Below are 56,236 nucleotides of genomic sequence, written 5' to 3'. Positions count from 1 at the left end.
CGTCCGCTCCTCGTTGCGCCCAGCCAGGACACCGCCAACCGTGGCGAAACCCTTTCATTCCGAGCCTCTCCGCATCTTGAGAGACTCGGCTGGCTTGGCCTGCTCGACGCGGAGACCGCGATCGCGTGTCAAGGGCGCTATTCGATATGGGGCAGCGCCACACTGCGGCGGGATTCATTTCACCAGGAAAGCGAGTCGGGCTGGCATATCGACCGGCGGCAGTTGGAGAGCCGCATGGCCAAGGCGCTCGATGCCGACGACGTCGCGCGGCACTCCGCCAAGGCCCGCCGGCTCTCGCAAACACCAGCCCACGTCGTTGTCGATCTAGCCGATGGCTCTTCGATCGAAGCGGCGTTTGTCATCGACTGCTCCGGCCGCGCCTCGGTCACGGCCGGCGGCGCAACACCGATGCGTCGTCTCGACAAGCTCGTGGCCTGCTACGCGATTTTCGAGCTCGAGCAAGATGTCGAAGCCATGCCGGCGACACTTGTCGAGGCGGTGGCGGCGGGATGGTGGTATATGTCGGTGATGCCGGGCAATCGCATCCTGCTCTGCTTCTTCACGGATTCGGACCTGCTTCCGGCGGGACTGCGCAACGACGCTATTCTCTGGGCCGATTTGGTTTCGCGCACCCACGCGATCTCTGCACGCGTAGCGAGCCTCGACATCGATCCGGCCGCGTGCCCGCGTTTGCAGTTTGCACCGGCGAGCACCACCACGACATCCAAGCTGATCGACCATCGCATCATCAGGGCCGGCGACGCCGCGAGCGCGCTCGATCCGCTGGGAGCGAACGGCCTTGCCACGGCACTGTGGAGCGGCGTTCAGGCTGCCGAGGCGGTCACTGGCGCCCTCGTGCGGGACGACACGGCATCCCGGCGCTACGAACGGCAGTTTCTGGAGGGGATCGCATCGCATCTGATCACGCAGAGAGCAATCTATGCATCAGAGCATCGCTTTCCCGGCGCGCCCTTCTGGCAACGGCGCAACGACGCTCCGCTTGAGAGCACCTCGTCTCCGGTCGAGACGTAACCCATCGTGAATGGGCAAACATCCGCATCGGCGGCAAATGCGAACGTCACGTCGAAAAAGAACCCCGGCGATCGATTGAGATTGCCGGGGGCGCACCTTCGTGAAAAGCCCGTCGGGTGCGGGGGAGTACCAACCAGGCCGGCAGAACCGTACAAGATCGCTGAAGCTCGCGCGACATGTGCCACACCTCAGGCTAGCTCTCAAAGAAGCCGGGATGCTTCTCCACGAAGGCATGCAGCTCGCGCGCGACGCGGTCGAGATGGCTGGCCATCTCGCCCCTGGCCCTTTCAGGATCGCGATCTGCAATCCCGCGGTAGATCGCCTCGTGCTCCAGGTAAGTGCCCTTGGGCCGGCCCGGCTCGGGCAGCAGCGTGCGGCGGACGCGTTCAAGATGAGTTCGGATCGGGTCAAGAACTTCGCCGACGCGCGCGAGGCCCAGGCCCTCGGTCATCTGGCGATGAAACCTGGTATCAAGCTCGTGGAATCCTTCGAGGTCTCCGCTCGCGATCGCCGCCTTTTGATAGGCGAGATTCTGGCCGAGCGCGCCGATCGCATCGTCCGACATGCTGGCCGCGCAGACGCCGACGATCTCGACCTCCAGCGCGCGGCGCATCAGCATCCACTGCCGGACGTCCTCCAGATGAATCCTGGCGACGTAGGAGCCGCGCTGCGGCTCGACCACAACGAGCCCTTCGAAGGCGAGCCTGTTGATCGCCGTCGTGATCGACAGCTTCGACACTTCAAAGCGCGCGCACCACTCGTTCTTGTCAATCGGCGTTTCGGGCGCGAGCGTGCCTGAGACGATGGCGCGCTTCAGCGCAAGATAGGCCAGATCGACTTTCGACCCGCCTGCGCTACGCCCGCGCGCTGGCCTCGCGCCGCCACTGAACCCGCCGACTGAATGCATGCTGTGTTCCCCCGGGCCGATCTACACATTTCGATGCCGCGACGCCAATCGCGCGGCCAAAAGGCTTGACGAGCCTCATCTGATATAACTAGCATATCAGTCAATGAATAGACGGTCACCTGCGGCTCGATGTCTTCAAGGACTGGCGGCACGCCGGGAGGAAAAGCCAATGGAGACACGCTTCGGCGCGCTCGGGACGGACGACGAGCGTGGTGCGCCGCGCTCGTCTCGCGTGGTCGAACTTGGCAGCCGTGCCGGCGTGCCGGGCAGACATGCCGTCCTCTGCGCGGAACGGGTCTCCAAATCCTTTGCCGGGGTGAATGCGCTCCACGACGTCGACTTCGACCTTCGCCACGGCGAAGTGCACGCGCTGATGGGCGAGAACGGTGCCGGCAAGAGCACCCTGATGAAGATCTTAGCCGGCGTGCATACGACCTACGACGGCACAATTCTGGTCGAGGGCCACGCGGCCTCCTTCGGCGGCGTGCGCGACGCTGAAGAGGCCGGCGTCGCCATCATCCACCAGGAGCTGAATCTCGTTCCCGAGCTGAGCGTCGCCGACAATATCTTCCTTGGCCGAGAGCCGCTGATCGGCGGCGTATTGATCGACCGGCGCCGGGTGGTGAGGGCCGCCGAGCGCCTGCTGGCCCGCCTCGGCGTAACCATCGCGCCTGACACCAGGATTGCCGGCCTGCGCGTTGGCGAGCAGCAGCTCGTCGAGATCGCCAAGGCGCTATCGCTCAATGCGCGCATCCTCATCATGGACGAGCCGACCTCGGCGCTATCGTCGTCGGAATGCGACACATTGTTCAAGATCGTGCGCCAACTCGCAAGCGAAGGCGTCGCGATCATCTACACGTCGCATCGCATCGAGGAGGTGATGGAGCTTGCCGACCGTGTCACCGTGCTGCGCGACGGCCGGCGCGTGGTGACGGCACGAATCGACGAACTCTCGCGAGCAGCCATCATCTCGGCGATGGTCGGCCGCGAGATGACCGCGAACGAGCGGGGCGCGACGGCGCAGGACGGCGCGGTCGTCCTCTCGGTGCAGGACCTGACGCTGGATACGCTCGGTCCGCACGGATGGCGGCGGACGCTGCACGGCGTGAGTTTCGAGCTCAAGCGCGGCGAGATTCTCGGTGTCGGCGGCCTGCTCGGGTCCGGCCGGACGGAGATCCTGGAGTCGATCTTCGGTGTGGCGCGTGGCTGGCGGACCGGCAGCATCGCGATCGACGGTGCTGCGGTCGACATCAACTCTCCCTCCGACGCCTACCGTCTCGGCGTCGCGCTCGTCAGCGAGGACCGCAAGGAGCGCGGCCTGCATCTGGCCGCCTCGATCTGCGACAATGTCGCGCTGCCCTCGATCGGCGCGCTCTCGCGATTTGGCCTGCGCGCGTTCGCGCGCGAGCGCGCACTCGCCGCCGACATGGTCAAGCGGCTCTCGGTTCGCTGCACCGGCATCGGCCAGGAGGCCGCCGCGCTGTCCGGCGGCAACCAGCAAAAGGTCGTGATCGGCAAATGGCTGGCGACCGAGCCGCGCATCCTGCTGCTCGACGAGCCAACCCGCGGCATCGACATCGGCGCCAAGCAGGAGATCTACCGGTTGATCTTCGATCTCGCCGCGCAGGGGCTCGGCATCGTCGTGGTCACCTCGGAAATGCCCGAACTGCTGCTGTTGTCCGACCGCATCCTCGTCATGTGCGAGGGACGGCAGACCGGCATCCTCGCACGCGAGAACGCGACACAGGAGACGGTGATGCGCCTTGCGGCGCCGGGAATGGCGAATTGGTCGCAGGAAGCCGCATCATGAAAGCCCTGTTCCGCCTGCTCTCCCGCACCAAGCTCTATTGGGGACTGCTGCTGATCTGCCTGATCGGCGCTGTTATCTCGCCGCAGACGTCATCCGGCCACAACATCTTCCTGTCCTACGGCAACCTGACCGACGTGCTGCGCCAGGTGTCGATCACCGGACTGGTCGCGACCGGAATGACCATGGTCATCCTGCTCGGCGGCATCGACCTGTCGGTCGGCTCGGTGATGGGATTCTCGACGGTGATCTGCGCGATGCTGTTGACCAAGCCCGGCTGGACCGCGGCGTCCGTCATCGGCGTGCCGGCGGCGATCCTCGTCGGCGGCGCCACCGTGGCGCTGGCTGCACGCTTCGTGTTCGCCGGCCTCGCGCGTGGCCGCGATGTCAGTGCCGGACGACGACGCGAGATCTCGCTGACGCGCTGGCAGAGCACGGGCATACCGGGATTGCTCGGGCTCGTCGCCGCCATCGCAATCGGGTGGTGGACGATGAGCCAGGTGCCGGCAAAATTCGGCGTGCTCGGTGCCCTGGTGATCGCGCCCTGCCTCGCGATGGTGCTTGGCGGCATCAACGGGCTCCTGATCGTTGCCGGCCGGCTGCAGCCCTTCATCGCGACGCTCGCGATGATGGTCAGCGCACTCGGCATCTCGCGATTGACGGCCGGGTCCGACAATGCCGTGGTACCGGTCTACACCGGCACCAATGCGACCGAGGCCTTTGAGCTGCTGCGTTCGATGCTGTGGGGCGTGTTGCCAGTCCCGAGCGTCTTCTTCCTCGCGGCGATCGGTCTGTTCGGCGCGATCCTGCGCTTCACTACCTTCGGGCGCTACGCTTACGCGATCGGCGGCAATATCGAGGCTGCAAAGCTCTCCGGCATCAAGGTCGCGCAGGTGCAACTCACGGCCTACCTGTTGTCGGGCCTTCTCGCGGGGATCGCCGGCGTGCTGTTCGTCGCGCAGTACCGCCAGGGCAAGCCCGACGCAGGCACCGGCCTCGAGCTCGACGCGATCGCCGCCGTTGTGATCGGCGGCACCAGCCTGATGGGCGGCCGCGGCGGCCTCGCCGGCACGTTCGTCGGCGTCCTGATCTTCGGCCTGCTCTCCGACATCCTTCAGCTTCAGAACATCGACTCCAATGTCCAGCTCGTGATGAAGGGGTTGATCATCGTCTGCACCGTGCTGGTGCAGGAACAGAATCTCGGCCAGCTCGTCGCGCGATGGCGGTTCCGCCGATCGGGCGAAGCACAGGCCGATCCGAGAACGGCCGAACCCCATCGGCCGCCAAGTGCCGCAAAGGCCCAACTCGCAAGGGAGGATCTCGATGAAGCGTCGTGAATTCTTGAAATTGTCGACCACCGCGGCGGGTGCCGCAATGACCATCTATCTGCCGGTCGGTTGGACGCCTGCAAGGGCCGCCGGCAAGTCGAAAGTCGGTTTCAGCCAGTGCACCACGCTGGAGCCGTGGCGCGTGCAATTCAACAAGGACATCCAGGCCGAGGCGAAGAACCATCCGGATATCGACCTCATCATTACGGACGGCCAGGACAAGACCGAGAAGCAAGTCGCCGATTGCGACAATTTGATCGTACAGCAGGTCAACGTGCTCCTGATCTCGCCCAAGGAATCGGCCGGCCTGACCGGCGTGGTCGAAAAGGGGATCGACGCCAAGATTCCCGTCATCGTGCTCGACCGCAACGTCGACACCAAGCGCATCACCCAGTTCATCGGTGGCGACAACGTCGCTATCGGCAAGGCGGCCGGCGAGCACGCGGTGAAGCTGCTCGGCGGTCCGGGCAAGGCGGCCGGCAACGTCGTCGAAATCTGGGGCGGCATGGGCACCCAACCCGCGCACGATCGGCACGACGGCTTCCATGCCTTCACCGACAAGGAGAAAGGCATCAAGTACCTGCTCAACAACCAGTCGGGCGACTGGAAGCAGGACAAGGCCTACGACATCATGACAACGGCGCTTCGCAACAACGAGAAGATCGACATGGTCTATGGCCATAACGATCCGATGGCCTACGGCGCGTATCTCGCCGCCAAGGACGCCGGCCGCGACAAGGACATCAAGTTCATCATTGGCATCGACGGATTGCCGGACGAAGGCGTCACCTGGGTCTCCAAGGGCCAGCTCACCGCGACATTCCTCTACGCAACGCCCGGCGCAGAAGGATTGAGGCAGGCGGCAAAGCTGCTCAAGGGCGAGAAGCTCGAGCCGGTCATCACCTTGCCGACGATGCTGATCACCAAGGAGAACGCGTCGGAGATCCTGAAGAAGAATGGATAGCTCTGATCTGGCTATACCGAAATAGCGGCCGCGAGAGCCAGGTGCGACAAATCTCGCACCGGGCTCTCCATTCGCGGCGCGGCTGTTGATCGCGCCAGATCGACATCCGGCGGAATCGGCAACTTTCTTTGAGGTTTGAAATGAGCGCTGCCATCTTCGCCAGGCAGGATGGTGTCTGGCTGAATGAACCGGAACGGTGGACCGCGCTGGGCGACACCCTCGAGATCGTCACCGACAAGGCCACCGATTTCTGGCGCAAGACTCACTATGGGTTCTGCCGCGACAGCGGCCATTTTCTGGGTTTTCGGACGGCGCAGGCGTTTACTGCCGAGCTGCGCGTCCAGTGCGATTTTCAGGCCCTGTACGATCAAGCCGGCATCATGGTGCGCGTCGATCCGGAGCACTGGGTCAAAGCCGGAATTGAGTTCTCCGACGGGCGCGCCATGCTTTCGAGCGTATTGACCAACGGGCAATCGGATTGGGCAACTGCCCCGTATGAGCACGATGCCGGCGATTTTTGGATGCGCGTCACCGTCGCCGACGGCGTTCTTCGATTGCAGGCGTCGGCTGATGGCAAAGTCTGGCCACTCGTCCGATTGGCTCCTTTCACCATTGCGCAATCCTACTGGGTCGGACCTATGGCTTGCACACCCGAACGAGGGGGATTGCCGGTCACGTTCACGAGATTTTCCCTGAAACCGCCGCTCGGCAAGGATCTGCACGATCTCAGCTAGAGCGGATGCAGCACAAGGCTCGGGAACTGGCGCAAGCTATCTTAGAGGGCGGAATATCCTGGGACGGCATGCTCATATGAGTCGGGTCCGCGGCCGCACCACATTCGCGAGCGCTTTCCGAATAATTGAGCGGAGGTGTCGGAACGAGGCGCCGCCGGACGTCTTCACGGATATCGGCCCCAACCAGAGGTCACGCCATGGATAGTTCCATCCTGAAGCCTGCTTCCGAGCTTGCTCGTACGAACAAGGCCCATTTTCCCAACGAAACCGCCGATTATCGCCGCGCCCGGCAAGGCCTCCTGGCGGAGGAGATCGAGCTGCGTCGTCACATCGAGCGTGTTGCTGAACTGCGCCGGGCGCTGCCGCTCGGCGGCGAGGTGAAGAAAAACTACGTGCTCGAAGGCGAGAACGGCAAAGCGAATTTCGCCGACTTGTTCGACGGCAAGCAGACGCTCGCGATCTATAGCTACATGTTCGGGCCGCAGCGGCAGACGCCATGCCCGATGTGCACGTCCTTTATGAGCACATGGGAGCACAAATTGCCTGACATCGAGCAGCGTATCGCGTTCGTCTTCATCGCGAGGTCGCCGATCGCGCGGTTGATCGAGGCGAAGAAAGCGCGTGGCTGGACGCGACACAAGATCTTCTCTGACATCTCCGGCGATTACACGCGGGACTACGTCAGCGCCGAGGATGCCGACGTGCCCGGCTACAGCGTGTTCACGCAGCGCGACGGCACGATCCGGCATTTCTGGTCCGGCGAGATGAGCAGCACGATGGCCGACCCCCAACAGGATCCGCGCGGCGCGCCCGACATGGATCCGCTCTGGACCATCCTCGACACCACGCCAGAAGGACGCGGAACCGACTGGTATCCAAAGCTCGCTTACTGAGCGCTCCTGCGATCAGTGATAATGCGTGCCCGTGGCTTCGCTGGCATGTTGCAATTGCTCGTGCCAGTCCGGGCCACCCTCGCCCTGCAATATTGCCCGATGAGAATTGACGTAGCTGATCGCTGCCCGCGAACGGATCGCACATCTTGTCAGTCGCGTCGAGATTGCGGCATTGGTGCACTCAATTGAGAGAATGCCACGCAGCCTTGCTGAAGTGCCGAAGATGGCCGACCATCACTGAGATGAATCTGCCAAAGTAGTGCTAGATGCCACCCTTCCTGGCAGCGGCTGCTGCCGCCGCGCTCCAGTTCTGATAAGGTCGCCGGAAGGTCGGGGTGCGGTCTTCCACTGAGGGCAGGGCGTCGAAGGGTTTGTGGGGTTCGGCCTGGTACCAGAAGGCGACGGAGGAGATGTCGTCGGAGCGGCGGTTGGCGTGGCCATGCTCGATCGTCACGCGGATGCGCTTCTGGAAGATGGCGGGGTCCTCGATGTGCCAGCGGTAGAGCGTCACCGGCTCGGTCCAGTTCGGCCCGCCTGCGGCGATGATGCCGTGATAGGGGCCGCTGTATTCCTGTGTCGGGCACCAGGCGGTGTTGAAATAGTCCTCGGTTCCCGTGCCGTGCAAGGTCGGCGGCCAGACGTCGTTGGCGCCGGGGCTGCTTTCGCCGCGCGGTTCGATCAGCGCTGCGTTCGGGCCGATGCGCGGATCGGGCTTCCTCACCGTATCCGGCACCGAGAGGCCCGGTTCGCCGTCGATGAAGATCATGTCGTCGCCCTCGCCGTACCAGTCCCAGACATCGGAGCGGCGGCGCGAATAGACGCTGAAGAGCACGCCGACATAGTGGCCGCGGCCTTCGGCCTCCAGGATCGTATAGTTGGCCTTGCCGTCCGTCGTCTCGCCGCCGAAGAGGAACTGCTCGTTGGTCAGGCCGGCCTCGCTTTCGCCTTCGGGGCGGGCCTGGCGATATTGCGCGTGAAAGCGGCCGAACCCGTCTTCCAGCGCTTCATGCAATTCGAGATCGACGTAATAATAGAAGAGCAGGTCGTGCTCGGCCTCGTTGGTGATCGTGAAGCGCATGTGGCTTGAAAAGGGCATCGGGAAATAGCAGTTGAACGCCTTGCCGTCCTCGGGGCTCGCCTGCATCGGCAGGCTGGCATAATTGCCGGTCTGCGCGTGGCCCATGCCGAAGAAATCGCCGATCGGCGCTTCGATGCTTGGATGGTCCTCGCCATCCCAATAGGCGCGCAACACGATCTTGCGCAGGAAGCTCTCGCTCTCGCAGGCAAGCGTAGCCCAGATATGGGTAACGACGCCGGAGCCCGCATGTTCGGCGATGACGACCGTTCTGCCCGGCTCGATATGCAGCCTGTCGTCGTTGCCGCCGGTGCGGTCGTAGCTCGAGAAGCGGCGCGTCTTCGCCGTCCTCAGTTTCGCAAGCCCGCGCAGCGGCGAAATGCCGGCCTGAGTCATCAAGGTCTCCTCTTCGATGGTTATTTCAAAGGTTATTTCAGGCCGCTGGTTTTCAGCGAATCCATGATCTGGCGCTGGAAGATGATGAAGAGCACGAGCGTCGGGATGGCGACGATCGTGGAGGCCGCCATCATGTAGTTCCACGAGGCGGAGTACTGGCTCTTGAAATTGGCGATGCCGACCTGCACCACCCAGAGGTCGGCCCTGGAGGCGACCGTCAGCGGCCAGAGGAAGGCATTCCAGTTGGCGAGGAAGAACAGGATGGCGAGCGCGGACATGATCGGCCGGCTGAGCGGCAGGATGATGCTCCAGTAGATCCGCCAGTAGCTGGCGCCGTCGACGATCGCCGCTTCCTCGATCTCGCGCGGCAGCGACAGGTAATATTGCCGGAGCAGGAAGATGCCGAAGGCATTGAAGATCGCCGGCACGATCAAGCCGGCATAGGTATTCAGCATGCCCATGGCGCGCACGATGACGAAGAGTGGCACGATGATGACGGGCAGCGACACAAGGAAGGTGGAAAAGATCGCCAGGAAGATGATCTCGCGCCCGGGAAAGCGTAGGCGCGCTAGCGCGTAACCCGCCATCGTGTGGAAGAATAGCGCGATCACGGTCACACTTGCCGAGACGAAAAAGCTGTTCGCCATGTAGCGGAGGAAGGGAACGCCGGTCAGCACATATTTGAAGTTTTCCAGTGTCGGCCGCTCGGGGAACAGATTGGCGGAGAAGGATTCGGCCGGTGTCTTGAAGGCGATCGAGACCATCCACAGCAACGGAAAGAGGATCATCAGCGCAAGGATCGCGGTGACCAGCATCCAGAGGATGCGCGCGATCGTCACCTGTGAGGACGAGGGATAGGAAGAAGAGCGGACCTCAGTCATAGGTGAAGCGGCCTCCCTTGGTCATGGCGAAGAAGATGGCGGTGACCAGCATCAGCACGATGACCAGCACCGAGGACATGGCGGCGGCATAGCCGAAGGCGCCGAAGGAAAAGGCCTGCTGGTAGATGTAGACGATCAGCACCGAGGTCGAATTGGCCGGTCCCCCCTTGGTCATCACATAGATGATGTCGAAGGCCTGGGCGCCGGCGACGGCTGCGACCATCGAGACCATCAGCACGAAGAAACTCGTGGGTTTGAGCAGCGGCAGGGTGACGTGCCAGAAGCAGTGGAAGGGGCCTGCGCCATCGATCGTCGCCGCCTCGTAATATTCCTTGGGGATGTCCTGCAGGCCGCCCAGGAAGATCAGCATGTAGAAGCCCATCAGAAACCAGAGGCTGACGAAAACCACCGTCACCAAGGCAAATTGTGGATCGCCGAGGAAGGAAATGCCGGCGATGCCGAGAAGCGGCGTCAGCTTATTGATGACGCCGATCTTGTCGACCACCATGAACTGCCAGACGACGGCCACGACGACGAGGCTCACCATATGCGGCGCGAAGAACATCGCTCGCATGATTGCATTGAAGCGGTTGGTTTTCTGCACGAGCAGCGCCAGCCCCAGCCCGCAGACATAGAGAAGCGGCACGAGCAGGACGGCATAGACCGCTGTGACGCGGACGGCCGACCAGAAGAGCGGATCCTTGGCCATGCGCACGAAATTCGCCATACCGACATAGCGATAGCCGCCGAAGCCGTTGACCTCGAAGACTGCCAGCACCAGCGAGAGCACCATCGGCAGGCCGAGAAAGATCAGAAGACCGATCGCATCCGGCAGGACGAAGAGATAGCCCGACAGCCATTCACGATGTTTGGCCGACAAGCGCCTGCGCGCGGCCTTTTTGCCTTGATCCGGCTTCTTTTGTTCCGGCCTCATACCTGCATCCGTGCTCGACTCCTGCCAGCCGCACGTGACGGCTCGCGTGCGGCTTGCTTCTGAGCTTTAAAGGATCGGCGCGCCGCTGTAGGAGGCGAGGAACGCGTCGAGCTGCCGCGATGCTGCGGTCGCCGTGTGCCGCGGATCGGCGCCGCCGAGCTGGGTCTGCTGGATCGCGTCGGAGATGATCTTGTAGACCTCGGGCGGAACGCGCGGTTCAGCCCTGGTGCCGGGGTAAATATCCCTGGCGAAGGTGCCTATATTGCCTTGCGTGAAGGCGGCACCGCCGGCCTTCAGCGCGCTGTTGCGCGGCGGCATGTCGGATTTCGCCTTGGTGCACCAGTCGGCGACGCGCTGGACGGACCCCTTGTCCATCGAGGCGAGCGCCCAGGCACAGAATTCCGCCGCCGCATCGGGGCTCTTGCCCTTGGCGTTGGCGACGAAGGCCCAGCCGCCGCCGACGGTCATATATTTTCCGTTGGCTGGCGTCGGCAGCCTGAACACGCCGTATTTGAAATCCTTGGCATTGCCCGCCAGCTGCGAGATGCCCCAGATGCCGACATTCTGGATGGCGCAATAACCGGCGGCAAGGTTGGCAATCGTGTCGTTGGCGCCATTGCCGAGCACCTGGCGCGGGGCCGCGCCGCTCTTGACGGCATCCTGCCAGAATTTCAGCGCCTGAACGGTGGCGGGTGAATCGAATGCGCTCTTGCCGTCATTCGACTGGAATTCGCCGCCGCCCTGCCAGAGGAACGGATACCAGGTGAAATTCTGGTAGTAGCCCGGCGTCGTCTCGAAGAGTACGCCGTAGCGGTTTGGCGTCGTCAGCTTCTTTGCGACTTCCAGCAGTTCGTCCCAGGTCTTGGGAACATCGTTCTCGTTGAGGCCGGCTTCCTCGAAGGCCTTGACGGAATAGTACATGGCCATTGGCTCGACTTCCATCGGGATACCGTAGATCTTGCCGTCCACCATGCGGTTGGCGATGACGGTTTCCGGGAAATCCGCCTTGGTGGCGGCGTCGATATGCGCTGTCAGGTCCTGCAGCACGCCGCCATTGTAATAGCGCAGGAAGTCGCCGGGCGAGATCAGGAAGATGTCGGGGCCTTCATTCGATGCGAAGGAGGTCGCGAGCTTCGGGCCGTTGATATATTCGGCGTTCGGAACATATTCGAGCTGCACCTTCTGCTTGTGGCTGTCGTTCCAGGCGCTGATCATCTGGGTGAACCAGTCGACCTGGCTGGCAACCTGGCCGCCGGGCGCGTAGAACTGCCAGAATTTCAGTGGTGCATCCTGCGCGCGCACGGCCATGCGGTTGATATATGGAAAGCCCGTCAGGCCGGCGGCAAGCCCGGCGCCGGTGAAAAGCGCGCCCTTGCGGATCAGCTGTCTGCGGGAAATGCCATTCCCTGGCGTTTTGATATCGGTCATGTCGTCCTCCCATTGGTGGACCTGCAGGCCGGCTCCGCTTCCGGCAGGCAGGCGGTTTTCGTCATGCGGTATCGAAATGCTGAAGGCTGCAGGAGATGATTTCCGAACGCGGCGGGCCATCATAACGGCCGGAAAGGCGATCGAGCAGCATGGTTGTGGCGCGCTCGGCGAGAGCCGAAGGCGGGCGGCCGACGCATGTCAGGCGCGGGCGCACATATTCGAGCTGCGTCTGGTCGCCGAAGACGGCAACTGCCATGTCCTCGGGAATCCTGATGCCGCGATCGTAGAATTCGGCAAGCGCGCCTGCGGCCATCAGGAAATTGGCAAAGAAGACCACGGAGGGCAGAGCGCCTGCGTGGCGCTCCAGCAGCCATTCGACCGCCGCCTTGCCCGAAGGCCCGAGATAGCTGCCTTCGAAGCGGAAGGCAGGATCCGGCTCGACGCCGCCATCGCGCAATCCCTGCTCGAATCCTGCCGCACGCGCCATGGCCTCGGCGAAGAAGGACGGGCCGGTGACATGGGCGGTGCGTTTATGTCCCCGGGAGGCGAGATACTGGCCCATGAGACGGCCGCCGCCGAAATCGTCGATCCTCAGGCTGTCGACCGCCTGGTTGGGCAGATCGCCGATGAAGACCGTCGGCAGATCGATGCCAACAAGCGCGTCGTGCATCTCATGCAAAGCGAAGTCACCGACGATCAGCCCGTCGATGCGGCGGTTGCGGATCTGGCGCAGATATTCCCGCCCGTGCTCCTGCGAATGGCCGCCCGGCACGTCGGTATTGAAAATCAGCATGTCGAGCCCGGCGGCTTCCAGCTCCGACTGCGCCGTCCTGACCAGTTCGGGATAGAAGGGGTTGCGGATATCGGGGATCAGCATCGCCACCAGATTGGTCTTACCGGTGCGCAGGCTCTGCGCCTGCGGGTTCGGCACGTAGCCAAGCTCCTCGACCGCCGCGAGCACCTTCTCACGCAGCGCCTGCGACACGCGATCGGCATGATTGAGCACATGCGACACCGTCGTCCGCGATACGCCTGCCTTTTCCGCTACCTTCGCTATCGTGCTCATGAGGGCATCAAAACACACAAAAAATCGATTTGCAAATCGATTTGCCGAATTCAGCTTGAGCCGAAGGTCGGCGGAACACATAGGAATTTGCGGTGCGAATTGCGGTGACAGTGCACTCAATTGAAAGTTGAGATTGCCGTGAGGTCTCGCTCAACCCAATTCGACGCGGGTCGCGTTGTGCTCGATATCGCTCGGCGCCGGCCCCAAACAAAAATGGCCCGCATCACGCGGGCCATTTTCGTCTCGGACCCGGTGAAGTCCGAATTTGGTTGCGGGGATAGGATTTGAACCTATGACCTTCAGGTTATGAGCCTGACGAGCTACCGGGCTGCTCCACCCCGCGTTAAACCGTTGCTTTGCCTTCGCTTAAATGCCGGGGACGGTGGATCAGGGCCGACGCCGTTGGCGTGGCTTGCTTCTCCCGTCCCGAAGGCTTCCCTGGAAGGCAATCCCGGGGCAACGCCCGTCGGGTGCGAGGGGTATGTACCAACCCGGACTGCCTTTGGAAAGGGCCGCGGGGACGTTTTTTTCGACTTTATGACAGGTCAGGTGCGCGGATTCCGGCCGATTTGCCCTGCACTTGCCAGAAGTTCCGCAAACCGCCAGCTTGCGGCAACAAAACAAGGGCGAAACGCCGATTTGGGAGGACCGCCTTGAACAATGCTTTAGACCGTCCCCTTGCGAGCACCCCGCTGGCGGCGCTCACCGACAGCTTCCAGGCCATGGTCGCGCGGTCGCGGGCCGAGCCGGCGCCTGATCTCGCAGAGCGGCTCGACCGGCTGGCGCGGCTGCGTGCCGTGGTCGCGGACAATGAAGAGCGTTTTCGGCAGGCGATCTCGGCCGATTTCGGCCATCGCTCGGCGGTCGAGACCACCTTTGCCGAAACAATGATGGTGTTCTCCGAGATCCGGCACGCGTCAAAGCACCTGAAGAGCTGGATGGCGCCGCAGCGCGTGGCGACTGCGCTGCAATTCCTTCCCGCGCGCAACCGGCTGATCCCGCAGCCGCTCGGAATCGTCGGCATCATCGCACCCTGGAATTATCCGCTGCAGCTCACGCTTGCGCCCGCGATCGGCGCCATCGCCGCCGGCAACCGCGTCATCATCAAGCCGAGCGACCTCGTGCCGCACTTTTCCGCGCTGTTGAAGGAGACGGTTGCACAGAAATTCGACACAACGGAGTTGCTCGTCACCGGCGTCGAGGACGAGATCGCAAAAGCCTTCGCACACCTGCCGTTCGATCACCTCGTCTTCACCGGCTCGACCCGGGTCGGACGGCTGGTCGCGGAAGCCGCGGGGCGCAATCTCACGCCTGTCACGCTCGAGCTCGGCGGCAAGTCGCCGGCGATCATCGATGTGTCAGCCGATCTCGACGAGGCAGCCGTGCGCATCGCCTACGGAAAACTGCTCAATGCCGGGCAGACCTGCATCGCGCCGGATTATGTGCTGGTTCCGGAGAGCGCGTTGCAGGCCTTCGCCGAAAAGGTGCGCACGCAGATGCGGCGCATGTTCGGCACCGATCCCGCCAACAAGGACTACACCTCGATCATTTCCGACCGTCACTATGCGCGGCTGGAAGGGCTGGTCGCGGATGCCGCGCGGCGCGGCGCAAAAATCCTGCAACCGGCCAAGGCGGACGATCCCAACTGGAAGGCGCACCGCAAATTCCCGCCGACGCTGATCGTCGGTGCGACCGAGGACATGGCGGCGATGCATGAGGAGATCTTTGGCCCGGTGCTGCCGGTGCTCGGCACCCGCGATCCGGCCGAGGCGATCGCCTTCATCAACAAGCGCGACCGGCCGCTCGCGCTGTACTGGTTCGGCAGGGATCGCGACGCGCGCGACGAGGTGCTGGCACGCACGGTCTCCGGCGGCGTCACCATCAACGACTGCCTGTTTCACTTCGCGCAAGCCAACCAGCCGATGGGCGGCGTCGGCGCCTCCGGCACCGGCGCCTATCACGGCGAATGCGGTTTCAACACGTTCAGCAAGCTGAAGCCGGTGTTCTATCGCTCAAAATTCAACCGCCTCGCCGACCTCTATCCGCCCTATGGCGGCAAGATCGCGCGGCTGGAGAAGATGATGCGGTTCATGTCGTAGCGACAGTTATTCCGGGGCGCGAGGAAGTCGCGTGCCCTGGAATGACAAAAAGCGGGGGAAACACGAGTGACCGACACATTCGATTTCGTCGTCGTGGGCGCGGGCTCCGGCGGTTGCGCGGTGGCGGGGCGGCTGTCGGAGGATGCGGCAACATCGGTGGCGCTGCTCGATGCCGGCGGGCGGAACGACAATTGGCGGATCACCACGCCGTTCGGGCTCGCTCTGCCCTACAAGGCAGCCAACTGGGCCTTCGATACCGTGCCGCAGAAGGGATTGAACGGCCGGATCGGCTATCAACCGCGCGGCAAGGGCCTCGGCGGCTCCTCGGCGATCAACGCCATGGTCTACATCCGCGGCCACAAATGGGATTACGATCACTGGGCCTCGCTCGGCAATGCCGGCTGGTCTTATGCGGACGTGCTGCCCTATTTCAAGCGCTCGGAGAACAACAGCGATTTCGACGGCGCGTATCACGGCAAGGGCGGCCCGCTGCATGTCAACAGGCTGCGCTCGGACAATCCGATCCATGACATCTTCCATCAGGCCGCGCGCGAAGCGCAGTTCCGCATCCGCGAGGACTTCAATGAAGAGGATCACGAAGGCCTCGGCAGCTACCAGGTGACGCAGCACAAGGGCGAGCGCTGGAGTGCGGCGCGCGCCTATCTGCAGCCCTACATTGACAAGCGCGCCAATCTGCGCGTCGAGACGGGGGCGCATGCCACGAAAATCCTGTTCGAGGGCGGGCGCGCGATCGGCATCGAATATGTGCAGGGCAGGCAGACGAAACAGCTGCGCGCACGCCGCGAGGTGATCCTCGCCGGCGGCGCCTTCCAGTCACCGCAACTGCTGATGCTGTCGGGCGTCGGCGATGGCGAGACGCTTCGTACGCACGGTATAAGCGTCACGCATCATCTGCCGGGCGCCGGGCGCAATCTGCAGGACCATCCCGATTTCGTGTTCGTCTACGCCTCCGACTATCCGCACTTCGTTCACTCGTCGCTTGGCCGATTGCCATCCCTGCTCCGCGCCATCCAGCGGTACCGCAGGGAGCGGCGCGGCCTGATGACCACCAATTTCGCCGAGTGTGGCGGCTTCCTGAAGACCCGACCCGACCTCGACGTGCCGGACATTCAGCTCCATTTCGTCATCGCGATGCTCGACGACCACGGCCGCAAAAAGCACAAGGACGCCGGCTTCTCATGCCATATCTGTCTGTTGCGGCCGAAGAGCCGCGGCGGCGTCTGGCTGAAAAGCGCAGACCCGCTCGCCGCACCCATGATCGATCCGAATTTTCTGGGCGAAGCGGAGGATCTCGAGGCGATGGTCGCGGGCTTCAAGACCACGCGATGGCTGATGGAGACGCCTGCGCTGCGCGCGTTGCAGACGAAGGACATGTTCACGTCAGATGTGAGAACGGACGACGACATCCGCGCCATCCTGCGCAATCGCGTCGACACCGTCTATCACCCCGTCGGCACCTGCAAGATGGGCACCGACGCGACGGCCGTGGTCGATCCCAAGCTGAAGGTGCACGGCGTGGAGGGCCTCCGCGTCGTCGACGCCTCGATCATGCCGACGCTGATCGGCGGCAACACCAATGCGCCGACCATCATGATCGGGGAGAAGGCCGCGGATATGATCCGGGCGGAGGTGCGGGCGAGTTAAGCGATGCTGTCTCCACATCGTCGTCCCGGCCTAGTGCGCGATTGCGCACGGGGGCCGAGACGACAACCAAAAAGATGGTTTCTTTACTGACGTCGCATAAATCCTGCTGCGCACAGTCCCGGGCCCGGAGCCAAGAAAAAATACAGATGATTTTAGCGATCTGAAACCGGAACGATCGCTTCAGCGTTCACTCGTTCCATCGGCAGGGTTGCGCTCATGAATAGTTTTGATCTCGCAGTCTATGCGGCGCTCGGCATCGCAATTGGTTTCGGATTCAGGACCGGCGTGCTCCGCAGCGCCATGACTATCCTCGCTTATCTTCTCGCCGCCCCCATCGCGGTCTCGCTGATGCCGATGATCGTTCCGCAGGTCGCCAGTAACCCGAACGGACCGCTATTTCAAAACTGGATCTGGTTCTTCGGCATCTTCCTGGTGGTCGGCATGTTGCTCGGATATATCGGCCGCTTCGTGCTGGACGACACGATCCGCGAGGCCGGCATCGGCGACCGCCTCGGCGGCGCCGCGCTCGGCGCCATCCGGGTCGGCCTCGTCGCCACCACGCTGGTGCTGGTGTTCGACCAGATCGTGCCGGCCAACCGCCAGCCGCCCTTCCTCGCCGGCTCGCATCTGCGGCCGCTGTTCTCGGCGCTCGGGCAGATGGGCTTCAAGTCCCTGCCGCCGGAGGCCGCCGCCGCGATCGACCGCATCAAGCAGGAGCGGCGCATCTGATCAGGCGCATTTGCATCGCCGCGCGGGCGCGCATGCATTTTGACGCGGGCACGTCCCTTATCACAGGCACTGATGTTGGCTAGAGTGCGGCCCGTCCAAAAACCTGCCTGACATTACGGGAGTGAAACAGTGGATCTTGGGATCAAAGGTCGCCGCGCCATCGTCTGCGCATCCAGCAAGGGCTTGGGGCGCGCCTGCGCCATCTCGCTGGCCGAAGCCGGCGTTGACGTCACGCTGACCGCGCGCGGCGCCGAAGCGTTGAAGAAGACGGCCGACGACATCCGCAAGGCCTATCCGAGCGTGAAGGTCACCGAGATCGTCGGCGACATCACGACGCCCACGGGCCGCGAAGCCGTGCTCAAGGCCTGCCCCGAGCCGGACATTCTGATCAACAATGCCGGCGGCCCGCCACCCGGCGATTTCCGCAACTGGACCCGCGACGACTGGATCAAGGCGATCGACGCCAACATGCTCACGCCGATCGAGCTGATCAAGTCCACCGTCGACGGCATGATGGCGCGTAAGTTCGGCCGCATCGTCAACATCACCTCGGCCGCGGTGAAGGCGCCGATCGACATTCTCGGCCTTTCCAACGGCGCCCGCGCCGGCCTCACCGGCTTCATCGCCGGCCTGTCGCGCAAGACCGTGATCAACAACGTCACCATCAACGGCCTGTTGCCGGGCCCGTTCGAGACCGACCGCCTGACCGGCACCGCGAAGGCCGAGGCCGACAAGCGCGGCACGACGCCCGAGCAGATTTTGGCCGAGCGCGCGAAACTCAATCCGGCCGGCCGCTTCGGCCAGCCCGACGAGTTCGGCTATGCCTGCGCCTTCCTGTGCGGCGCCAAGGCCGGCTTCATCACCGGCCAGAACATCTTGCTCGACGGCGGCGCCTTCCCCGGCACGCTGTGAGAGCGGTGGGACCCCTTGAGTGAGAGCGGTGGGACCCCTTGAGTGAGAGCGGTGGGACCCCTTGACCTCTCCCGCAAGCGGGAGAGGTTACAGCGCGACGGCCGCACGATCGTCTTGCCCCCAACGTGCTCTACGAGACCGGCGTCGTCCGGTCGTCGCTCCAGTCGATGCCAAGCTCGTCCATGCCGTCGGCGAGGAAATCGCCCAGCATCGGCTCACCCAGCAAATACTGCACCGCTTCGCGCCGCGGTGCCTTGAATTCGGCGCGGGCCTCAGCAGCGCGGGCACGCAGATCATCCCAATCATCCGCCTCACCGTCTCCGCGGCCGATCCACATCAACGTGACCAGGTCGATCTGCTCGTCCTCGTTCATGGCTCGGATGAACCCGGCGAGCTCGGCTGCGACCGGATCGGAATTGGTGTCTTCCAGCACGTCAATCTCGTCATCGTCGGAGGGATTGGACCCCGAATCGGAATCGGTGGCCACGTCCTTGACGTCGAATTCGCGGGCCTTCTCGATGATGAAGGCGACCTTCTCGGCGGAAATGGCAAGCTCAGGCATGGGCTCCCCCTTTCGGATCTCGATGGGTTCCTGCGATAACGCAACATCACGACAGATGATCCATTGCGTTCGAGGGCGGAAGATCGCATCTTTCGCGAAAAGCAGGAAAATGAGAGGCACGCCGGATGCCGTGGAAGGTCGGCCGAGTCAAAATCACTGAGGTGGTGGAATTGGAAACGGTCGGCTCGACCCGCTTCATCCTGCCTCAGGCCAGCAACAACGAGATCCGGAAGCTGCCATGGCTGATCCCGCATTTCGCCACCGAAGAGGGCCGGCTGAAAATGTCGATCCATTCGCTGGTGGTGGAGACGCCATCGCAACGGATCGTGGTCGATACCGGGCTCGGCAACGACAAGCAGGGCCGCAAGGTCCCGATCTGGAATAACCGCAACACGCCGTTCCTGGAGATGATGGCGGCGGAGGGCTTCGAGCCCGACAGCATCGACACCGTGCTGTGCACCCATCTTCACGTCGACCATGTCGGCTGGAATACGAAGCTTGTCGACGGCAAATGGGTGCCGGCCTTCCCAAAGGCGCGTTACGTGTTCGGCCGCACCGAATACGAGCATTGGCGCGACCACTCGACCGAACCGGACAAGCAGGCCGTCTTTAACGATTCCGTGAAGCCGATCATCGATGCCGACCGCGCCGATCTGATCCCGAGTGACCACCGGCTCAGCGACGAGATCAGCATGATCCCAACGCCCGGCCACAGTCCCGGCCATATGAGCATTTTGATCCAGTCGGACGGCGAACAGGGGCTGCTGACCGGCGACGTCGCCCATCACCCCTGCCAGATGGCGCATCTCGGCTGGTCCTCCACCGCGGATTCCGACCAGGCCCAATCGGCCGCGACGAGGACCGCACTGTTCGGCCGGTTTGCCGATACGCCGACGCTGGTGATCGGCGGGCATTTCTCGGCCGGGCATATCCGGCGGGAGGGCGACGCGTTCAGGTTTGTGGCGCTGGCCTAGATCTCGTGCCCCGGATACTGCGCAGCACGAAGTGATGCACTGCTGATCCGGGGCCCACGATTGTGGCAATCTGGGTCCCGGCTCTGCGCCGCACCGCTTCGCGCTGCGTCGCGTCCGGGACACGAGAGCAACGACCCCACCCGTCGAATCCAGAAGCCTGCAATGCGCTTCATTTTGAGCGGTTGAATTTCCCGCCGCGCTGTTCCATGAAGCTATTTAACCGATCAGACCATCCCAAGGGAGAAACGAGAATGAAGCTTGTTCGTTACGGCGAAAAGGGTGCGGAAAAACCTGGCCTGATCGACAAATCAGGCCAGTTGCGCGACCTGTCGGCGCACGTGAAGGACCTCACCGGCGAGGCCTATTCGCCGGACTCGCTGAAGAAGTTCGCCGCTATCGACCCGGCCTCGCTGCCCGCCGTCTCCGGCAAGCCGCGCTTCGGCGCGCCCGTCACCGGCATCTCGAAATTCGTCGCGATCGGCCTCAACTACAGCGACCACGCCAAGGAGACCGGCGCCGCCATTCCGACCGAGCCGATCATCTTCATGAAGGCCAACACCTCGCTGTCCGGCCCGAACGACAAGGTCGAGAAACCGCGCGGCTCGACCAAGCTCGACTGGGAAGTCGAGATCGCCGCGATCATCGGCACCCAGGCAAAATACATCTCGGAAGCCGATGCGCTGAACTACGTCGCCGGCTATTGCGTCTGCAACGACGTCTCCGAGCGCAACTTCCAGACCGAGCGCCTGGGTCAGTGGACCAAGGGCAAGTCGCACGACACGTTCGGCCCGGTCGGCCCCTGGCTCGCCACGAAGGACGAGATCAAGGACGTGCAGAACCTGTCGATGTGGCTCGACGTCAACGGCCAGCGCCGCCAGACCGGCTCGACCAAGACCATGATCTTCTCGATGGCCAAGTGCATCTCCTATGTCTCGCAGTTCATGACCCTGCTGCCGGGCGACATCATCACCACCGGCACCCCGCCCGGCGTCGGCCTCGGCATGAAGCCGCCGACCTTCCTCAATGTCGGCGACGTCGTGACGCTCGGCATCGAAGGCCTCGGCGAGCAGCGCCAGGAGATCGTTGCGGCGTAAGTCTCCGGCCTCTCCCCGTCATTGCGAGGAGCTCGTGACAAAATTGCGAAGCAATTTTGCACTGAAAGCGACGAAGCAATCCAGACTATTTCCGCAGAGACAGCCTGGATTGCTTCGCTTCGCGCGCAATGACGAAAAGCCAATTGCCGGTCATCCCGTAGGACATTCCGCCATGAAACTCTCCTTCTCCGCCGCCTCGCCCTTCGCCCGCAAGGTGCGCATCGCCGCGATCGAGCTCGGGCTGATCGACAAGATCGAATTCACGCCCGCAACCGTCGCGCCCGGCACGGCCAACGAGGACTATTCGCGCATCACGCCGCTGAAGAAGCTGCCGGTGCTGATCACTGATGACGGCGACGTCATCCTGGATTCCTACGTGATCGTCGAATATCTCAACGAGATGGCCGGCGGCAGCCTGATCCCGGATTACGGTCCGCGGCGCTGGAAGGCCAAGACCAATCATTCGCTGATCAATGGCATGCTCGATTCCATGTTGCTGTGCCGCTACGAGAAGATGGTGCGGCCGCAGGGCCTGCAATGGCGGGTTTCGTTCGGTGACGCTGATGAGCGCGCCGTTCGGCGGAGCGCCGCCGTTGCCCTTCAACACGGTCGATCGTCCCGCGAAGCCTGCGGTCGAAGACCCCGTGCATCGCGAGCTCGCGGCGCTGCCGCGCCCGCGCATCCACTATCAATGGTACTATGCGACGCGTGCGGCCAACGCCGACATGCAGCACGCGCCGCAAGGCGTGCATGATTTCCTGCGCGCCTATTATCATCACAAGAGCGCGGACTGGATCGACAACAAGCCTTATCCGCTGAAATCGTGGTCTGCAGACGAGCTCGCCAAGCTGCCGACCTACTACGTGATGGACCTCGGTGAGACCATGGCCGAGACGGTCGCGAAGGAGATGCCCTCGCCGGCCGCGATCGCCGCCAATCGATGGCTGCCGGACAGCGACCTCGCCTACTACAGCGGCGAATATGGCCGCACCGGATTCCAGGGCGGTCTGCAATGGTATCGCTACGGCACGTCAGGCATGCTCAACACCGAGATGCAGCTGTTTGCGGGACGCAGCATCGACGTGCCCTCCTGCTTCATCTCGGGCAAGCAGGATTGGGGCACTTATCAACGCCCCGGCGTGTTCGAGGCGATGCAGGGGCACGGCTGCACCAAAATGCTCGGTTGCCATCTCGTCGATGGCGCCGGCCATTGGGTCCAGCAGGAGCAGCCCGCCGAGGTCAGCCGGCTGCTGCTCGACTTCCTGGAAAAGGCCCGCACCGCCTGATTTGACGCGGGAACCGTAGCGCCCTATATAGTTTAGAACTATTCTAAACTAATGAAAACAGGGCCGTCGTGAAGAATTTTGCCGATCTGACCGAGCGCGAGGTGCTTGCGGTCGCGATCTCCTCCGAGGAGGAGGACAGCCGCATCTATATGAGCTTCGCCGAGGACCTCCGGGAACGATATCCCGACACGGCCAAGATCTTCGAGGAGATGGCCGAGGAAGAGCGCGGCCACCGTCATCGCCTGCTGCTGCTCTATGAAGAGCGTTTCGGACAGCACCTGCCGCCGATCCGCCGCGAGGACGTCAAAGGCTTTCTGCGCCGGCGCCCGATCTGGCTGGCGAAAAACCTGCCGCTCGACACGATCCGCAAAGTGGTCGAGACCATGGAGCTCCAGGCCGAGCGCTTCTACGCGCGCGCCGCCGAGCAGGCCGAGGATGTCGGCGTGCGCCGGCTGCTCGGCGACCTTGCTGAAGAAGAGAAACATCACGAGAACCGCGCGGTCACGCTGACCGACGAAATCCTCAAGCCCGACGTCCGCGCCGAGGAAGACCGCACGCGGCGGCGGATGTTCGTGCTGCAATATGTGCAGCCGGGCCTCGCCGGCCTGATGGACGGCTCGGTCTCTACGCTGGCGCCGCTGTTCGCAGCGGCCTTCGCCACGCACCAGAACTGGCAGACGTTTCTCGTCGGCCTCGCCGCCTCGATCGGCGCCGGCATCAGCATGGGATTTGCGGAAGCGCTATCCGACGACGGCTCGCTGACGGGACGCGGCTCGCCCTGGCTGCGCGGCATCACCTGCGGCGCGATGACGACGCTCGGCGGGCTCGGCCATACCATGCCCTATCTCGTGCCGGACGCATGGCCCAACGCATTCTGGATCGCGACCGCCATCGCCGGCATCGTCGTGTTCTTCGAATTGTGGGCGATCGCCTTCATCCGCGCGCGCTACATGGACACGCCGTTCCTGCAGGCGGTATTCCAGATCGTGCTCGGCGGCGCCATCGTGCTGGCGGTTGGCATCTTGATCGGCGCGGCCTAGGGACAACCGCGATGAAGAGGCATCTTGCATCCACGGTCGCGGCCGCAAGCCTGACTTGCGCATTGCTCCTGATCGCCTCAGGCGAGACCGCACGCGCCACCGACGAGATCCAGGTCTATAACGCCGGGATTGCCGATGTCGGGCAGTTCACGATTCAGCAGCACCTCAACTATGTCGCGATCGGACAGAAGGACCCGCCGTTCCCTGGCGGCTTCCCGTCCAACCATAGCCTCAATGGCACGCCGGAATTCGCCTACGGCATGACCGACTGGTGGGAGCTCGGGCTCTATCTGCCATTCGCCGTGCAGGACCGGCAATTCCTGTCTGACGCCTTCAAGCTGCGCACGCTGTTCGTCTCGCCGCATGCGGAGCAGCAGAATCTCTTCTATGGCGTGAATTTCGAGCTGAGCTATGAGATGCCCAAATTCGCGCAAACGCGATGGGGACTGGAGATCCGCCCGATCATCGGCGTGCGCAATTCGCAATATGAGTTCATCGTCAACCCGATCGTCGATATCGGCTTCGGCAGCAAGGGCGAGGCCGATTTCGCGCCCGCCGCCCGGCTGGCACGCAACTTCGGCAACGATTTGTTCGCCGGCTTCGAATATTACGCCGACTTCGGCGAGATCGGGAATTTCAGCAAGCTTCCCGACCAGCAGCATACGCTGTTTGCCGTCACCGATTTCAAGGCCGGTGTGTTCGATGTGAACTTCGGTGTCGGCTACGGGTTGACGCCGGCGTCTGACCGGTTCGTGGTCAAGACGATCATCGGCTACGCTTTCTCCGTGCCGGGTCAGAAACCGGACGCCAACATGCGGATGAGCAGCGGGCCCGTCAATCCGTTTATCCATGCTGCCGCGCGCGGCTTCCAACCCTGACCGCGCCGAAGTCCAACGCCAGGATCCTCATGACCATCCGCCTTCAATACGGCACTCCCGCCAAGATCTTTCACTGGCTCATCGTCGCGTTGCTCGCCCTGCAATACCCGATCGGCTGGTTCATGCCGGATATCCATCCGGGCATGAGCCCTGGCGCCGGCATGACGTTTCACCTGTCGATTGGAATGATAATCCTGGCGCTGACGGCTCTCCGCCTGCTCTGGCGTCTCATCCATCCCGTCGCGCCTGAGAGCTCTCTTCCCGCCTGGCAGCGCTTGTCTTCGGAGGCCATACACTGGCTGCTTTACGCGTTGGTGCTGGCGACGACGATCTCGGGCTGGCTGTTTGCGTCCTTCCGCGGATGGCCTGTTTCGTTCTTCTATTTTGTGCCAATGCCGATGCTCGCGTCCGGCAACGCAGCCGCCGGCCGGGCCATCGACGGTCTCCACCAGGCGATGGAATGGGCGCTGCTCATCACCATCGGCATTCACATCGCAGCCGCGTTCGTGCACATCTTCATCTATCGCGACCGCGTGATGCAGCGAATGTTGCCCGGGTAGCGTTCCGGGCAGATCAATCGCGATCAAACGGCGGTTGCGGCATTCCGCCAAACTGCGCATCATCCCTCCAGTGAAGCGCAGGAGCATGCTGTGGCGAAATCGGAATGGAGTTACAAGAGCGCGGTCGAGCTGTCGGCCGCTTTGACGGCGAAGAAGGTCTCCGCCGTCGAGCTCACGCAGGATGCGATCGATCGCATCGAACGGCACGACGGCAAGGTCAACGCGATTTGCGTCCGGGATTTTGATCGCGCGCTCGACGCGGCGCGTGCAGCTGACGCGGCCCTTGCCCGTGGCGAGCGCAAGCCGCTGCTCGGCCTGCCGATGACGGTGAAGGAATCCTACAATATCGCCGGCCTGCCCACGACCTGGGGCAATCCCGCGCACAAGGATTTTATTGCCAAGGAAGATTCGCTGCCGGTGATGCGGGTGAAGGACGCCGGCACCATCGTGCTCGGCAAGACCAACGTGCCGCTCTCACTCGCCGACTGGCAGAGCTACAACGACGTCTACGGCACCACCAACAACCCCTATGACCTCGGCCGCACGCCGGGCGGCTCCTCCGGCGGCTCGTCGGCGGCGCTCGCCGCGGGTTACGGCCCGGTCTCACTCGGCTCGGATATCGGCGGCTCCTTGCGCGTGCCGGCGTTCCATTGCGGCGTCTACGCGCACAAGCCGACCTTCGATCTGTTGCCGTCTCGCGGCCACACTGTACCGCCGGCTCCGTCACTAGCCTATGAGCGCGATCTCGCCGTGATCGGCCCGATGGCGCGTAGCGCCGGCGATCTATCCCTGCTGCTCGACGTCATGGCCGGGCCCGACCCGCTCGACGACGGCAAGGCCTACAGGCTCGAGCTGCCCGCCGCGCGTCACGGCTCGCTGAGAGATTTCCGCGTCCTCCTGATCGAGACCGATCCGGTGCTGCCGACCGACACCGCGGTGCGCGGAAGCATCAACACGCTCGCCGACAATCTCGCCAGAGCCGGCGTCAAGATCGAGCGCAGCAGTCCGCTGCTGCCGGATTTCGCGGCGTCCTCGCGGCTCTATATGCGCATGCTGCTGTCGTTTCTCGGCGCCAGCTTCTCGCCCGAATTCTACGCAGGCGCAGTTGCAGCAGCAGCCACATTGCCGGCCAGCAACAACAGCCTGCAGGCCGAGCGGCTGCGCGGCATCGCGCTCAGCCATCGCGACTGGGTGATCGCGAGCGTCGGCCGGACCCGGCTGCGCGCACAATGGCGCGAGCTGTTCAAATCCTTCGATGCAGTGATCTGTCCGGTGATGCCGACGCCGGCCTATCCTCACGATCACGCGGAAGACCAGGAGCAACGCCGCATCCTGATCGACGGCAAGGAGCACGTCTATACCGACCAGCTCGCCTGGCCCGGCATCGCCACGCTGCCCGGCCTGCCCTCGACCGCGATCCCGACCGGGTTCGCGCCGGATGGGCTGCCGGTCGGCGTCCAGATCGTCGGCCCGTGGCTGGAGGACCGGACGCCGCTGAAGCTGGCCGAATTGATCGAGCGCGAGTTCGGCGGATTCGTGCCGCCGAAGATGTTTGACGATTAATGCCGCCGTCATTGCGAGCGAAGCGAAGCAATCCAGGCTGTCGCTAGATCGACGCTGGATTGTTTCGTCGCTTCGCTCCTCGCAATGACGAAACAAGGTCGAGGAAGCACCATGAGCCAGGACCTGGAAGAACTGACCGCGCTCAACCGCGACTATGTCGCCTCGGTGCAGAACTGCGACGTCAAACGTTTCGACGAAATCCTGGCGCCCGAGTTTTATTGCTCAAACCCCGACAAGACCCTGGTCGACCGCGCCGGTTTCCTGAAGCAGACGGCGCAGCCGATTTCGATCCGGAATTTGATAGAGCACGACGTAATCATTCGCATCATGGGCGATTTCGCCATCATCCACGCCGCGACGAGCTACACCACGGCGGATGGCCAGGAGGCCAGCGGGCGGTACACCGATTGCTGGGCCAAGAAGAACGGCAAGTGGCTCGCAGTGTCGGCGCACGTGTCGCGTTGAGATTTCTCACCTCTCCCCCACTCCACTGTCATGCCCCGGCTTGATGCGGGCGATGACACTGTCATTGCGGCTCTCAGCTATCGAACACAATCACGCTTCGCAGCGTCTTGCCGGCTTTCATGTTGGCAAAACCCTCGTTGATCTCCGAGAGCTTCAGCTTGGCCGAGATCCAATCTTCCAAATGCAGCCGCCCGCGCAAATAGAAATCGACCAGGCGCGGCATGTCGACGCGGAAATGGTTGGAGCCCATCGACGAGCCCTGGATCCGGCGCTCGCGCAGAAAGTCGAAACCGTGCAGTTCGATCTTCTGGCCGAACGGGATCATGCCGACGATGGTGGCCGTGCCGCCCGAGGCGAGCATGCCAAAGGCCTGCTCGGCGGTTTCCTTGCGGCCGAGCACCTCGAAGGAATGCTGGACGCCGCCATTGGTGAGGTCGCGCACCTGCTTGACGACATCGCCGTCGGCGGGATTGATGATGTCGGTCGCGCCCAGCTTGGTCGCGAGCTGGAGCTTGGCCGGATTGGTGTCGATGGCAATGATGCGGCCGGCGCCTGCGATCTGCGCGCCGTTGATCGCGGCCATGCCGACACTGCCGCAGCCGATCACCGCGACGGTTTCGCCCGCAGTCACTTTCGCCGTGTTCACCACCGCGCCGTAGCCGGTGATGACGCCGCAGCCGATCAGCGCGGCGAGATCGAGCGGCATCTCTTTGCGGATTTTGACGATGGCGTTCTCGTGCACCAGCATCTGCTCGGCAAAGGACGAAAGATTCAGGAACTGGTGCAGCTTCTCAGGCTTCGACCAATGCATGCGGTTGGAGGCGCCCGGCAGCAGCTTCACCGTGGTGTCGGTGCAGAGCACGGTGCGGCCGGTGGTGCAATTGTCGCAGGTGCCGCAGAACACGGAGAGGCAGGTGACCACGTGGTCGCCGGGCTTCACATAGGTGACGTCGGAGCCGACCTGCTCGACGATGCCGGCAGACTCGTGTCCGAGCACCGCGGGCAGCGGATGCGGATAGAGCCCTTCCATGAAGTGCAGATCGGAGTGGCAGAGCCCGGCAACGGACGTGCGGATTAGGACTTCGCGCGGGCCGGGCTTCGGCAGGCTGACATCCTCGATCACCAGCGGCGTGTTGACTTCATAGAGGACGGCGGCCTTCATCGAGCACTCCCTATCGCGTTTTTGTTCGATCGTGACGCGCCAGCCTACGCTGCCAGAACCAGTTCGCCAACCTCGCTCATGCCGGCATCGCGATCGCCGAGCAGCAGCGCGGCGATCGTCGCCTGCGTGGTATTTTCCGTTAGCCGGAACGGGTCGCTCGGCGACACGCGATGGTCGATCACGAGGCGCGACAGCAGCAGCCGGCGCGCATCGCCGCGCATCTCGTGGATGCGATGCGCTTCCCAGGCGAGCGCGACGGCGCTGGCCACATGATAGAGCAGGCTCGTTGCGCGACGCGCGTCGGCTTCGTTGTCCGCCTTGCCCGCAACCTCGCGCGCAAAGCCGACGGCGCGATCGACAAGACCGCGCAAGGTGTCGCGCCAGGCCTGCGGCACCGAGGCGCTGTCGTCGAGGCGGGCATGCAGATCGGCCGATAGCGCGGATTCTGCGCCGTGGCGGCCGACGGCGCGCCTCAGCGCATCGATCGCAACGATGTTGCCGGTGCCTTCCCAGACCGAACCGAGATGTGCATCACGCAGCAGGCGTGCGGTGGCGAATTCCTCGATATAGCCGATGCCGCCGCGCATCTCGAGCGCATCGCCACAGACTTTTCGCGCATCGCGCGTTGCACGGAATTTCAAGGTCGGGGTCAGGATGCGCAGCAGCGCCGCCGCATCCTGGCTGCCGGCTTCCGCACGATCGAGCGCATCGGCGGTGAGAAAGCTCATCGACAGTGCCTGCTCGACCGGCAGCATGATCTTCAGCATCTGCCGTCGCCCGAGCGGCAGGTCGATGATGCGGTTGCCGAACACGACACGGTTCTTCGCCACCGTCATGGCATCATGATAGGCGCGGCGCATCAGCGCGGTCGACTTGACGCCGTTGGAGAGCCGCGACGAGTTCACCATCTCGGCCATTTGCACAAAGCCGCGGTCGAGTCGGCCTACGGCATAGGCGATCGCGCCTTCGAGCTTGATCTCGCCCGAGGCCATCGAGCGGGTGCCGAGCTTGTCCTTGAGACGCACGATCCGGTAGTGGTTCTGCGAACCGTCGTCGAGGAAGCGCGGCATCAGGAACAGGCCGACGCCGCGCGTACCGGGGCCGGCGCCTTCGGGGCGCGCCAGCAGCATCACCACTTTGGCATCGGCATTCGAGCAGAACCATTTTTCGCCAGTGAGGCGCCAATGATCGCCCTCCTGCACCGCGCGCGTGGTCAGCGTGCCGACGTCGGAGCCGCCCTCCTTCTCGGTCATGAACTGGCCGCCTTGCGTCAGCTTGCTCATGTCGGTCTGGGTCAGGCCGTCCAAATACTTTGCCTTCAGCGCGTCGCTGCCGAAATTCGCCAGCAGCTTCGCGCAGCCGTCGGTGACGTTGATCGGGCAGCCCATGCCGAATTCGGTCTGATTGAACAGGAAGGTGAAGGCATGTTTTGCCACCACCGGATATTTGTCCGGCCAGCCCATGATGCCCTTGCGGAGCGAGAGCGCGTGGATACCGAACTCACCGAAGGCGGCATTCTCCAGCTCGCGATAGGCCGGGTGATATTCGATCCACTGCACGTCGCGGCCGAACTTGTCGCGCTGGTGCAGCACCGGCGTGTGCCGGTCGGCGAGCCGCGCACATTCGTCGAGGTGGCCGCCGGCCAATTCACCGAGGCGGTCGAGATGCGGCTCGATGTGACGGAACAGCGTGTCTGGCAGATGAATGCGCAGGAGGTCCGTCAGCGCCTGATCGGCGCGATAGAAATTCATGCCTGTGGTGTCGGGCGCCAGCAGGCCGGATGGTGCGGCCGCGACATGTTTTGGCTGCGCTGTGGCCGGCTTGTGCATGATCGTCCTCTTCGTTTCCGCCCGGCGGCATTCTAGACGCTTGCCGCTTGGGATGATGTCGATCATGCTCCCATCGCGAGAGCCGATAAAGCCGCAAATTGTCAGGGAGGCATGATCGCCGTGAAAGAGCAATTCGCTCTGCGGAATTGTGATCGGCTGGCCCTGGATTCTGGCTGGTCGTTCGCTCAGGCGATACATAGATCAGCGGCGTCCCATCCCCGAGAGATCACGCCATGGAACATCCGAAATACAAGATCGCCCTCATCGTCGGCGCCGGCGAAGGCCTGAGCGCCTCGCTGGCACGGCTGCTGTCCGCGCAAGGCATTCGCGTCGCGCTGGCCGCACGCAAGATCGAGAAATTAGGCGCGCTCTGCGGCCAGACCGGCGCGAAGGCCTATGCCTGCAACGCCACCGAGCCAGAGGAAGTCGAGCGCCTGTTCGGCCTGGTCGAGCGCGAGATCGGCACGCCGGACCTCGTCATCTACAACGCCAGCGGCCGCGCGCGTGGCCCGTTCGTGGATCTCGTGCCTGCCGACGTCGCGAACGCGATCGCGGTCAGCGCCTATGGCGGTTTCCTGGTGGCGCAGCAGGCCGCAAAGCGCATGGTGCCGAACAAGCATGGCGCGATCCTGTTCACCGGCGCGTCCGCAAGCGTGAAGGGCTACGCGCAGTCCGCGCCGTTCGCGATGGGCAAGTTCGCGCTGCGCGGGCTGGCGCAGAGCATGGCGCGCGAATTGTCGCCGCAGGGCATCCATATCGCGCACTTCGTCATCGACGGCGGCATCCGCAGCGCGGCGCGCACGGAAGCAGAGGACAAACCGGATTCCATGCTCGATCCCGATGCGATCGCGGAGAGCTACTGGAATGTCTTGCAACAGCCGCGCAGCGCCTGGAGCTGGGAGCTCGAGCTGCGGCCGTGGGTGGAGAAGTTTTGAGAGGCAATAACGTAACAACAACCGTCATTGCGAGCGAAGCGAAGCAATCCAGAGATGCGTCCTCGGATACAGACTGGATTGCTTCGTCGCTTCGCTCCTCGCAATGACGAAGGGAGAGGGAGAGACAATGACCACCGAAACCACCATCGACACCGGCACCAATGAATTGCTCTGCGTCATCCGCGACCGCGTCGCTGTCATCACGCTGAACCGGCCGGAGGCGCGCAACTCGCTGTCGGACACGCTGACGCCGGCGCTGCGCATGATGATCCGGAGCTGTGGTGAAAACCCCGATGTCGGCGCGCTGCTCATCACCGGCGCCGGCGAGGCGTTCTGCGCCGGTGGCAACGTCAAGGGCATGGGCGCGCATCGCGATCCCAACAAGCTGGAGATGTCGCTTGATGAGCGCATCGCCGATCTCCAGGAACGGCAGCGGCTGCTCACTGGCGCGCTGGTGTCGGTGCGCAAGCCGACCATCGCCGCCCTTCCCGGCCCTGCGGTCGGCGCCGGGCTTGCCCTCGCCATGGCCTGCGACATCCGCATCGCGGCACAATCGGCCTTCGTCGCTACCGGCTATGCGCGCATCGCGCTCTCCGGCGATTACGGCATCGCCTGGCTGTTGACGCGGCTGGTGGGCACCGCGCGAGCGCGCGAGCTGCTGTTCACCGGCGATCGGGTCGATGCCGCGCGCGCAGAGGCCATCGGCCTCGTCAACCGCGTCGTTCCCGACGACAAGCTGCAAGCCGAAGCCTTCGCGTTGGCAAAGTCGCTCGCCGAAGGCCCGCGCCTGGCGCTGCGCTACATGAAGGACAATCTCGACGAAGCCCTGCTGTTCGATTTCGAAACCGCCCGCGACCATGAGGCCGAACGCCTGATTCGCCTGACCACCACCGCCGATCACAAGGAAGCGGTGCAGGCCTTCATCGAGAAGCGCAAGGCGGTGTTTACGGGGAAGTAGGGGGCAAGCCGCGTGAAGACAAAAAAATGCCCGGCTCAGATTTGACCTGAGCCGGGCTCGGAGTGGCGTCAGGCCGAGGCTGAGGGGCTATCGGCCTGACGGGAAAGTGCTGCGAGACGCCAGCTCGCGCAGGGAATGTCCTTCGGCGCGACGTGGATCTCCTTGTCGAAACGCACCAGCTTCCAGTCGTCAGGATGATTGACGAAGGCGAAGCCGGATTTGCGCGCGAGCGAGATCATGGTCTGGTTGGAGCGCAGCGTGTCGCCGAAGATGTGCTCGGCGCCAAGCGCGGCGGCGCGGCACTCGAGATTCTTCAGGAGCGCGGTTGCAATGCCATGCCCTTGCCAGCGGTCGTCGACCGAGAGGCCGAACTCGAGCGTCGAGGTCTCGGCATGAAAGGCGTAGCGCGCCTCGGCCACGATGGTCTCGAAACCGTCGACCATCATGGTGGCGACCACGGTGAAACGCTCGCGCTCGCCAACCTGGAGAAACTCGTGCAGCAGGCCTTTCGGCAATTCACTGATGGCGCCGAAGAAACGGTTGTAGCGGGAGCGGGTCGAGAGCGAACGGAAATAATGCTGAAGCTCGTCGGTGTCGCGCGGCTCGACGAAGCGAACGTCGAGCGCCTCACCCTGCCGGGTGCGCAGCGTGTCCGAATATTGCTTCAAATCTTCCAGGCGATAGATGCTCATGACATGAGCCTCGCGAAAAAGGACCGCCGACGCCCCTGTGATCAGGCCGCGCCGGCCTGGCGGCCAATCAGGCCCGCCAGAAGGGTTTCTCGGCTTCGTAAGCAACATCGCTCCAGGACAGGCCGACGTCATGGAGATCGCGGGCGGTCCAGTGGGTCAGCTCCCGACGGGTCCGGTAGCGCTCGTGCCAGACATGAAGGGTCTCGCCGATCTGCTGGATCAGGCCCGCTGCATGATGATTTGTCATCGAATTGTCGGTCAAAGTAGACATTTTCAGCTCCTTGAGCTAACTTGGCTGCTAATATCTGCTTCTAAGTGCGCTGCGACAAACGACAATTTGTACCTCTTCGCATGAATTAAGCTCATGCATCCTGCTGCCAGATGACTGCCAGATTGCCCTCCCTGAACGGATTGCGGGCCTTTGAGGCCGCCGCGCGCCACCTCAGCTTCACGCTGGCGGCGAGCGAGCTGAACGTGACGCAGACGGCAATCAGCCATCAGATCCGCCGGCTCGAGGAGGAGCTCGGCATCCGCCTGTTCATCCGGCAGAACCGCGCGCTGGCGCTGACGCCGGAGGCGCGCGACTACCTCCCCGGCGTCCGCGCCGCCTTCAACGATCTCCGCCTTGCCACTGACCGGCTACTGCGCAAGGACGACGACAAGGTGCTGACGGTCTCGACCATCGCCTCACTCGCCGCGAAATGGCTGCTGCCGCGATTGACCGATTTCCAGGAGGCCCACCCCGGCATCGACGTCCGCATCACCACCTCGACCAGCCTGGTCGATTTTCAGCGCGACAATGTCGACGCAGCGATCCGCTACGGCAGAGGCCAGTGGGCGGGCCTGCGCGCCGACTGGCTGATGGCGGACGAATTGTTTCCGGTGTGTAGCCCGTCGTTACTGCGTGGCGACGAGCCGCTGCGTACGCCTGGGGATCTGAAGGATTACGTGCTGCTCCACACCAACAGCGGTGACGACTGGCGGCTCTGGCTGACAGCGGCAGGCCTGCCGACCGACATTTCCCGACAGCCCGGCCTCACCTTCGATATGACTTTCGTGACAATCCAGGCAGCGATCGACGGCATGGGCGTGGCGATGGGCCGAACATCTTATGTGCGAGACGACATCGCCAAGGGCCGGCTCGTGGTTCCCTTCAAGATCGCGCTGCCGGCCGATGCCGGCTTCTATCTGGTCTCGCCCGAGGGCCGCCGCGAAGCACCGAAGCTCGCCGCGTTCCGCCAATGGATGATCGCTGCAACGCAAAATAAAGCCTAAAAACTCGTCATCTTCCGGAGCGAAATGGGTTGACTCGCAAGGCCCCGCGCGAGAGGGGTTGGACAGATTGTCGCAGCAACAATCTGTCGCCTTGCCGTGAAAATGAGTTCCGGTCCGGCCGTCTTCCAGGGGAGCAACGTCAATGGCTGGACCAGCAACCAATCCGCCCGCAATCAAGTCGCGTATCGGCGCGATCCTGCGCGCAACATCAGGCAATTTCCTCGAACAGTTCGACTTCTTCCTGTTCGGCTTCTACGCCGCCGCGATCGGCAAGGCGTTCTTCCCCTCCAGCAATGAGACCGCATCGCTGCTCAACACCTTTGGCGTGTTCTGGCTCGGCGCGTTGATGCGCCCGGTCGGCGCCATCGTGTTAGGGGCTTACATCGATCGCATCGGCCGCCGCCAGGGCCTGATCGTCACGCTCGGCATCATGGCCATCGGCACGGTCGTGATCGCGTTCTGCCCGAGCTACGCCACCATCGGCATCGCCGCACCTGTGATCGTGCTGATCGGACGCCTGCTGCAGGGCTTCTCCGCCGGTGTCGAGCTCGGCGGCGTGTCGGTCTATCTCGCGGAGATCTCGACGCCCGGTAATCGCGGCTTTTACACTTCGTTCCAGTCGTCGAGCCAGCAGGTCGCGATCTTCGTCGCTTCGATCCTCGGCTATCTGCTCTCCGAGGTGATGCCGGCCGACACCGTCGCCGCCTGGGGCTGGCGCATTCCATTCTTCGTCGGCTGCCTGATCATTCCTCTGATCTTCTTCCTGCGGCGGACGCTGGAGGAAACGCCGGCGTTCCTCGCGATGAAGAAGCACCCGACCGCAAACGAAGTGTTCGCCTCCGCGCTTGCCAATTGGCGCATCGTCATCCTCGGCATGATGATCGCGATCCTGACCACGACGACGTTCTACTTCGTCACCGTCTACACGCCGACCTTCGGCAAGACCGTGCTGAAACTGTCGACGCAGGATGCGCTGCTGGTCACGCTGCTGGTCGCCGTCACGAACTTCATCTGGAATCCGGTCGGTGGCGCGCTGTCCGACCGCATCGGCCGCAAGCCGGTGCTGCTCGGCATCGCCACCTTGTCGCTGCTCACCGCCTATCCGGCCCTGAGCTGGCTGGTGGCTGCGCCGACCTTCGGCAAGCTGTTGGCGGTCGAGATGATGTTCTCGTTCTATTTCGGCATGTACAGCGGCACCATGCTCGGTGCGCTGGTCGAGATCGTGCCGGCCCATGTGCGCACGACCTGCTTCTCGCTGGCCTTCGCGCTCGCGGCGGCATTGTTCGGCACCTTCACGCCGTTCGCCTCGACCCTGCTGATCGAGCATACCGGCAACAAGGCTGCACCGGGCGCGTGGCTGATGTTCGCGGCCGCGCTCGGCATCATCGCGGCGTTGATCGTCTATCGCGGCGGCGGCAAGGCCGTGCCGACGTATGATCCGGTGGCGGAGCCGGTCGCGGGGCACTGAATGGCGTTCCGGGGCTATGCGAAACATCGAACCCGGACCCTCGAGATTCCGGGTTCGGTCCTGAAGACCGCCCCGGAATGACAGCGGAGACTACAGCTCCACGACCACGTAGTCGCTCTCGACCTTCACCGGGATCGTTTCCGCGACATACGGGCCCTTCACCACGCGCGCGCCCGGCTCGACTTGAGCCGGATAGGCCTTCACGCGGAAGCGGCGGGGGTCGCAATAGGATTGGCCGGTGCGGATGTCGAACTCCCAGCCGTGCCAGGGGCAGCGGATGATCTCGCCGAGTTTGGTGTATTCGATCTCACCGGGATCCTTCGACTGCGCCAGCCCGATCAGCGGCCCCTCGCACAGCGCCGCGCCCTGATGCGGACAGCGGTTCATCAGGCCGAAATATTCGCCCTTGATGTTGAAGACGGCAATCGGCCGTCCGTCGATCTCCAGGAATTTTCGCGTGCCGGGCGGCAGCTCATCGACCGCGGCAATCACATGCCGCGCCATCAACTGATCCCGTACAGCTTTTTCGCATTGCCGAGATAAAACGCCTCGCGATTGGCATCGCTGACGCCCGCCGGCAGCACACGTGACGGCTCGTCATAGTCCCAATGCGGATAGTCGGTCGCGAACAGCAGCCTGTCCCAGCCGATCCAGTTGACGACGTCGAACAGATCCTCGCGCCGCTCGGGGTCTTCCATCGGCTGCGTGGTCCACCATACCTGCTCGCGGATATATTCCGACGGCGGCCGTTTTACATGCGGCACCTCGCTCCTGAGCCGCTGCCAGACCTTGTCGAGTCGCCACGCCAGCGACGGCGCCCAGCCGAAGCCGGCCTCGATCATCACCATCTTCAGTTTCGGGAAGCGCTCGAACACGCCTTCCAACACAAGGCTCGCCAGCGCCGATTGCTGGCACTGCGAATGGCCCACCATCTCCTCGATGTAATAGGAAGGCCAGCCCGACGGCGTGATCGGATTGCCGCCGAAGCCGAAAGCGTGCACACCGACCGGAAGGCCCGCCTCTTCCGCAGCCTGATAGATCGGCCAATAACGGCGCTGACCGAGCGGCTCGACATTGCGGCTGAGCAGCAGCACCTGAACGAAATTCTTGTCGCCGGCGCGCTCGCGAATCTCGGCGGCGGCGGACAGGCCGTCCTCATTGCCGACGACGATCGAGCCCTTCAGTCGATTGTCCTTGCTGGTCCATTTGTCGATCTGCCAGTCGTTGATCGCCGAACATAGCGCCGCCGAGAGCTCGTGATTGCGGATTCCCTGCCCGGTATTGAGCGGATTGAGCACGCCGAGTTGCACATTGTTGGGATCAAGCAGCTGCTTCTGCATGAAAGACAGCGATGAGCCCTGCGGGCCGCCCTCCGGCGGATAGGCGTCGCGGCGCGAGGCGTTGGGCTGCGCTTTCGGATAGGGGGGCCCTTCCATCATGCCTTGATAGGCATGAACGCCGTAGATCTCGAGATGATGCTGCCAGCGTTTGGCGAGATAGGGATAGAGCTCGGTCCGGGTCGCGCGTGCCGGATGGATATCGCAGTCGGCAATTGCGGTCTTCGTCGTTGGGGGGGAAGCGGCCTCTAGGCTCTCGCGGAACTGGATATTCATCGCCTTGCCTCCTTTGGCAGCGGGCTAGGTCAGGCGGGGATAGGTGGCGAGCGGATTGTCGATCATGATCTTGCGCACGAGATCGGGGGTGAGGCCCTCGGGGAGCGCGTCCTGGCCGTCGAACTGCCAGTGCGGATAGTCCGTGGAGAATAGGACCAATTCGTCCGACTGCATATGATCAAACAGGCGAATTAATGTCGCTTCGTCCGGCGGCGCATCAAATGGCTGTAACGAGAAGCGGATGTTGCTGCGCACAATTTCCAGCGGCGCGCGATCGACCCAAGGCGTCTCCATCCGCACCCCGCGCCAGAACTTGTGCAGGCGCCAGAGATAGGGCGAGATCCACGACACGCCGGATTCCAGCATCACCATCTTCAACCGCGGATATTTGGCGAACACGCCCTCGACGATCAGGCTGGTGAGCTGGGTCTGGAACGCCTGGGCCTGACCGACATAATCCTCGATGTGATAGGAACCCCAGCCCACCGCGGTCGGCGGATTGTGATAGGCGGAACCGGCGTGGATGCCGACCGGGAGGTCGAGCCGTTCCGCGGCCTCGTAGATCGGCCACAGCGCGCGCTTGCCGAGCGGCGTGTCGCCCATCACCAGCATCAAGACCTGCACGAAGCGCTTGTCCTGGGCGCAGCGCTCGATCTCGGCGACGGCCTTCTCGACGCTTTGCGTCGGGATCACGATCGAGCCGCGCAGCCGGGAATCGCGGTCGAGCCATTCCTTCGCGAGCCACTCGTTCAGCGCGCGGCAGAACGCGGCCTGCAAATCTTCCGAAAACACCATCTGCACGCCGTAGAGCGGGTTGCAGATGGCATGCGTGAGCTGGAAGGGATCGAGCACATGGCGCTGCATGTCCTCCAGGCTCTCACCCGGCTTGCCCTTCTCGGGACGCCAATCGGGCCGCGTCACGATCGGCGAGTTCTTCGGATAGGATTGCGAGACGAGATCGACCATGCCGCGCGTCGTCACCTGATCGCGCCAATAGTCGTTCAGGTATGGCAGCAGGCTGGTCAGATGCGGCACGGCCGGATGCACGTCGCAATCAACCCCGCCGGCGATCAGGGACGCCATGACGTCTCCCTTCTCACGTTTCCTCGTCGTGTCTTGTCGCGGACGACGCTTGGCCGCTTCGCCTTGTCCTCCATTCAAGCAGGCCTGCCCTCCGCCCGCAACTCGGCCAAGGCTTCTGTCATATGCTAGGAAGGCTGAGCTCAGTTGCAAAGGAATAGGGGTTTTGGAGATGAAAGAGCTCGTCGGCATTGCCGAACAGGTCGCGGCAAAACTGATCGCGCGCAAAGAGACCATTGCGGTCGCGGAATCCTCGACCGGCGGCCTGATCGCGGCGAGCCTGCTCGCAGTGCCCGGCGCTTCCGCCTATTTCCTCGGCGGCGCGGTGGTCTACACCCGCGACGCCAGGCGCGTGCTGATGGATATTTCGGACGAAGGAATGAAGGGCTTTCGCTCCTCCTCGGAGCCCTACGCAAAACTTCTGGCCGAGCAGATGCGCGGCCGCTTCAACTCCGACTGGGGCCTGTCCGAGACCGGCGCAGCCGGCCCCACCGGCAACCGCTACGGCGATGCCGCCGGCCATAGCTGCACGGCGGTGGCGGGGCCGGCTGCAGAGGTGATGACGCTGGAGACGGGTGCCAACGACCGGTTTGCAAACATGCAGGTGTTTGCAGCGACGGCGCTGAAGTTGCTGCTCAGGAAGCTGGAGGGCTGAGCGGCAGTCACCTTCCCAAATGCCGTGTAAAAATCCGCACGACGTAGCCCTTGAATCGCGGCGCCTCGTCGTAGAGGTCTGAGGCCAGCCGCTCGATCGTCTCGCGCAGCGACATGAATTGCGCCTGTCGCGCGCTGCTCTCGGTACCCTGCATGCCCGCGAGCTCGTCCATCGCGGCATCGCTGATCTGGCAATGCACGACGTCCCCGTCATTCATCATGGTGAAGCGGAAAGCCAGACGTTCGAAGTCGTGGCCGATGATCCTGTCGCGCGCCAGCGGCATCCCATTGTCCCGTTCGCACCCCCGAACGGGACAATGCAAAAAATCTGGCGGCTTGTCACCTTGGCCGCAAGACGAGCCGCAGCCCCCTAATAGGCGAGCGCAGTCCCAGTCGGCTTCTCCAGCGCCGCGGCCAACGATTTGTACTCCTCGCAATCCGTCCCGCAAATGGCCGCAATCCGGCTCAGATGATAGAGTGCCTGCTCGCGGTTACCCCGCTCCAGCTGCCACAGCCCGTAATACTGCCATGTCAGAACGTGGTTCGGATCCGCTTTCAACGCGCGCTCGTACCAGACTTGCGACTGCTCGTAGTCGCCAAGCTTGCGGTAGGAATAGCCGATGAGGTTGGCGACGTTCGGATGGTCATCATGGCCAAGCGACTTCAATTGCGCGATCGCGGTCGCATAGTCGTTGCGCGCGTAGATGGTGTCATAGGCGACGCGGTAGCCGGCCGCGAATGTGGGATCATCGATACTGGACTGGTTGTTCGGCTTCTTGCCTTTCTGAGTCGCCTTGGTGCCAGGGCGCCTTGGATAAGTCGGCGCCGGCTGCGCTTTCTGGTCCGAATAGGGACTGGCAAAGGGATCGACGCCAGCGCCTCCACCACCGCCACCACCCCCACCTCCGCCGCCCGCGGCAAACGCCGGCAAACTCAACAAGGCCGCCGCAAATGTACCCAGCGTGACGAGCCTGATCATCCTCGTGAACATCGCCATCTCCTGTGCTGTTTCAAGCGGCCCCGGACGAATGGATAACCCTGCACCGGCAACGATATTCCGGGACGCTGTGCGCGGAGCCGTCAATGTTCGTATGACAGTTCTGTTGTCCTTTACTGGAACGCGACTTCGGCGAAGCTGCGCAGTTTTCGCGAGTGCAACCGCTCCGATTCCTGCTGCTTGAGCCGTTCCAGCGCCTTGAGGCCAATCTCGAGATGCTGGCCGACGCGGCGACGGTAGAATTCGCTGGCCATGCCGGCGAGCTTGATCTCGCCATGCAGCGGCTTGTCGGAGACGCAGAGCAACGTGCCGTAGGGGACGCGGAAGCGGTAACCGTTGGCGGCAATCGCGGCCGATTCCATGTCGAGCGCGACCGCGCGCGATTGCGACATGCGGCGAATGACCTCGGGCCCGGAGATCTCCCAATTGCGGTTGTCGACGCTGGCGACCGTGCCGGTTCGCATCAGGCGCTTGAGCTCGAAACCTTCCAGGCCGGTGACGTCCTCGACCGCCTGCTCCAGCGCGACCTGCATCTCGGCCAGGGCCGGGATCGGCACCCACAGCGGCAGCTCGCGATCGAGCACGTGGTCCTCGCGCACATAGCCATGCGCGAGCACGTAGTCGCCGAGCCGCTGGGTGTTGCGCAAGCCGGCGCAATGCCCGAGCATCAGCCAGGCATGCGGCCGCAGCACCGCGACGTGATCGGTGACGTTGCGCGCGTTGGACGGACCGGTGCCGATATTGATCAGGGTCATTCCGCGATAGCCAGGCATGACCAGATGGAAGGCCGGCATTTGCGGCATGCGGAGGGGCGCATCACCGGTCGTCGCGCCGCCGCTGCGCGTGATCACATTGCCGGGCGCGACAAAGGCGTCGAGACCGGCCTCGCCGGACTGGAGCCGCTGCTGGCAGAGCTGCGCGAAAGCATCGACATAGAACTGGTAGTTGGTAAAAATGACAAAGTTCTGGAAATGCTCGGGATCGGTGCCGGTGTAGTGATAGAGCCGGCGCAGCGAGTAATCGGCGCGGGCGGCGCGAAACAGCGACAGCGGCTCGGGCGCACCCGGCTGAAGCTCGAAAGTGCCGTCGGCGATGGAATCGTCCATGGTGGCAAGATCAGGCACATCGAACGCATCGCGCAGCGATCGCGTGACCAGCGAATTCTCGCTGGTGGTGATGGCGGCTTCGATATTGATATCGCGGCGATAGGCGAAGTGAATCGGGATCGGCTCGTTGGACTCGCCGATTTCGACGGGAACGCCGTGGTTCTGGATCAAGAGACCGATCTGCTCAGTGAGATAGGCGCGGAACAGATCCGGCCGCGTCACGCTGGTCTCGTGCACGCCCGGTCCCGCGACGAAACCATAGGCGAGACGCGAGTCCAGCCGCGCATGCGTCGCGGTGGTGAGACGAACGAAGGGATAATAGGCCCGCACCCGCGTCGTGATCGCCTCGCCCGAGACATAGGCTTCGAACCGGTCGCGCAGGAACTTTGTGTTGCGCTCGTAGATCTCTTCGAGACGGGCGACGGCAAGGCCAGCGTCGGAGAAGGATTTTGTGGCGATGGACGGAGGGGTCTGCATTGTTCGAGCGCCGGGTTTATGGGACCTGAGTCGAACTATAGCAAGAACAGAGCCGCGCCGTCATTGCGAGTGCAGCGAAGCAATCCAGAAATCTCGTCGCGGGGACAGACTGGATTGCTTCGCTACGCTCGCAATGACGGATAATGACGGATAGAGACGACACGCTTTCCGAGCGTCACTTCTCCCGGAACGCGCGCATGAACTGGTCGTGCAGCGGCTTCAAGAGGTACGACAGCATGGTGCGGTCGCCGGTCTGGACGAAAGCTTCCACCGGCATGCCGGGAATCAGCTTGGAGTCGCCGAGCTTGGCGACCTCTGCCGCCGACATCGAGACGCGGATGGTATAGTAGCTCTGGCCCGTGCGCTGGTCCGTGGTGACGTCGGGCGAGACGCGGCTGACGACACCGTTCAGCTCGGGCGTCGTGCGCTGGTTGAAGGCCGAGAGGCGCAGCAGCGTCTTCTGGCCGATCTGCAGCTTGTCGATGTCGACCGGATTGACCTTGGCCTCGACCTGGAGGTCGTCGGCTTGCGGCACGATCAGCATCAGCGCATCGCCGGCAGTGACGACGCCGCCGACGGTGTGCACCGTCGATTGTAGCACCATGCCGTCCTGCGGCGCGCGAATGTCGACGCGGCGGAGCTGGTCTTCGGCCGCGACCTTGCGCTCGATCAGCTCGCCGCTTTTGTCGTTGGTCTCGCGCAGATCCTTGGAGACCTCGCTCACCATGTCCTTGTCGACCTGGATGATCTGGAGCTCGGTCTCGGTGATCTTGCCCTTGGCCTGCGCCCGCGAGGCGATGTACTGCGCGCGTTCGCCATTGAGGCGGGCAGAGTCGCGTTCCAGCGTGGTCAGGCGCGAGATCTGCACCAGATGCTTGTCATAGAGATCGCGCACGCCGGTGAGCTCCTGCTGCACCAGCGAAATCTCCTTGTCCTTGGCTTTTTCCTGCGCGGACAGACCTTCGATCTCCTCGTTGAGCTGCTGGATGCGCTCGCGGAGCTGTGCCTTTTGGCCGGCACGGCCGTTGACGCGAACGTCGAACAATTTGGTTTCCGCAGAGAGCAGCGCCTTGACGTCGGGATCCGCGGCGCGATCGAGCAGCGATGGCGGGAATTCGATCTTGTCGAGACCGCGCTGCTCGGCCTGGAGACGCGCCGCTCGCGCCTGTGCCGCGTCAAGATTCTTGGTGACGATGGCGAGGTTGGCCTTGGTGACGGTGTCGTCGAGCCGCACCACGATGTCGCCAGCCTTGACCACGTCGCCGTCGTGGGCACGCACCTCGCCGACCACACCGCCGGTCGGGTGCTGCACCTTCTTCACGTTGGATTCGACCACGATCTGGCCCGGCGCGATCAACGCGCCGGAGATCAGCACCGTCGAGGCCCAGCCACCGAGGCCAATGGCCAGGACCAGCACGATCGATATCCCGAGGATCAGGTGAAACCGGATCGACTCCCGCACCGTCCTGGGCGCGGCGGGCTTTGTCCCGCCAACCGTCATCGTGCTCATGGTTTGGCCACTCCGCCTTCGCTGACGATCTTGATCGGAGCCGGCGGCGCGACGCGGGGCTGCAGCACCTGGGCGAGCACCTGCTCCTTCGGACCGAAGGCCTGCATGCGGCCGTCACGAAGCACCAGGACCTGGTCGACCGCCTCGACGCCGATGGGCCGGTGCGCCACCACGATGACGATGGCGCCGCGCTCGCGTGCGCTGCGGATGGCGCGGGTCAGCGCCTCGTCGCCTTCGGTGTCGAGATTGGAGTTCGGCTCGTCCAGCACGATCAGGAACGGATTGCCATAGAGCGCGCGCGCCAGCGCCACACGCTGCGCCTGGCCTGCGGACAACGACGTGCCCTGCTCGCCGACTTGCGTGTTGTAGCCCTCGCGCATCTTGATGATCATCTCATGCACGCCGGCCTCCTTGGCCGCGGAGATGATGCCGTCGGACGTCGCCTCCGGATCAAAACGGCTGATGTTCTGTGCGATGGTGCCGCCGAACAGCTCGACGTCCTGCGGCAGATAGCCGATGTGACGGCCGAGCACGTCGGACGACCATTGGTCGAGTGCCGCGCCGTCGAGCCGAACCTTGCCGCGGACCGGATGCCAGACGCCAACCAGCGCGCGGATCAGCGAGGATTTGCCGGAACCGCTCGGCCCGATCACGCCGAGGCCGTTGCCGGCTTCGAGCGCGAAGGCGACGTCCTGGACGATAAGACGCTGGTCGCCCGGGGCAACCATCGCGACGCCTTCAACCGAGAGGCGGCCGACGGGCGCCTGCAACTGGGTCGGCGTCGCCTGCGCCGGCATCTGTTCCAGCAGGCGGCTGAGGCGGTGCCAGCTCTGGCGCGCTGTGACGAAGGATTTCCAGTGCGCGATCGCAAGATCGACCGGCGCCAGCGCGCGGGCCGAGAGGATCGAGCCCGCGATGATGATCCCGGCGGTCGCCTCCTGGTGGATGACGAGATAGGCGCCGACCGCGAGCACCGCCGATTGCAGCATCATGCGCAGCACTTTTGCGATCGCGCCGAGGCCGCCGGCGACGTCGCTCGCACGCTGATTGCCGGCGAGGTATTTTTCATTGGCCTCGCTCCAGCGCGCGTTCAGCCGGCCGGCCATGCCCATCGACACCAAGACTTCGGCGTTGCGGCGGCTGGACTGGGCGAGGTCGTTGCGCTGGGCAGCAAGGCCCATCGCCTCTTTCGCCGGCTGACGGGACAGGAATTCGGTGACCAGCGTCAGACCGACCAGGATGATGGCGCCGACCAAAGCGGTCACCCCGATCATGACATGGAAGGCGAAGCAGATGCCGAGATAGAGCGGCAGCCAGGGCAGGTCGAAGAACGCGCTCGGGCCCATGCCGCCGAGGAACGAGCGGACATTGTCGAGATCGCGCAGCGGCTGCAGCCCTTCGTTGCGGCTGCCGACCAAAAGCGGCAGGCGCACGATGGTGTCGAACACGCGCTTGTTCAGCGCCTCGTCGAGCGCGGTGCCGACCCGCCCGAGGATGCGGCTGCGGATCATGTCGAGCACGCCCTGCGCCATATAGAGGCCGCCGGCGAGGACGATCAGGCCGACGAGGGTCGGAATGCTGCGGCTCGGCAGCACCCGGTCGTAGACCTCCAGCATGAAGATCGACCCGGTCAGATAGAGCAGGTTGATCATGCAGCTCATGAAGGCAAGGCCGACGAACGCCGTGCGGCATGCACGCAGCGCGTCACCGAGCTCTGAACGGCGGAGGCCGGGAACGGCTGCCATCAGTCTGATCTCTTTCGGGTAAGGGGCAAGACCCCTGATTTCCAAAGGCAAATGGAGACGTACACGCCCCGGATTAATATCGGGTTCTCCCCCCGCGTGCATCGCAATCGAATTAATCCGGACCCCGCCACATCTACCCGGGATGGCCTGATGCGCAAGTCCGGTATTTCACAGTCTTTGCGGCTTTTTATGGCACAGACAAGCGCGCCTCTCCCAAGGCCGGCCAAGGCTGGGGAGAGACGCAAGGTTCCGATCGATCGAACCCGCTAGAGCCTGCCGCCGCCGCGCACCAGCCGCACCACCAGCAGCAGAATGATGGCGCCGATGGCGGAATAGATGATCTCCGAGACCAGCCCGACGCCGATATGGATGCCGAGCTTCGGGAACAGGAAGCTCGCGACAAACGCGCCGGCGATGCCGATCACGATGTCGCCGATGATGCCGAACCCGCTCCCTCGCACGACCTTGCCCGCGAGCCAGCCGGCGATCAGGCCGACGAACAGGATGACGATGAGGCTTTGGCCAGAAATATACATAAGTCGAAGTCCCTCTCCATGAACGGGCGCATGGAACCGGAACCGGGATGAATGGGGTCTGAATGGTGTTCCCGGAGGGAGCCCTCAAACAAGAATCGCGAAAACAACCCCATGCACCGTAGAAATGGCGGCGCGGGGATGCGCGCGGTGGACTGTGCCAACTGGATGTTGGCGCAGAGGATTTTTAAGATCAGGAGCGCGCCGCGGGAGCGCACCGGCCTACGACGCCGCCACCGGCTCGGCCAGCACGCACCGCGCCGCCCGGCCGGGTCCGATCTCCACATTCGCTGGCAATTGCTCCAGGCAGCGCGGCTCGGCGAGCTTGCAACGGGGGGCGAAGGAACAGTTGTAGGGCTTTTCGGCCAGTGACGGCGGCGTGCCGGGGATGGTCTCTAACCGTTGGCCGCGCTTGGCGCCGTGGATCGTCGAGGCGAGCAAGCCCTTGGCATAGGGGTGCACCGGCGAACGGACGATGTCGCGAAGACTCCCCTGCTCCACAATCTGGCCGGCATACATCACCGCGACGCGGTCGCAGATCTCGATCGCAACACCAATGTCATGGGTGACGAAGATGACGGACATGCCGAATTCGCGCTGCAATTCGCGCAGCAGCAGCAGGATCTGGATCTGCACGGTGGCATCGAGCGCCGTGGTCGGCTCGTCCGCGAGCAGAATTTTTGGCCGGCAGGCGAGCGCAAGCGCAATCATCGCGCGCTGGCGCATGCCGCCGGACATTTCGTGCGGATAGACGTCCAGCCGCCGTTTCGCAGACGGGATCCGCACGACCTCGAGCATCTCCAAAGCCCGCGCGCGCCCCTCTGCATAAGACTTGCCTTCGTGGCGCACGACGCTTTCAGCGATCTGCGCGCCGATGGTGTAGACCGGATCGAGCGCCAGTGCCGGCTCCTGGAAGATCATCGACACCGTCTGGCCGCGGAACGACGAGAGCTGCTCGTCGTTCATCGCGAGCACGTCACGGCCCATGACGTTGACCGTGCCCGCAATCTGCGTGCGCTTGTTCGGCAATAGGCGCATCAGCGCACGCAGGGTCACGCTCTTGCCCGAACCGGATTCGCCGAGCAGGCCCAGCACGTCGCCGTCTCCGAGCGAGAGACTGAGATCGTTCACTGCATAGACTGTGCGCTCGCCGGTGAAGCGGATGTTGAGGCCTGAGATCTCGACGAGATTTGTCATGACGGCAGTCTGGGTACCCGGTCGTGATAGTCGGTGACGCGCTGGAACGCAGCGCCGATGGTCAGCAAGGTCGCTTCGTCGAAGGAGTGGCCGATCAGCTGCATGCCGACAGGAAGGCCGCTCCTGGTGAAGCCCGAGGGCACGGTGAGCGACGGCAGGCCGAGGAAGTTCACCGGACGGGTGAACAGCGTCAGCCGCTGCAACAACGCCGGCGCGTTCGATCCGCTGCCGACGTCGCTCTCCTCGATCGTCGGCGCCGGAACGGGCGAGGCCGGCGCGATGATCGCGTCAACGCCTGCGGTCGCCGCATTGTGCGCGGCGAGTGCCGGGCCGCGCCAGCGCAGCGCCTCCAGATAGGTGATGGCGGGAACGGCGAGGCCGTTCTGCAGCCGCATCAAGACCTGCGGGCCATAATCCTGCGGCCGCTCGATCATCCAGCGCTTGTGGAAGGCGGCGGCTTCGGCGGCGAGCACGAGCTGGCTTGCCGAGGACAATTGCCGCTGATCCGGCAGTTCGACTGTGAGGATGTCGGCGCCCTCGCGCTTGAGCACCGCGATGGTCTCGTCCAGCACGCGCGCAACCTCGCCGTCGAGATCGTCGACATAGAAGGACGCGGGCACGCCGATATTGAGGCCCTTCAGCGAGCCCTTGGTCGCCGCGACATAGTCCGGCAGCGGCTCGCGGCTTGTGGTCGAATCCTCGGGGTCCGGGCCAGCCATCAGCGCCAGCAGCAACGCGCAGTCTTCTGCGGTGCGCGCGAGAGGGCCGACCGTGTCGAGCGATTGCGACAGCGGCATCGCGCCGGCGCGGCTGACGCGCCCAACTGTGGTCTTCAATCCCGTGACGCCGCAGAAATGTGCGGGCATGCGGATCGAGCCGCCGGTGTCCGAGCCAAGCGCCGCATAAGTCAGCCGCGCGGCGACCGACGAGCCGGAGCCCGACGACGAGCCGCCGGTGATATGCGCGACGTTCCACGGATTGCGGACCGGGCCGTAATGGGCATTGTGGCCGGTCGGGCCATAGGCGAATTCGGCCAGATGCAGCGTTCCGAGCCGAATCTGGCCGGCATCCTTCAGGCGCTGCAGGACGGTCGACGTCACCGTCGGCACGAAATCGCGGCGGATCAGCGAGCCGCAGGTCGCGACGTGGCCAGCGTCGTAATACATGTCCTTGTGCGCGAGCGGCACGCCGTGCAGCGGACCGCGCACCTCGCCTTTGGCGAGCTCGCCGTCGGCGGCATCGGCCGCCTTCAGCGCGGCTTCCGACTCGATCGACATGAAGGCGTTGAGATGCGGCTGCCATTGCGCGATGCGATGTAGCAACGCGCGCGTCACCTCATGCGAGGACACTTGCTTCGTTGCGATCGCGCGCGCGACCTCGGCGAGCGTCATCAATGCAGGCTCAGAGCTCATTTCGACACCTTCTGCGTCTGCGCGAGCGGATAGAGCGCGGGCTCGAGGTCGAACGGCAGCGTGCCGGCGATGGCTGCAAAACCTTCGAAAGCGGGACCGATGGAATTGGAGATGCGCGTCGCGATCTCATCGTTCACGGGGATACCCGCGATTTGCGCAGTCGCCTGGATTTCTTTTGTCGTTGGTCTCGTCATGCGGTTTCCTCTATGGGCGCGAGCGGCTATGGCCTGAACCCGGAATCGCCATGTAGCACGCGGCCTCGTGGCCCATCTTATCCAGCGCAGTGAGCTTTGGTGCGGCATTTGCGCAGAGCGGCTCCGCAAACGGACAACGGGTGTGGAAGCGACAGCCTGCGGGCGGATCGATCGGATTGGGCGGATCGCCTGAGATCGGCGGCGTTTCGGTGCGGCGGTCGGGATCGGAGGATGGCATCGCCGCAAGAAGCGCACGCGTATAGGGATGTGCCGGCTGGTCCCAGACCTGATCGACCGGGCCAAGCTCGACGACCTCGCCGAGATACATCACCAGCACGCGGTCGCTGATATAGCGCACGACATTGAGGTCGTGGCTGATGAAGAGGTAGGTCAGGCCGAACTCGCGCTTGAGGTCGGCGAGGAGATTGAGCACCTGCGCCTCGACGGATTTGTCGAGCGCGGAGACGGCTTCGTCCAGAATCACCAGCCGTGGCGACAGCGCCAGCGCGCGTGCGATGTTGACGCGCTGCCGCTGGCCACCGGAGATCTCGTGCGGATAGCGGTTGGCAAAGTTTTCAGGGCGCAAGCCGACCTTGCCGAGCAGCTCGCGCGCCAGTGCGCGCGCCGCGCTATCCGCCATGCCGTGGACTTTTGGACCGAACGCGATCGACTCCTCGATCGTCAGCCGCGGGTTGAGCGAGGCATAGGAGTCCTGAAACACCATCTGCATGCCGCGGCGCAATTCGCGCAGAGACAGCGACTGGCCGACGGTCATGCCGTCATAGATGATGTCGCCGGTATCGCGCGGCATCAGATGCATCAGCAGACGCGCGGTCGTGGACTTGCCGCAGCCGGATTCGCCGACAATGCCGACGGTCTCGCCCTTGGCGACAGAGAAGGAGACATTATCGACGGCGCGCACGGTGCGCTTCGCGGCGAACAGCCCGCCACGAACGGGAAAGTGCTTCGTGAGACCGTTGACCTGCAGCAGCGGCTGCGCGACGCCGCCGACGTCCTCGATCGGCTCCAGCATGGCGACGGATGTGCTGGTCTCGCTCATGGCCGCGGTCTCCCACCTCTCCCCATCATCGGGGAGAGGTGTGGCACCGACATCGCCACAATCAGAATCTCTCTCATGGTCTAATTCCTGATGTCCATGGCGCTGCGCAGGCCGTCCGAGAGCAGGTTGAAGCAGATCGAGACCGCAAAGATCATCGCGCCCGGCAATGCCGCAACCCAGGGATTGACGTAGATCGCGGTGCGAAGCGTGTTGAGCATCAAGCCCCATTCCGGCTCCGGCGGCTTGGTGCCGAGGCCGAGGAAGGAGAGACCGGCGGCCAAAATCATCGAGACCGAGATCAGGCTCGTCGCATAGACGAAGATCGAACCCAGCACGTTGCCGAGGATGTGCACGCGCATGATGGTAAACGGCCCCGCGCCCGAGGCACGCGCGGCTTCGACAAAATCCATGTTACGCACGCCGGTGGTGACGCTTTCGGCGACGCGGGTGATCTGCGGCACGAACACGATGGTCAGCGCCACGATGGAGTTGAGAATACCGGCGCCCAGCGCACCGGAGATCGCAATCGCCAGCAGCACCGAGGGGAAGGCGTAAAACACGTCGATGGTACGCATGATCGCGGTGTTGAGCTTGCCGCCGACGTAACCTGCGACCAGACCAAGCGAAGTCCCGATGCAAAAGGCGAGGATCACAGGAAAAATGCCGATCACGAGCGACAGCCGCCCGCCATAGATCAATCGCGCCAGCATATCGCGGCCGAGCTCGTCGGTACCGAGCGGATAGCCTGCCGTGCCGATGTGGCGGAGGCGGCGGATCATCGAGCCCTTGTAGGGATCTTCGAGACCCAGCCACGGCGCGAGGATTGCGGAGAGGAAGATCAGCAGCAGCACGATGGCGCAGGCCATGCTGACCTTGTCACGCAGGATGCGGCGGCCGACGGTCGCCCAATAGCCGCGCGCCTTGGTCGCGGGCGCGGCCTGAAGCGCGGCGTCGCTTGTCGCAAACAGCGGAAGCTCGCTCATTCCGCTAGCCCCGCTTGATGCGCGGGTCGATCGCGGCCTGCGCGATGTCGACCAGCAGATTGAGAAAGACGAAGAACAGCGCCAGCACCAGGATCGTGCCCTGCAACAGCGGCAAGTCGCGCTGGAAGATCGCGGAGTTGAGCAGAAAGCCCGAGCCCGGCCAGGAGAACACGGTCTCGATCAGAATCGAGCCGCCGAGCATGTAGCCGAGCTGAAGCCCCATCACCGCGAGCGCGGTCGGCGCGGCATTCTTGATGACGTGGCGGAACACGCCGGTTTCGTGCAGGCCCTTGGCACGCAATGCCTCGACGAAATCCTGCGAGAGAATGTCGCCAGTGAGCGCGCGCACGGTGCGGGTGACGATGCCCATCGGAATCACCGACGTCGTGATCGCCGGCAGCACGAGGTATTTGAGGTGCTCCCAATCCCAGGCCCAGGCAGCGGAGCCGCCGGGCCCGGCGCCAACCGCGGGCAGCCAGTTCAGCTCCACCGAGAAGATGATGACGAGCACCATGCCGAGCCAGTAATGCGGCACCGAGACGCCGGCGATGGCAAGGGAGGTCGATAGCTTGTCGATCCAGGTCTCGCGGAAATAGCCGGCGATCAGGCCGAGCAGGATGCCCATGGTGAAGCCGATGATGGCGGCCGCAATCGCCAGCGTGACGGTGTTGCCGACCGCGCGCATGACTTCGGCAAGCACGGGGCGGCCCGTGGCGATGGAATTGCCGAGATCGCCATGCAAAGCGCGCAGCAGCCAGAGGCCGAACTGCACCGGCAGCGGCCGGTCGAAACCGTAGGCGGCGCGGAGCTGCGCCGCGAGCTCCTGCGAGGCGTCTGCCGGCAGCACCGCGACCAGCGGATCGCCCGGCGTGATGTGCACGAGCAGAAAGCACACCAGCGCCACGCTGATGACGATCGGGATGACATAGACGATGCGTCTGGCGGTATAGGCGAGCACTTCGATTCTTTCTTCCCTTCTCCCCTTGTGGGAGAAGGTGGCATAGGCCGCCTCTGGCGGCCGTTCTTAAAAATCGACGCCGAAGCGATGCTTCGGCTACGGCGCCGGATGAGGGGTTCTATCCGCGAATGCGATCGTTCAATGAGAGAGTGTCACTCTCGGAGAGAGACCCCTCACCCGGCTTGGCTTTTGCGAAACCACCCTCTCCCACAACAAGGGGAGAGGGTGCACCGAGTTCGCTGCTCACCTTAGGGCGTCATCGAGATCGGCGAGAAGTCGATGAACCAGCTCTTCGGCTGGATCACGCCCGTGACCTTCGGGCTCATCGCACGCGGGCCGACGTCGTGGGCGACGTAGAGGAAGGCGGCATCGTCGACGGAGGCCGCGTGCAGCTCGGCGAGCGCGGCGTCGCGCGCGGCGGGATCAAAGGTTTGCCGTGCCTTCTTCACCAACTCGTCGAACTTTGGATTGTTGATGAAGCCCCAATTGTTCGAGACCGGCGGCGCCATGCTCGATTGCAGGAAGCGCACCAGCGCGAAGAACGGGTCCATTGCCGCATAGGTGACGTTGGTCGCGTTCGAGCCATTGGCCGAGGGGTCCTTGGCGCCGCGGCGCCAGTTGGTGAACAGCGTATTCCACTCGATGACGTCAAGCTGCACGTCGAAATAGCATTCGGCCAGCGCCTGCTGGAGATATTCATTCATCGGCAGCGGCTGCATCTGGCCCGAGCCGGACGCGGAAGTCTGGATCTTCACCGTCAGCTTCTTGTTCGGACCGAAGCCTGCCTCCCGCATCAGCTTTTGGGCTGCCGGCTTGTCATACTTGATCTCGAAGGTCGGTTTTCCCCGCCAGGGATGGCCGGGCTCGAACGTGCCGGTCGCGGGCACCATGAGCCCTGCAAGCAATCCGTCCTTGAGACCTTCGCGATCGACGCAGAGATTTGCGGCCTTGCGGACGCGGATGTCGTTCCACGGCGAACCCTCGACGCGCGAGAACTGCCACGGCCAGACATGCGGCTGCTCGTTGGCGTAGAGCTTGAAGCCGCGCTGCTTGAGCTCGGGCAGCGCATCCGGCGCCGGCGCCTCGACCCAATCCACTTGTCCGGAGAGCAGCGCTGCGGTGCGCGCGTTGGCCTCCGGCATCGGCAAGAGCACCATCTTGTCGATCTTGGGCACGCGGGCCTTGTCCCAGTAATTGGCGTTCTTGACCAGCTCAAGCCGTTCGCGCGGCGTGAAGCTCGCCATCTTCCAAGGGCCGGTGCCGGCGGCGTCCTTGGCAAAGGCGGTCCAGGCGGCCTGCGACTTCGCCTTGGCGTCGGCGCCATCCGCCTTGTCGTAGAAGTGCTGCCACTTCGTCGGGCTCGCCATGAACAAATTGGTGAGGTTGATCGGCAGGAAGCTGTCGGGCTCCTTGGTGGTGAGCTCGACTGTCATGTCGTCGATCTTCCTTGCGGACGCCAGCGTCGGCATGCGCGATGCGGTGACGCCGACCTGGCTGGCGTCGAACTGCGGCGCGTCCTGCTTCAACACCTTCTCGACGTTCCACACCACAGCATCGGCGTTGAAGGGCGTGCCGTCATGGAAGGTGGCGCCGGGGCGCAGCTTGAAGGTCCATTTGGTCTTGTCGGTGTCGTCGACCTTCCACTCGGTGGCGAGCCCGGGAATCACCACGCTGGCCTTATCAGCGGAGGACAGATCCCACCCGGTGAGTGCGTCGTACATGGTGACGCCGGTAAAGCGATTGCCTTCAAAGCCCTGATCGGGCTGACCGAGCGTGCGCGGGATATCGGCAGCCGTCATGCCGATGCGCAGCACGGTTTCGGCACTGGCCGTACGCGGCCACGCAGCCGCGGTCGCCAAGGCCAGCGCTGCAATCAGCGCCGCGCGTGTCGTTGTCTTGATAAGCATCGCCCTAGTCCTCTTCCGGCTTTCGATGATTAATTTTGATGCAAACGTATGCAATGGCTATGCCAATGAGGAAACTTATTCTGCAAATTGCCCCTGCGACGACAAGTCCTTGTGATCGCGTCGGCCTAAAGGCAACGCGCTGCCTATTCTGGCATCAAGATTGCAGGTTTGGCCCCGAATTCTTCCTGGGAGCTTTGGGCCATGCGTACCCGATTATCGACCTGTCTCGCCGTGCTTGCGCTGGCCTCATTCGCAATCTCGGCGCGCGCTGAAACGGTGGTGCGCTACGGCATCTCCATGGCGGATATTCCGCTGACGACGGGCCAGCCCGATCGCGGCGCCGGCGCCTATCAGTTCACAGCCTATACGATCTACGATCCGCTGGTGGCGTGGGAGATGGATGTCTCCGATCGCCCGGGCAAGCTGGTGCCGGGGCTCGCAACGGAATGGAAGGTCGACGACGCCGACAAGACCAAATGGCGCTTCGCGTTGCGCAAGGGCGTGAAGTTTCACGACGGCAGCGAGTTCAACGCCGATGCGGTGATCTGGAATCTCGACAAGGTGCTCAACGACAAGGCGCCGCAATTCGACAAGCGGCAGAGCGCGCAGGTGAAGACCCGCCTGCCTTCGGTGGCGAGCTACGCCAAGATCGACGATTTCACCGTGGAGATCACGACCAAGACCGTGGACTCCTTCTTCCCCTATCAGATGCTGTGGTTTCTGGTGTCGAGCCCGGCGCAATATGAAAAGCTCGGCAAGGACTGGGACAAGTTTGCGAGCCAGCCCTCCGGCACCGGCCCGTTCAAGCTGACGAAGCTGGTGCCGCGTGAGCTCGCCGAGCTCAGCAAAAATCCGGACTACTGGAACGCCAGGCGTATTCCCAAGGTCGACAAGATCGTGCTGGTGCCGATGCCGGAGGCGCTGACCCGCACCAATGCGCTGCTCGCCGGCCAGGTCGACCTGATCGAGACGCCGGCGCCCGATGCCGTGCCGCAACTGAAAGCCGCCGGCATGAAGATCGTCGACAACGTCACACCGCATGTCTGGAATTATCATCTGAGCGTGCTGCCGGGCTCGCCCTGGACCGACATCCGGCTGCGCAAGGCACTCAATCTCGCGATCGATCGCGAAGGTGTGGTCGGCCTGATGAATGGCCTGGCCAAACCCGCCAAGGGCCAGGTCGACCCGTCGAGCCCGTGGTTCGGCAAGCCGAGCTTCGACATCAAGTATGATCTCGCTGCTGCCAAGAAGCTGGTCGAGGAAGCCGGCTACTCCAAGGCAAAACCGCTGAAGGCCACGTTCATCATCGCGCAGGGCGGCACCGGCCAGATGCTGTCGCTGCCGATGAACGAATTTCTGCAGCAGAGCTTCAAGGAGATCGGCATCGACATCGACTTCAAGGTGGTCGAGCTGGAGACGCTCTATACGCACTGGCGCAAGGGCGCGGCCGACGAGATGAACGCCGGCATCACCGCCAACAACATCGCCTATGTCACCTCCGATCCCTTGTACGCCATCGTCCGCTTCTTCGCCTCCGACCAGATCGCGCCGGTAGGCGTCAACTGGGGCGGCTACAAGAACCCTGAGGTCGACGCGCTGATCAACAAGGCCAAGCAGACCTTCGACACCGCCAAGCAGGACGATCTGATCGCCCAGGCCCACGCGCTGATCGTCGACGACGCCGCGCTGGTCTGGGTCGTCCACGACACCAACCCGCATGCGCTATCGCCGAAGGTGAAGCAATTCGTGCAGGCGCAGCACTGGTTCCAGGATCTGACGACGATCGGCGTGGACTGAGGGCGGCGGGGAATCGTAGGGTGGGTTAGCCCTGCAGATGCGCGAAGCGCATCTGCTCGGCGTAACCCATCATGCTTCTGCGAATGCGGACCGGAGTTGGTGGGTTACGCCTCGCGAACTGCGCTTCGCGCGGTCGCGCGGCTAACCCACCCTACAAGCAACAACACTACTTCGTCAGCAGCGCATACGCCCCCGTCCAGCCTTCCGCCGGCGGATTGGCGCGAAACTCCTTGATGCGGGCTTCGTACAGCTTGAACAGCTTTTCCAGCGTGTCGGCATCCTCGCTGCGGCGGCCGCGTTCGATGGCGTCGAGTGCGCCGTGCCAGTCGCGGTTGCGATAGCAGCCGAGCATCTCGATGGTAATGTTGCGCAGGCGCTGGAACGCACCCGACTGCATCACATCCTCGCGGCCGGCGATGGCATAGATCACCTCCGGCTCGCTCTTGCCCTTGACCATAATGAAGTCGAGCTCGAGGATCGCGAACTTGTCCTTGGCGGCGAGCGCAGTGCGGGAGCCGACGATGATCGGAAAGCCGTATTCCTTGGTCTGGCCTTCCAGGCGTGACGCCAGGTTCACGCTGTCGCCGAGCACCGAATAGTTCTTCTTCAGGTCGGAGCCCATGTTGCCGACGACGCCGATGCCGGTGTTGAGACCGATGCCGACGTTGAGCGGGATATAGACGTGGCCGCCATCGGCGGCTTCCTGCTCGCGCTCTCTATTGACCACGTCGATCTTCTCGAGCATCCGGATCGCGGCTTCGCAGGCGTTGACCTGGTGCTCGGCATCGTCGAGCGGGGCATTCCAGAACGCCATGATGGCGTCGCCCATGTATTTGTCGACGTAGCCCTTCTCCTCGATGATCACGTCGGTGAGCGGCGTCAGGAAGCGGTTCATCAGCACGATCAGCCCCTGCGGATCATGCTTGTAGCTCTCCGAGATCGTGGTGAAGCCGCGCACGTCGGAGAACATGATGGTCATCTCGCGCTCCTCGCCGCCGAGCACGACCTTTTCCGGCGACTGCGCCATCTGCTCGACCAGAACGGGCGACATGTATTGCGCGAAGATGCCGCGGATCTCCTTCCGCTGCCGCTGCTCGCGCACGAAGCTCGCGAAGATGAAGGTCAGATAGATCGCGGTGGTCGACAGCAGCGGATAGGTGAAGTCGATGAGGTAGCGGTACCGCCAATAGTAGAACCAGGACGTGCCGATCAGGATGGCGGCGAACATCGCGCCCGCGAGCACGAGCCGGACGGGGCCGAGGTTCGGCGTGAAGATGATGACGAGAATGCCGATGATCAGCGCGGCAAGCAGCTCGACGCCGAGCGCGTAGTTCGGCTGGGAGATCACCGCGCCGCTCAGCACGCTTTCGAGCACCTGGGCGTGGATCTCGACGCCGGGCATGGTCGAGGACACCGGCGTGG

General features: G+C 63.6%; 53 protein-coding genes and 1 tRNA gene (2 of these 54 cut by a window edge). 25 read left to right on the top strand and 29 right to left on the bottom strand.

Annotated features, from left to right (window positions below; all coding sequences use genetic code 11):
* Positions 1 to 1,032, top strand: partial view of an NAD(P)/FAD-dependent oxidoreductase gene (locus JJC00_RS04465; RefSeq protein WP_210347354.1) — the 3' portion only. The gene continues 45 nt to the left of window position 1, outside the view; only the last 1,032 of its 1,077 coding nucleotides appear in the window; the start codon falls outside the window, past its left edge; the stop codon is at positions 1,030 to 1,032.
* A gap of 193 nt (positions 1,033 to 1,225) precedes the next feature.
* Here the strand turns inward: JJC00_RS04465 and JJC00_RS04460 are convergent, their stop codons facing one another.
* Positions 1,226 to 1,939 (bottom strand): GntR family transcriptional regulator, encoded by a 714-nt coding sequence (locus JJC00_RS04460; RefSeq protein ID WP_200471539.1) that lies wholly within the window; start codon positions 1,937 to 1,939, stop codon positions 1,226 to 1,228.
* A 169-nt stretch (positions 1,940 to 2,108) separates the two neighbouring features.
* On the opposite strand from JJC00_RS04460, the gene JJC00_RS04455 reads away from it, so the two are divergent.
* The 5 genes from JJC00_RS04455 (at position 2,109) to JJC00_RS04435 (ending at position 7,665) form a co-directional block, all read left to right on the top strand.
* Positions 2,109 to 3,749: a sugar ABC transporter ATP-binding protein gene (locus JJC00_RS04455; protein WP_200471538.1), complete on the top strand. Its 1,641-nt coding sequence runs from the start codon at positions 2,109 to 2,111 to the stop codon at positions 3,747 to 3,749.
* The gene (locus JJC00_RS04450) at positions 3,746 to 5,083 is read left to right on the top strand and encodes an ABC transporter permease (protein WP_200471537.1); all 1,338 of its coding nucleotides are present in this window, start codon (positions 3,746 to 3,748) and stop codon (positions 5,081 to 5,083) included. Before JJC00_RS04455 ends, JJC00_RS04450 begins: the two co-directional genes overlap by 4 nt.
* 37 nt (positions 5,084 to 5,120) lie before the next feature.
* Positions 5,121 to 6,038, top strand: coding sequence for a substrate-binding domain-containing protein (locus tag JJC00_RS04445; RefSeq protein WP_433996542.1), 918 nt, complete (start codon positions 5,121 to 5,123; stop codon positions 6,036 to 6,038).
* Between the two features lie 140 nt (positions 6,039 to 6,178).
* A complete protein-coding gene (locus tag JJC00_RS04440; RefSeq protein WP_200471535.1) occupies positions 6,179 to 6,772 on the top strand; it encodes a DUF1349 domain-containing protein in 594 nt (197 codons plus the stop codon).
* 197 nt (positions 6,773 to 6,969) lie between these two features.
* A complete protein-coding gene (locus JJC00_RS04435; RefSeq protein ID WP_200471534.1) occupies positions 6,970 to 7,665 on the top strand; it encodes a DUF899 family protein in 696 nt (231 codons plus the stop codon).
* A gap of 262 nt (positions 7,666 to 7,927) precedes the next feature.
* Here JJC00_RS04435 and JJC00_RS04430 read toward each other — a convergent pair whose 3' ends face one another.
* From JJC00_RS04430 to JJC00_RS04405, 6 genes are all read right to left on the bottom strand, one after another.
* Positions 7,928 to 9,136 (bottom strand): glycoside hydrolase family 172 protein, encoded by a 1,209-nt coding sequence (locus JJC00_RS04430; protein ID WP_200471533.1) that lies wholly within the window; start codon positions 9,134 to 9,136, stop codon positions 7,928 to 7,930.
* Positions 9,137 to 9,168: 32 nt separating this feature from the next.
* The gene (locus tag JJC00_RS04425) at positions 9,169 to 10,017 is read right to left on the bottom strand and encodes a carbohydrate ABC transporter permease (RefSeq protein ID WP_200471532.1); all 849 of its coding nucleotides are present in this window, start codon (positions 10,015 to 10,017) and stop codon (positions 9,169 to 9,171) included.
* Positions 10,010 to 10,951, bottom strand: coding sequence for a carbohydrate ABC transporter permease (locus tag JJC00_RS04420; protein ID WP_200471531.1), 942 nt, complete (start codon positions 10,949 to 10,951; stop codon positions 10,010 to 10,012). Before JJC00_RS04420 ends, JJC00_RS04425 begins: the two co-directional genes overlap by 8 nt.
* Positions 10,952 to 11,017: 66 nt before the next feature.
* Positions 11,018 to 12,379, bottom strand: a complete 1,362-nt coding sequence (locus JJC00_RS04415) for an ABC transporter substrate-binding protein (protein WP_200471530.1) — start codon at positions 12,377 to 12,379, stop codon at positions 11,018 to 11,020.
* A gap of 61 nt (positions 12,380 to 12,440) precedes the next feature.
* Positions 12,441 to 13,445 carry a LacI family DNA-binding transcriptional regulator gene (locus JJC00_RS04410; RefSeq protein WP_200471529.1) on the bottom strand — a complete coding sequence of 335 codons (1,005 nt, stop codon included), beginning with the start codon at positions 13,443 to 13,445 and terminating at the stop codon, positions 12,441 to 12,443.
* Positions 13,446 to 13,711: 266 nt separating this feature from the next.
* Positions 13,712 to 13,788 (bottom strand) — tRNA-Met (locus tag JJC00_RS04405).
* 379 nt (positions 13,789 to 14,167) lie between these two features.
* Between JJC00_RS04405 and JJC00_RS04400 the strand changes: the two genes are divergently transcribed.
* From JJC00_RS04400 to JJC00_RS04385, 4 genes are all read left to right on the top strand, one after another.
* Entirely contained in the window at positions 14,168 to 15,544 is a 1,377-nt protein-coding gene (locus tag JJC00_RS04400; protein WP_433996541.1) for a coniferyl aldehyde dehydrogenase, read from the top strand.
* A gap of 66 nt (positions 15,545 to 15,610) precedes the next feature.
* Positions 15,611 to 17,209 (top strand): GMC family oxidoreductase, encoded by a 1,599-nt coding sequence (locus JJC00_RS04395; protein ID WP_200471527.1) that lies wholly within the window; start codon positions 15,611 to 15,613, stop codon positions 17,207 to 17,209.
* Between the two features lie 216 nt (positions 17,210 to 17,425).
* Entirely contained in the window at positions 17,426 to 17,938 is a 513-nt protein-coding gene (locus tag JJC00_RS04390; RefSeq protein ID WP_200471526.1) for a CvpA family protein, read from the top strand.
* Between the two features lie 129 nt (positions 17,939 to 18,067).
* Positions 18,068 to 18,850 carry an SDR family oxidoreductase gene (locus tag JJC00_RS04385; RefSeq protein WP_200471525.1) on the top strand — a complete coding sequence of 261 codons (783 nt, stop codon included), beginning with the start codon at positions 18,068 to 18,070 and terminating at the stop codon, positions 18,848 to 18,850.
* A 130-nt stretch (positions 18,851 to 18,980) separates the two neighbouring features.
* On the opposite strand, the gene JJC00_RS04380 is transcribed toward JJC00_RS04385, so the two are convergent.
* A complete protein-coding gene (locus JJC00_RS04380; protein WP_200471524.1) occupies positions 18,981 to 19,412 on the bottom strand; it encodes a DUF3775 domain-containing protein in 432 nt (143 codons plus the stop codon).
* A gap of 125 nt (positions 19,413 to 19,537) precedes the next feature.
* Between JJC00_RS04380 and JJC00_RS04375 the strand changes: the two genes are divergently transcribed.
* The 9 genes from JJC00_RS04375 (at position 19,538) to JJC00_RS04335 (ending at position 27,272) form a co-directional block, all read left to right on the top strand.
* Complete coding sequence (locus JJC00_RS04375) at positions 19,538 to 20,386, top strand: MBL fold metallo-hydrolase (protein WP_200471523.1); 849 nt, start codon at positions 19,538 to 19,540, stop codon at positions 20,384 to 20,386.
* 251 nt (positions 20,387 to 20,637) lie between these two features.
* Positions 20,638 to 21,480, top strand: coding sequence for a fumarylacetoacetate hydrolase family protein (locus tag JJC00_RS04370; RefSeq protein WP_200471522.1), 843 nt, complete (start codon positions 20,638 to 20,640; stop codon positions 21,478 to 21,480).
* Between the two features lie 172 nt (positions 21,481 to 21,652).
* The gene (locus tag JJC00_RS37770; protein WP_246774084.1) at positions 21,653 to 22,234 is read left to right on the top strand and encodes a glutathione S-transferase N-terminal domain-containing protein; all 582 of its coding nucleotides are present in this window, start codon (positions 21,653 to 21,655) and stop codon (positions 22,232 to 22,234) included.
* Positions 22,206 to 22,766: an alpha/beta fold hydrolase gene (locus JJC00_RS04360; protein ID WP_246774083.1), complete on the top strand. Its 561-nt coding sequence runs from the start codon at positions 22,206 to 22,208 to the stop codon at positions 22,764 to 22,766. Before JJC00_RS37770 ends, JJC00_RS04360 begins: the two co-directional genes overlap by 29 nt.
* Before the next feature lie 68 nt (positions 22,767 to 22,834).
* The gene (gene mbfA / locus JJC00_RS04355; RefSeq protein WP_200471521.1) at positions 22,835 to 23,806 is read left to right on the top strand and encodes an iron exporter MbfA; all 972 of its coding nucleotides are present in this window, start codon (positions 22,835 to 22,837) and stop codon (positions 23,804 to 23,806) included.
* Between the two features lie 11 nt (positions 23,807 to 23,817).
* A complete protein-coding gene (locus JJC00_RS04350) occupies positions 23,818 to 24,684 on the top strand; it encodes a hypothetical protein (protein ID WP_246774082.1) in 867 nt (288 codons plus the stop codon).
* A gap of 29 nt (positions 24,685 to 24,713) precedes the next feature.
* Positions 24,714 to 25,244 (top strand): cytochrome b, encoded by a 531-nt coding sequence (locus JJC00_RS04345; protein ID WP_200471520.1) that lies wholly within the window; start codon positions 24,714 to 24,716, stop codon positions 25,242 to 25,244.
* 90 nt (positions 25,245 to 25,334) lie between these two features.
* On the top strand, positions 25,335 to 26,807 hold the full coding sequence (locus JJC00_RS04340) for an amidase (RefSeq protein ID WP_200471519.1): 1,473 nt from the start codon (positions 25,335 to 25,337) through the stop codon (positions 26,805 to 26,807).
* A 111-nt stretch (positions 26,808 to 26,918) separates the two neighbouring features.
* Entirely contained in the window at positions 26,919 to 27,272 is a 354-nt protein-coding gene (locus JJC00_RS04335) for a nuclear transport factor 2 family protein (protein ID WP_200471518.1), read from the top strand.
* A gap of 73 nt (positions 27,273 to 27,345) precedes the next feature.
* Here the strand turns inward: JJC00_RS04335 and JJC00_RS04330 are convergent, their stop codons facing one another.
* Positions 27,346 to 28,434 carry a Zn-dependent alcohol dehydrogenase gene (locus tag JJC00_RS04330; protein ID WP_200471517.1) on the bottom strand — a complete coding sequence of 363 codons (1,089 nt, stop codon included), beginning with the start codon at positions 28,432 to 28,434 and terminating at the stop codon, positions 27,346 to 27,348.
* Between the two features lie 44 nt (positions 28,435 to 28,478).
* Complete coding sequence (locus tag JJC00_RS04325) at positions 28,479 to 30,263, bottom strand: acyl-CoA dehydrogenase family protein (RefSeq protein WP_200471516.1); 1,785 nt, start codon at positions 30,261 to 30,263, stop codon at positions 28,479 to 28,481.
* 233 nt (positions 30,264 to 30,496) lie between these two features.
* Between JJC00_RS04325 and JJC00_RS04320 the strand changes: the two genes are divergently transcribed.
* Positions 30,497 to 31,198, top strand: a complete 702-nt coding sequence (locus JJC00_RS04320) for an SDR family NAD(P)-dependent oxidoreductase (protein ID WP_200471515.1) — start codon at positions 30,497 to 30,499, stop codon at positions 31,196 to 31,198.
* Between the two features lie 127 nt (positions 31,199 to 31,325).
* On the top strand, positions 31,326 to 32,156 hold the full coding sequence (locus tag JJC00_RS04315; protein WP_200471514.1) for an enoyl-CoA hydratase: 831 nt from the start codon (positions 31,326 to 31,328) through the stop codon (positions 32,154 to 32,156).
* Positions 32,157 to 32,224: 68 nt separating this feature from the next.
* On the opposite strand, the gene JJC00_RS04310 is transcribed toward JJC00_RS04315, so the two are convergent.
* Positions 32,225 to 32,848, bottom strand: a complete 624-nt coding sequence (locus JJC00_RS04310; protein ID WP_200471513.1) for a GNAT family N-acetyltransferase — start codon at positions 32,846 to 32,848, stop codon at positions 32,225 to 32,227.
* A 67-nt stretch (positions 32,849 to 32,915) separates the two neighbouring features.
* The gene (locus tag JJC00_RS04305) at positions 32,916 to 33,119 is read right to left on the bottom strand and encodes a DUF1127 domain-containing protein (RefSeq protein WP_200471512.1); all 204 of its coding nucleotides are present in this window, start codon (positions 33,117 to 33,119) and stop codon (positions 32,916 to 32,918) included.
* Between the two features lie 110 nt (positions 33,120 to 33,229).
* Here JJC00_RS04305 and JJC00_RS04300 point away from each other — a divergent pair, with 110 nt between their 5' ends.
* A complete protein-coding gene (locus JJC00_RS04300) occupies positions 33,230 to 34,123 on the top strand; it encodes a transcriptional regulator GcvA (RefSeq protein ID WP_200471511.1) in 894 nt (297 codons plus the stop codon).
* A 142-nt stretch (positions 34,124 to 34,265) separates the two neighbouring features.
* A complete protein-coding gene (locus tag JJC00_RS04295; RefSeq protein WP_200471510.1) occupies positions 34,266 to 35,591 on the top strand; it encodes an MFS transporter in 1,326 nt (441 codons plus the stop codon).
* A 90-nt stretch (positions 35,592 to 35,681) separates the two neighbouring features.
* Here JJC00_RS04295 and JJC00_RS04290 read toward each other — a convergent pair whose 3' ends face one another.
* The 3 genes from JJC00_RS04290 to JJC00_RS04280 are packed head-to-tail and all read right to left on the bottom strand — an operon-like array spanning position 35,682 to position 38,287.
* Positions 35,682 to 36,095: a Rieske (2Fe-2S) protein gene (locus JJC00_RS04290; RefSeq protein ID WP_200471509.1), complete on the bottom strand. Its 414-nt coding sequence runs from the start codon at positions 36,093 to 36,095 to the stop codon at positions 35,682 to 35,684.
* Positions 36,095 to 37,204, bottom strand: coding sequence for an amidohydrolase family protein (locus JJC00_RS04285; RefSeq protein ID WP_200471508.1), 1,110 nt, complete (start codon positions 37,202 to 37,204; stop codon positions 36,095 to 36,097). The genes JJC00_RS04290 and JJC00_RS04285 overlap by 1 nt, the downstream gene beginning before the upstream one ends.
* A 24-nt stretch (positions 37,205 to 37,228) precedes the next feature.
* Entirely contained in the window at positions 37,229 to 38,287 is a 1,059-nt protein-coding gene (locus JJC00_RS04280; RefSeq protein ID WP_200471507.1) for an amidohydrolase family protein, read from the bottom strand.
* 169 nt (positions 38,288 to 38,456) lie between these two features.
* Here JJC00_RS04280 and JJC00_RS04275 point away from each other — a divergent pair, with 169 nt between their 5' ends.
* Positions 38,457 to 38,939, top strand: coding sequence for a CinA family protein (locus JJC00_RS04275; RefSeq protein ID WP_200471506.1), 483 nt, complete (start codon positions 38,457 to 38,459; stop codon positions 38,937 to 38,939).
* A 7-nt stretch (positions 38,940 to 38,946) separates the two neighbouring features.
* On the opposite strand, the gene JJC00_RS04270 is transcribed toward JJC00_RS04275, so the two are convergent.
* From JJC00_RS04270 to JJC00_RS04210, 13 genes are all read right to left on the bottom strand, one after another.
* Entirely contained in the window at positions 38,947 to 39,222 is a 276-nt protein-coding gene (locus tag JJC00_RS04270; RefSeq protein WP_200471505.1) for a DUF1488 family protein, read from the bottom strand.
* Positions 39,223 to 39,308: 86 nt separating this feature from the next.
* The gene (locus JJC00_RS04265) at positions 39,309 to 39,929 is read right to left on the bottom strand and encodes a tetratricopeptide repeat protein (RefSeq protein ID WP_200471504.1); all 621 of its coding nucleotides are present in this window, start codon (positions 39,927 to 39,929) and stop codon (positions 39,309 to 39,311) included.
* Between the two features lie 119 nt (positions 39,930 to 40,048).
* Positions 40,049 to 41,518 (bottom strand): AMP nucleosidase, encoded by a 1,470-nt coding sequence (locus JJC00_RS04260; RefSeq protein ID WP_200471503.1) that lies wholly within the window; start codon positions 41,516 to 41,518, stop codon positions 40,049 to 40,051.
* 175 nt (positions 41,519 to 41,693) lie between these two features.
* Positions 41,694 to 43,028: an HlyD family type I secretion periplasmic adaptor subunit gene (locus JJC00_RS04255; protein ID WP_200471502.1), complete on the bottom strand. Its 1,335-nt coding sequence runs from the start codon at positions 43,026 to 43,028 to the stop codon at positions 41,694 to 41,696.
* Entirely contained in the window at positions 43,025 to 44,773 is a 1,749-nt protein-coding gene (locus tag JJC00_RS04250) for a type I secretion system permease/ATPase (RefSeq protein ID WP_200471501.1), read from the bottom strand. The genes JJC00_RS04255 and JJC00_RS04250 overlap by 4 nt, the downstream gene beginning before the upstream one ends.
* 266 nt (positions 44,774 to 45,039) lie before the next feature.
* Positions 45,040 to 45,309 carry a GlsB/YeaQ/YmgE family stress response membrane protein gene (locus JJC00_RS04245; RefSeq protein ID WP_200471500.1) on the bottom strand — a complete coding sequence of 90 codons (270 nt, stop codon included), beginning with the start codon at positions 45,307 to 45,309 and terminating at the stop codon, positions 45,040 to 45,042.
* A gap of 219 nt (positions 45,310 to 45,528) precedes the next feature.
* Positions 45,529 to 46,503 (bottom strand): ABC transporter ATP-binding protein, encoded by a 975-nt coding sequence (locus JJC00_RS04240; protein ID WP_200471499.1) that lies wholly within the window; start codon positions 46,501 to 46,503, stop codon positions 45,529 to 45,531.
* Positions 46,500 to 47,915: an amidase gene (locus tag JJC00_RS04235; protein WP_200471498.1), complete on the bottom strand. Its 1,416-nt coding sequence runs from the start codon at positions 47,913 to 47,915 to the stop codon at positions 46,500 to 46,502. The genes JJC00_RS04240 and JJC00_RS04235 overlap by 4 nt, the downstream gene beginning before the upstream one ends.
* Positions 47,912 to 48,109 (bottom strand): hypothetical protein, encoded by a 198-nt coding sequence (locus JJC00_RS04230; RefSeq protein ID WP_200471497.1) that lies wholly within the window; start codon positions 48,107 to 48,109, stop codon positions 47,912 to 47,914. The genes JJC00_RS04235 and JJC00_RS04230 overlap by 4 nt, the downstream gene beginning before the upstream one ends.
* Before the next feature lie 10 nt (positions 48,110 to 48,119).
* Positions 48,120 to 49,169, bottom strand: coding sequence for an ABC transporter ATP-binding protein (locus tag JJC00_RS04225; protein WP_200471496.1), 1,050 nt, complete (start codon positions 49,167 to 49,169; stop codon positions 48,120 to 48,122).
* Positions 49,170 to 49,249: 80 nt separating this feature from the next.
* On the bottom strand, positions 49,250 to 50,152 hold the full coding sequence (locus JJC00_RS04220; protein ID WP_200471495.1) for an ABC transporter permease: 903 nt from the start codon (positions 50,150 to 50,152) through the stop codon (positions 49,250 to 49,252).
* A 4-nt stretch (positions 50,153 to 50,156) separates the two neighbouring features.
* A complete protein-coding gene (locus JJC00_RS04215) occupies positions 50,157 to 51,110 on the bottom strand; it encodes an ABC transporter permease (protein ID WP_200471494.1) in 954 nt (317 codons plus the stop codon).
* 248 nt (positions 51,111 to 51,358) lie between these two features.
* Positions 51,359 to 53,017, bottom strand: coding sequence for an ABC transporter substrate-binding protein (locus JJC00_RS04210; RefSeq protein ID WP_200471493.1), 1,659 nt, complete (start codon positions 53,015 to 53,017; stop codon positions 51,359 to 51,361).
* 201 nt (positions 53,018 to 53,218) lie between these two features.
* On the opposite strand from JJC00_RS04210, the gene JJC00_RS04205 reads away from it, so the two are divergent.
* Entirely contained in the window at positions 53,219 to 54,814 is a 1,596-nt protein-coding gene (locus tag JJC00_RS04205; RefSeq protein WP_200471492.1) for an ABC transporter substrate-binding protein, read from the top strand.
* A 166-nt stretch (positions 54,815 to 54,980) separates the two neighbouring features.
* On the opposite strand, the gene JJC00_RS04200 is transcribed toward JJC00_RS04205, so the two are convergent.
* Positions 54,981 to 56,236, bottom strand: the 3' portion of a protein-coding gene (locus tag JJC00_RS04200) for a CHASE2 domain-containing protein (RefSeq protein WP_200471491.1). Its footprint extends 979 nt past the window's final position; 1,256 of the gene's 2,235 nt are visible here — the last part of the coding sequence; its start codon lies beyond the right edge, outside the window — the gene reads right to left on this strand; it ends in the stop codon at positions 54,981 to 54,983.

It is taken from the genome of Bradyrhizobium diazoefficiens, assembly GCF_016616885.1.
In the GTDB taxonomy this organism is placed as follows: Bacteria; Pseudomonadota; Alphaproteobacteria; order Rhizobiales; family Xanthobacteraceae; genus Bradyrhizobium; species Bradyrhizobium diazoefficiens_F.
Note: the sequence above shows the minus strand (reverse complement) of the source record. Positions and strands in the feature narration are given on the sequence as shown.

What these genes read in the sequence shown, in the direction of transcription:
- JJC00_RS04460 (WP_200471539.1), bottom strand. Translation starts at nt 1,939, where the DNA reads ATGCATTCAGTCGGCGGGTTCAGTGGCGGCGCGAGGCCAGCGCGCGGG.
- JJC00_RS04455 (WP_200471538.1), top strand. Translation starts at nt 2,109, where the DNA reads ATGGAGACACGCTTCGGCGCGCTCGGGACGGACGACGAGCGTGGTGCG.
- JJC00_RS04450 (WP_200471537.1), top strand. Translation starts at nt 3,746, where the DNA reads ATGAAAGCCCTGTTCCGCCTGCTCTCCCGCACCAAGCTCTATTGGGGA.
- JJC00_RS04445 (WP_433996542.1), top strand. Translation starts at nt 5,121, where the DNA reads ATGACCATCTATCTGCCGGTCGGTTGGACGCCTGCAAGGGCCGCCGGC.
- JJC00_RS04440 (WP_200471535.1), top strand. Translation starts at nt 6,179, where the DNA reads ATGAGCGCTGCCATCTTCGCCAGGCAGGATGGTGTCTGGCTGAATGAA.
- JJC00_RS04435 (WP_200471534.1), top strand. Translation starts at nt 6,970, where the DNA reads ATGGATAGTTCCATCCTGAAGCCTGCTTCCGAGCTTGCTCGTACGAAC.
- JJC00_RS04430 (WP_200471533.1), bottom strand. Translation starts at nt 9,136, where the DNA reads ATGACTCAGGCCGGCATTTCGCCGCTGCGCGGGCTTGCGAAACTGAGG.
- JJC00_RS04425 (WP_200471532.1), bottom strand. Translation starts at nt 10,017, where the DNA reads ATGACTGAGGTCCGCTCTTCTTCCTATCCCTCGTCCTCACAGGTGACG.
- JJC00_RS04420 (WP_200471531.1), bottom strand. Translation starts at nt 10,951, where the DNA reads ATGAGGCCGGAACAAAAGAAGCCGGATCAAGGCAAAAAGGCCGCGCGC.
- JJC00_RS04415 (WP_200471530.1), bottom strand. Translation starts at nt 12,379, where the DNA reads ATGACCGATATCAAAACGCCAGGGAATGGCATTTCCCGCAGACAGCTG.
- JJC00_RS04410 (WP_200471529.1), bottom strand. Translation starts at nt 13,445, where the DNA reads ATGAGCACGATAGCGAAGGTAGCGGAAAAGGCAGGCGTATCGCGGACG.
- JJC00_RS04400 (WP_433996541.1), top strand. Translation starts at nt 14,168, where the DNA reads ATGGTCGCGCGGTCGCGGGCCGAGCCGGCGCCTGATCTCGCAGAGCGG.
- JJC00_RS04390 (WP_200471526.1), top strand. Translation starts at nt 17,426, where the DNA reads ATGAATAGTTTTGATCTCGCAGTCTATGCGGCGCTCGGCATCGCAATT.
- JJC00_RS04380 (WP_200471524.1), bottom strand. Translation starts at nt 19,412, where the DNA reads ATGCCTGAGCTTGCCATTTCCGCCGAGAAGGTCGCCTTCATCATCGAG.
- JJC00_RS04375 (WP_200471523.1), top strand. Translation starts at nt 19,538, where the DNA reads ATGCCGTGGAAGGTCGGCCGAGTCAAAATCACTGAGGTGGTGGAATTG.
- JJC00_RS04370 (WP_200471522.1), top strand. Translation starts at nt 20,638, where the DNA reads ATGAAGCTTGTTCGTTACGGCGAAAAGGGTGCGGAAAAACCTGGCCTG.
- JJC00_RS37770 (WP_246774084.1), top strand. Translation starts at nt 21,653, where the DNA reads ATGAAACTCTCCTTCTCCGCCGCCTCGCCCTTCGCCCGCAAGGTGCGC.
- JJC00_RS04360 (WP_246774083.1), top strand. Translation starts at nt 22,206, where the DNA reads ATGCAGCACGCGCCGCAAGGCGTGCATGATTTCCTGCGCGCCTATTAT.
- JJC00_RS04350 (WP_246774082.1), top strand. Translation starts at nt 23,818, where the DNA reads ATGAAGAGGCATCTTGCATCCACGGTCGCGGCCGCAAGCCTGACTTGC.
- JJC00_RS04345 (WP_200471520.1), top strand. Translation starts at nt 24,714, where the DNA reads ATGACCATCCGCCTTCAATACGGCACTCCCGCCAAGATCTTTCACTGG.
- JJC00_RS04335 (WP_200471518.1), top strand. Translation starts at nt 26,919, where the DNA reads ATGAGCCAGGACCTGGAAGAACTGACCGCGCTCAACCGCGACTATGTC.
- JJC00_RS04330 (WP_200471517.1), bottom strand. Translation starts at nt 28,434, where the DNA reads ATGAAGGCCGCCGTCCTCTATGAAGTCAACACGCCGCTGGTGATCGAG.
- JJC00_RS04325 (WP_200471516.1), bottom strand. Translation starts at nt 30,263, where the DNA reads ATGCACAAGCCGGCCACAGCGCAGCCAAAACATGTCGCGGCCGCACCA.
- JJC00_RS04320 (WP_200471515.1), top strand. Translation starts at nt 30,497, where the DNA reads ATGGAACATCCGAAATACAAGATCGCCCTCATCGTCGGCGCCGGCGAA.
- JJC00_RS04315 (WP_200471514.1), top strand. Translation starts at nt 31,326, where the DNA reads ATGACCACCGAAACCACCATCGACACCGGCACCAATGAATTGCTCTGC.
- JJC00_RS04310 (WP_200471513.1), bottom strand. Translation starts at nt 32,848, where the DNA reads ATGAGCATCTATCGCCTGGAAGATTTGAAGCAATATTCGGACACGCTG.
- JJC00_RS04305 (WP_200471512.1), bottom strand. Translation starts at nt 33,119, where the DNA reads ATGTCTACTTTGACCGACAATTCGATGACAAATCATCATGCAGCGGGC.
- JJC00_RS04300 (WP_200471511.1), top strand. Translation starts at nt 33,230, where the DNA reads ATGACTGCCAGATTGCCCTCCCTGAACGGATTGCGGGCCTTTGAGGCC.
- JJC00_RS04295 (WP_200471510.1), top strand. Translation starts at nt 34,266, where the DNA reads ATGGCTGGACCAGCAACCAATCCGCCCGCAATCAAGTCGCGTATCGGC.
- JJC00_RS04290 (WP_200471509.1), bottom strand. Translation starts at nt 36,095, where the DNA reads ATGGCGCGGCATGTGATTGCCGCGGTCGATGAGCTGCCGCCCGGCACG.
- JJC00_RS04285 (WP_200471508.1), bottom strand. Translation starts at nt 37,204, where the DNA reads ATGAATATCCAGTTCCGCGAGAGCCTAGAGGCCGCTTCCCCCCCAACG.
- JJC00_RS04280 (WP_200471507.1), bottom strand. Translation starts at nt 38,287, where the DNA reads ATGGCGTCCCTGATCGCCGGCGGGGTTGATTGCGACGTGCATCCGGCC.
- JJC00_RS04275 (WP_200471506.1), top strand. Translation starts at nt 38,457, where the DNA reads ATGAAAGAGCTCGTCGGCATTGCCGAACAGGTCGCGGCAAAACTGATC.
- JJC00_RS04270 (WP_200471505.1), bottom strand. Translation starts at nt 39,222, where the DNA reads ATGCCGCTGGCGCGCGACAGGATCATCGGCCACGACTTCGAACGTCTG.
- JJC00_RS04265 (WP_200471504.1), bottom strand. Translation starts at nt 39,929, where the DNA reads ATGTTCACGAGGATGATCAGGCTCGTCACGCTGGGTACATTTGCGGCG.
- JJC00_RS04260 (WP_200471503.1), bottom strand. Translation starts at nt 41,518, where the DNA reads ATGCAGACCCCTCCGTCCATCGCCACAAAATCCTTCTCCGACGCTGGC.
- JJC00_RS04255 (WP_200471502.1), bottom strand. Translation starts at nt 43,028, where the DNA reads ATGAGCACGATGACGGTTGGCGGGACAAAGCCCGCCGCGCCCAGGACG.
- JJC00_RS04250 (WP_200471501.1), bottom strand. Translation starts at nt 44,773, where the DNA reads ATGGCAGCCGTTCCCGGCCTCCGCCGTTCAGAGCTCGGTGACGCGCTG.
- JJC00_RS04245 (WP_200471500.1), bottom strand. Translation starts at nt 45,309, where the DNA reads ATGTATATTTCTGGCCAAAGCCTCATCGTCATCCTGTTCGTCGGCCTG.
- JJC00_RS04240 (WP_200471499.1), bottom strand. Translation starts at nt 46,503, where the DNA reads ATGACAAATCTCGTCGAGATCTCAGGCCTCAACATCCGCTTCACCGGC.
- JJC00_RS04235 (WP_200471498.1), bottom strand. Translation starts at nt 47,915, where the DNA reads ATGAGCTCTGAGCCTGCATTGATGACGCTCGCCGAGGTCGCGCGCGCG.
- JJC00_RS04230 (WP_200471497.1), bottom strand. Translation starts at nt 48,109, where the DNA reads ATGACGAGACCAACGACAAAAGAAATCCAGGCGACTGCGCAAATCGCG.
- JJC00_RS04225 (WP_200471496.1), bottom strand. Translation starts at nt 49,169, where the DNA reads ATGAGCGAGACCAGCACATCCGTCGCCATGCTGGAGCCGATCGAGGAC.
- JJC00_RS04220 (WP_200471495.1), bottom strand. Translation starts at nt 50,152, where the DNA reads ATGAGCGAGCTTCCGCTGTTTGCGACAAGCGACGCCGCGCTTCAGGCC.
- JJC00_RS04210 (WP_200471493.1), bottom strand. Translation starts at nt 53,017, where the DNA reads ATGCTTATCAAGACAACGACACGCGCGGCGCTGATTGCAGCGCTGGCC.
- JJC00_RS04205 (WP_200471492.1), top strand. Translation starts at nt 53,219, where the DNA reads ATGCGTACCCGATTATCGACCTGTCTCGCCGTGCTTGCGCTGGCCTCA.